Here is a 57,671-nt window from a genome sequence, read left to right as displayed (position 1 = left end):
GCCGACGTCGGCAAGGACCGTGGGGGGGAAGAAGAAACCGCGGCGCGGGAGGCGCCGCCCCCCGGTGAGCACCCGGGCCCCCCTGCGGACGGCGTCGGCCAGGGCGGCCTCCACCTTCTCGAGCTGGAACGCCCCGGCCAGCGGCCCCATGTCCACGTCGCCCTTCGGATCCCCGACCCGCACCCTTCCCGCTTCCGCCGCCGCCTCCTCGAGGAAGCGGGAATAAGCCGGGCGCTCCACGTAGACCCGCTTGATGGAGCAGCAGATCTGGCCGCTGTTGGCGCAGTGGATGCGCACGATCCTCCTGGCGACGGCGGGGATATCGGCGTCCCGCAGCACGATCGCCGCATCGAGCCCCCCGAGCTCGAGCGACACCCGCTTGAGCCCGGCGGCGCATGCCTTCATGATCTCCTTTCCCGCGGCCGTCGACCCGACCAGGGCCACCATCGACACATCGGACTCCACTACGGCGCGGCCGTGGTCCTTCCCCCCCACGACCAGCTGGACCAGCCCGGCGGGGAGCCCGGGAAGCTCCCGGATATGGCGGGCGAGCGCCAACCCGGTGCGCAGGCTGTGTTCGGAGGGCTTGTAGAGCGCCCCGTTGCCGGGGAGGAGGGCGGAGAGGAGGCTGACGGTCGACAGCCAGAGGGGGCCGTTCCAGGGGGTGATGACGCCCACCACCCCCAGCGGGGCGAACTCCGTGTAACCCGCTTCGGGTCCCGCGTCCGTGACCTCGGGCGCCAGCCACTCCGGAGCCGTCCGGCACAGGTAGCGGATCCCCCCGGCCGTGCGCAGGGCCTCCTTGCGCCCGGTGGCCAGCGGCTTGCCCATGTCTTCGGCCATCAGCCGGGCCAGCCCCTCCTCGTTCGCCTCCAGGGCGTCCGCCAGCGGCAGCAGCACCGCGGCGCGTTCGGCCGCCGGCATGAGGCCCCAGGGTTCCGCGGTTTCCCGGGCGAGCCCGAGCTGCCGGGGGATGTCGCCCACGGGGGTTTCGGGGATTTCTGAGCTTTCTTCGGTGGTGGGGTTGACGACGCGCATGAAGCCTCCTTCAGGATGATTGTGCGCCCGACTTCCGGACGATGTCCGCGGCCCGCGCCGCGTCGGCCCGATCGATCCAGTAGAGGGGAATGCCGCGGCGCTCCATCCCCCGGAACCAGGTTTCCTGGCGCTTGGCCAGTTGATGGATCGCACGGCGCAGGTTCTGCTCCATCTCCCGGCGGGAAACGGTGCCGTCGAGGTAGGCGGCGACGTGGCGGTACTCCATGCCGAAGAGGTCGAACCGGTCGCGCCGGATGCCGCTCCGCAGAATCCGCTCCACTTCATCGATCATGCCGCCGGCGAGGCGCTCCCCGAGGCGGCGGTCGATCCGGGCACGGAGTTCATGCCGGGGCCAGCGGACGGCCAGGACCAGGGGCTCGATCGGGGGCGGGTTCTCATCGCCCCACTCGATCTCGTGCCCGCGGGCGTACAGCGCGACCTCGAGCGCGCGCACCACCCGCTTTTTGCTGCTCCGGTCGGTGCTGCGGTACAGGGCGGGATCGAGTTCCCGGAGTCGCAGGAGCAGGTCGTCGGCGCCGGCGCGCATCAGCCCTTCCCGCAATTCCGGGTCTTCCGGGACGTTGGGGATGCGGTATCGCCGGAGCACCGCTTCGATATAGAGCCCGGTGCCGCCGACCACGACCGGGAGGCGGGCCCTCGCGCGGATGTCGCGGAAGGCGGCATAAAAGTCGCGCTGGTAATGGTGGAGGGTGTAGATCTCCCCCGGCGCGCGGATGTCGATCAGGTGATAGGGAACGGCTCCGCGGGGGGTGTCGTATTCGTCGAGGTCTTTTCCGGTCCCGATGTCCATCCCCCGGTAGACCTGCCGGGAGTCGGCCGAGAGGATTTCGCCCCCGAATTCCAGGGCCAGGGCGACGCCCAGGGCCGTCTTCCCGGATGCGGTGGGGCCGCAGATGACGAGGCAGTTCCTGGACGGTGAAGCCATGACGTTCAGTCCGTTTTGAATGCGTTCCTGAGGTGCCGGCCGTAATCCCCGAGTTCCTCCCCCGTATCCGCGGCGATGAAGAACCCGTGCCGCAGGGGGCGGTACCGGGTCCCTCCCGCGGTATAGGAGAGGGGCGTAAAGAGCAGGATACCGGTCCCGCGCCCCGGGTCGAAGGCGTATTTTTCCAGGCGCCGGTGCCACGAGGCGTAATCGGTCAGGGCGGGGTGGCGGCGGCGCGGCGCGAAGAGCAGCAGGCACGCCCTGCCCGGCGCCAGCCGGTCGCGCAGGCTGTAGGCCAGGAGGCTCATCGGCTGCCGGGCGTTGACATCAACCAGGGCGCAGCGTTCCGTGCCATCGATCGTGTGGACGACCCAGTCGAGCCCCGCGGGGCCGAAATACCCGGCCGCGTGAAGGCCGCGCGCGACGATGGTCGCCCCTTCCTCCATCCTGTGCCGGCACCGGGCCAGGACCGGATCTTCGGGAAGGAGCAGGTTCCCGAAATAGACCCCCGCCCGGTTGACCAGGGCGCGGTGGTGGGTGAGGGCGACGACCCGGCCCGATCGGTCCAGTTCCATCCTGGAGGAGAGGTCGGCCGAGCGGTCGACCCAGGGTTCGATGACGGCCGACGAGCCCGGGCGGGAATAGATCCGGTCGACGGCGTCGGCCTCGCCGGGCGAGCCGACGATGACTAGGCCGATCCCGGCGTTGCCGTGCTCCGGTTTGAGGACCAGGGGGAAGGTGCGGGAGGCGCGGATATGGGCCCGGGCCTGGGCGGCCGAGGCGCACAGGACCGACCCCTCGATCCCCAGCCCGTGGCCCCTGGCCGCCTCGTGGCAGAAGCGGCGGTTGTTGACGGCCCGGACGGCCTCGAGCGGCGGGTGGCGGAGATCGGCGCCGTGCCGCCTGAAACGGTCGATGGCCGACCGGCTCCACCCCCAGGGGAAAGCGGCGTAGCCCGGGAGGCCCTCTCCTTCGGAGCACGCCCCGGGCAGGCCGAGGCCGAGCCCGGACAGGTAGGACCGGTAGGGTTCGGGCGCGGCGGCGTCGAGCAGGATCCTGTCCTCCGGGCCGCCGCAGGGGAGGAAGTAGAAGCGGGCGTCGAGGCACGACTGCCGCTGCCGGGCCGACCGGACGGAGGCCAGGTCGGTGTCGACGTCCACGTTGCAGAAGAGGAGTTTCGGCTTCACGGCCGGCCGCTGCCCCTAACCGAGCTTGTCCCGCTTCTGCAGGAGGTCGGCCACTTTTTTGAGGCCGAGGTCCTCGAGCGTCGCGCGCGTCGGGCGGCCGCTTTCGACGCCGAAGCCCTCGAACTTGTAGAACTTCGTCTTCCACTGTTCGAACCGGGCTCGGTCGAGCCGGCGCCCCTCGCCGGTCGCGTAGGTCCATTTTTTGGCGCCGTCGTCGTACATCGGCAGGAGCGCGCCCTTGGAGCCCTGTTCGTAGATGTACTCGGGGAACACTTCCATGTCCCGGTGACGCCCCTGCAGCGTCCAGATCGCGCGGTCCAGGGTGAAGATCCTGCGCCCCAGTTCCATGCCGTCGGCGAAGGTGAGGTTTTTTCCGGTGACGGCGTTGAAGAAGCGCGGTTCGGCCTCCGGCGTCGGGCCCCTGCCGTCGGGGGAGTTGTTGGTGAAACACATGGGCCACATCCAGCCGCAGAAGCCGTTGGAGCCGATCCAGAATTTCTCGTAGTGCTTGACCCAGGCGACCTGCTTGACCTTGTGCTCGGAGTATATGCCGGTAGGCCCGTCGCCGTAGTCGAGCATGAAGGGGTCCCCCTGGTAGGGGACCATGGCGTCGGCCGTGATCCGGACCGCCTCCTCCGCCCCGAGGTAGGGCTCCTCCCCCGCCATCTGGAAGGCGACCGGGGTCCAGTGAAGGGGGTAGTTGGCGATGTTGTGCAGCATCAGGTCGCGCTCCCCCATGAGGGAGCCGAAGCCCCATTCGGCCTCGACCCTGGGGTCGTAGTGGTCCACCGTCCCCCAGTAGGCGAGGTTCAGGGCGCCGCTCTTCATGTCCTGGTCGTAGGTGCCCCACCGGATCGCCGCCCGCGCCAGCCCCTCGGCCAGGTCGGCGCCGATCCCCTCGCGGTCCGAGATCTGGCGCATGAACAGGTCCAGAAACCCCATGGTGCCGTACCGGTCCATCGGCAGGTCGGACTCGATTTTTTTTCCTTTGCCCAGCAGGCCCCGCTGGTAGAGATCGTGGACGTACGACTGCATCCACATGAACTGCCAGTGGCCGAGGCCCAGTTTCTGCATCAGGTCGTTCCCCTGGCGGGTGAGCTTGGGGCTGGCCCCCTCGAGCCGGACGGCCGCGGCGCCGGCGCACACCGACTCGTTGCTGTCGGCGCTCGCCAGGCGCTGGCGGCACCCCCTGGGGCAGGAGGCGCAGGCGGCGGCGCGGCTGGGGACCAGGGGGAGGACCTTGGGATCGAAGTAGGGGTTGTTGGTCACGTTGGCCCCCGCGGGGGAGCCGTTCACCCAGAAGAACATCCCCCCCGTCATCTCCTTGCGCCGCGGGTCGTCCACGTCGTACTGGAAGCGGCGGAACCAGAGCCGGGCGTCCATGAAGGCGCGGGGGTCGGCGACGGGCGCGCCGCCGGTGCCGATGACGCTGACGGCCTTGAGGCGCTTGGAGCCGAAGACCCCCCCGAAGCCGCCGAGCGCGGCCTGGGAACCGGGACCGTGCAGGAGCGCCCCGATGCGGCTCCCGTTCTCCCCCGCCGGGCCGCAACAGACCACGGCCGGGACCTGGGTGGTCTGTCCGTGGTCGAGCGCCGCCCACTCACCCCGCCTGAGACCGGGCACGACGCGCCGGGAGATCTCCTGCTGCGCGTCCCAGGTGTCCATCCCCCAGATGCCGGCGGCGCTCTCGATCACGACCCGGTCGTCGACGATGTTGATCCAGACGGGGGCGTCGGCCGCCCCTTCGATCACGATGCCGTCCCAACCGGCGAATTTGAGCTGGGAGGTGAAGCGGCCCCCGAAATTGCTGTGCGCGAACCATTCGACCGGGTGGAGCATGGGGCCGAGCCCCTGCACCTCGCACCGGCCCGAGGCGGGCACCGAGGTGCCGGCGAACGGGTGCGCCATCATGATGACGAGGTTGCGGGGGTCGAAGGCCGGGAAGGGGAGTTCCGCGCCGACGAGGTCGAAGAAGATGGCGGACCCCATCCCGTGGCCGCCGCCGTATTCCTCGTACTTCTCCGTGGGGAGGGTGCCGATGGACCTTGCGGTCAGGTTCACCCTGAGGATCTTACCCGTGTAGCCGCCTTTCATCGCTCCCCCTGTTCTTTCGGTGCCTTTCCGGATGGTGCGCCGGTGGGCCGAGTATACCACGGGGCCGGAGCCGGAAAGCGGTGGAGTTCATCGAGCCCCCGGTTGTCTAACGACCCCGCAGGCGGTGGCGGATGACGGACCAGGAATAGATCCCGAGGCGGGAACGGATGAAGCGAAAAATCTCCTGGAGCACCCTGGTCCAGGGAAAGCCGTACTTCTTCCGCAGTCCGGGCCACATTTCGCGGCAATAGGAGTCCCGGGCCAGGACCTTGCGCACCCAGCACTCGGCCAGGTGGCGGGAGTGACGCCGCCGGTACCGATCGAGGTCGAACACCTCGCCGTATCGGTCGAGCGCCCCCAGGATGTCCAGGGCGTAGAGGGTGCGCAGGCACTTGACGCACACGCCGCAATTGCGCCGGCGGGTGTTGCACACGTTCAGGTATCGGTGACTCGGAGCGTAATCGACCAGCGTCCGCACCTTTTCAAGGCGGGACCGCTCGGAGCCGGTGCTGTAGAACCCGAGCGTCCCGGTTGAAAGGGCGTCGAGGATGAAGGTCTCGAAATGGGCGAGGTCGACCGCGCTCAGGCTGAATCCTGCGAGCGCGTATCCTGACGAGCTGTAGTACCGGGTAAAGAGTCCGGGGAGCGAGAGCGCCGCCGCGGCGTTCAACACCGAATAATAGCGGGCGTAACGGGGCGCGAACTCATGGACATTCGATTCGACGCTCAGGAATTCGTAGCCGTATTCCGTGCAGAAACGCCGGGCCAGGTCCGTCCGGAACTCCTCCAGCTCTTCGGGATCGTCCGCGCCGATATGGTGGCTCCCGACATTGAAAAGGCAGAGGTGGGTGAGGTCGTGGCGGGGGAACGAAGTGTGCGAATACCGGGCGACGGTGTAGAGGCTGTCGACTCCGCAGGTGATCCCGGTCCCCACCGCGCCGGCCGCGGCGGTATTCTCCGCGGCCAGGGGAGCGGTGATTTTGATCGTGCGTGCCCCATAGACGGTCGCGAGGACCGGGCACAGGAAAGTATTCAGCTGGAAGAGGAGCCGCTCGCCCACGGGCACCCTGGAGACGATATCGATCCCGTGCATGGCCGATTCGGGGAGCAGGGCCGCCACGAAGCAGTCGGCCCGCCCGGGGCGGAAATGCCGGGCGAGACGCTCCTCGACCTCGAAGAACAGCTCGCCGGGCCTGTCGCCGGACAGGGTGGCGACCAGGCGGGTCCGGCCCGCCGCGGACCCCCGCACCTCCGCTTTTTCGATGACCACGGCCACGCGAACCCCCGTCGGAAACATGAGTGCCCGGGCATTATGGGTCATGGGGTCCCGCCTTGTCACCCCCGGAGGCGCCGGAAACCGATATCCAATAAACCGTCCTTCGGCTAAAATGCCGCCATACGGCGACGGGGGACCATGATCACGATATCCGGCCTGGCAAAAAGTTACGGGCGGCTCAAGGCCGTCGACGACGTCTCTTTCGAAATCGCGGACGGGGAGATCTTCGGGCTCCTCGGCCCCAACGGGGCCGGAAAGACGACCATCGTCAAGATGATGATCGGCATGCTCCGGCCCGACGCGGGCACCATCTCCGTCAACGGCCTCGACGCGGTCGGCCGCTCGCTCGAGGTGAAAGCCGACCTCGGGTACGTTCCCGAGTCGAGCGCCCTCTACGAGAACCTGACCGGGCGGGAGCACCTGGAGATGGTGTGCCACCTGCATCACATGGATGCGGGCAGGATCGACGGGCAGGCGAGACGGCTGCTGGGCGCGCTCGAACTCGCCGATGCCGCCGACAAGCGCATCGCCGGGTATTCCAAGGGGATGAAGCAGCGGCTGCTGCTGGCCGGCGCCATCATCCACAACCCGCGGGTGCTGATCCTGGACGAGCCGATGTCGGGGCTCGACGCCAACGTCCAGTCGGTGATCCGCCGGCTGATCCGCGAATTCGTCCGCGACCGGCGCATCGTGATCTTCTGCTCCCACATCCTGGAGGTGGTGGAGCGGTTGTGCGACCGCCTGATGATCCTCCACCGGGGCCGCAAGATGATCGAGGGGACGCCGGGCGAGATCATGGCCGGGACGGAAACGGACAGCCTCGGCGGCGCCTTCAGCCGGCTGACGGGGGCCGTGGACATCGAGTCGCAGGCGCTCGGGATCCTGGACGCCATCGGGGGCCGGGAACCATGAGCGCCCTGTCGGAGTCGAGAATCGACCGGCGGCAACTGCAGGCGCTCCTCCGCGCGGCCTGGAAGACCGACCTGCGCGGTTCCGGGAACCCGATGGACCCGTCCGGGGGCGGGTCGGGGAAAGTGCCGCCGATCCTGGCGGTCATGGCGCTCAAGCTCTTCATCGGGCTGGGCCTCGGCGCCGTGGTCTTCGTCGTCCGGGAGCCCTTCACGGCCGCCTTCCTCGTCTTTTCCACTATGGCGGTCTTTCTGACCATGACCGTGCTGCTCGAATTTTCCAACCTGATCCTGCGCCCGGACGACTATCCCATCATCGCCGCCCTCCCCGTCGGTTCGAAGACCTTCTTCGCCGCGAAGATGATCCACCTCCTCGCCTACGTCAACGCGCTCGGTCTGCTCCTCTACCTGCCGCCGGCGATCGCCTCGGCCGTCGCCAACCGGAACCCGCTCCTCCTTCCCGGGTTCCTGGCCGCGGGGGCGCTGGCCGCGACCGCCATGGGACTGTCGCTGGTGCTCCTGTACGCCCTCCTGCTGAGGATCGTCGACCGGGAGGCGATGCAGCGGGTGCTGGCATACGCGAACCTGGCGCTGACGCTCGTCGTGTACCTCGGATACTTCGTCGCGCCGAGGCTGCTCGAGGGGCGCGCCCTGTCGGCCATTCCCGGATTCGGTTCCGGCTGGGTCTACCTGGCGCCGCCGGCGTGGTTCGCGGCCATCGTCAAGCTCCTGGCGGGGGAAGCCGCCCCGAGGGACGCCGCTGCCTCCCTGTTCGCCCTCCTGCTCCTGGCGGCGGCCTTCCGGGCCGCCATGTCCAAACTGTCGCTCGAGTATGCGGGAACGCTGGCCGACACGGTCGGGCGGGACGAGCCGCTCAGAAAGAGCGGGGGAAGCGGGTGGGGTTCCCGCCTGCTCGGCCTCGTCGCGGCGAGCGAGGACCGGGCCGTCTGGACGCTGATCCGGAAGCAGTTCAAATACGACAACCGCTTCAAGATGTCGATCCTGTCGATAGTCCCCCTTACGGCCATTTACGTGTTTCTCGCCGTCTCGGAAGGGAGGATGACGCCCGACCCGTTCCTGGGGCCGCCGGGGGATGCGGCGGCCGGGGGCTCCCTGCTCTATATCGCCGCGGCGCTGTTCCCCTACATGATCACTCTCGGGACCGTGAACAGCGACGCCTACCGCAGCGCCTGGGTGTTCTACGCCTCGCCCGCCGACCGGGCGCGCATCATCCTTTCCCCGGCCCGGTACGCCCTGGTCTGGTTCTGCCTCCCCTTCACCCTTCTGCTGGCCGGCATCTTCACCTGGTATTTCGGCAGCGCCCTGCACGCCGTGCTGCACTGCCTGGTGATCTACTCCATCATGGTGATCCAGACCAGGATCCTGACCCTCATGTATCCGCGCATCCCGTTTTCCCAGCCGCCGAAAACGGGGCAGCGCACCCTTTATATCTTCGTCCTGGTCATCCTGTCGATCATCGTGATGTGCGTTCCCATGGGGATCGTCACCGCGGTCGGGTATGGAGGCTACGCGGGGTACTCCGCCTGGCTGGCCGCCGCCCTGGTCGTCAACGGCATCCTCGCCCGGATCATCCGGGGAACACTCCCGCGCCGCGCCGCCGACATGGAATTCACCGCGCCGGTGTAAGGCAAAATCCGCCGCTTTTCCCCTTTACCGGGAAGCCCCTTTCCTGGCGACGGCCCAGTAGACGAGGAACCCGATCCCCAGGAATCCGACGATACAGGCGGCCGTGGCGAACAGCGCCCCGAAGGAGGCGCTTCCTCCGGAATAGTGACTGATCACGGTGACGGCGCCGAACCCCATCCCGAGAAACAGCAGGATCAGTCCCCGGCGCAGGCAGGTCTCCGCTGTCAGAGGTTTCTTGACGGGTTCGATTTCGGGCGGCGTCATCCCGCGCTCGATCATCAGTTCGCGTTCGCGGTACTTCAATTGTTTGCCCCGGTAATCCCAGTAGATGGCCCAGAAAGCCACCCCGATTCCGAACACGATGGCCACGATCGGAATGATTTCTCCAAACGGCGGTGCCAATGTTTCGATGGGCATGATCTCTCCTTTTCGATATTCCGATTGTTCACTGTCCCCCGCAACTCCATACGACGACGCGATCCGCGCGGCGGTTTCAACAATCGGTTGAAACCGGCCGCCGCCACGGGCGTATCATGGGATATGGCCGGGACGGGATGCCGTGGACGATAACGAGCAGGCGCTGGTCGACGAGGTCCTGTCGGGCGACCAGGCGGCGGCCGCGCGGCTCGTGAATGACTATGCGCGCATGGTCGGGACGGTGATATGGCGGGCTACGGGGGACGACGGGGTCGTCGAGGACCTGGCCCAGGAGACCTTCCTGAGGGTGTTTCGGGCCCTCGCGTATTTCGACAGCCGGGGAAAGCTGTCCACCTGGATCTACACGATCGCCCACCGCGTGGCGATCGATCACCTGCGCCGATGCTCCAGGCGGCGCGAGGAAGCGCTCCCTGACCAACCGGAATTCCATGGGGGGTTCGCCGCGGATCTTCCCACCCCGGAGGACGAACTGGCGCAGGAGGAAATGGGGGCCCTGGTTCGGCGGGAAATGGCGCGGCTGCCGGAAACCTACCGGCTGGCCCTCCAGTACACGGCGATGGAGGAACTGGATGGCCGCACGGTCGCGGCCATGATGGGTATACCGCCGGGTACCTTGAAAACCCATGTTTTTCGCGGCAAGAAGATGCTGAAGGAAAAGATCCTTTATGCGATGCAGACACGTTCAGAAAGAACTGGCTCTTGACCCCCGGGCCGGGAGGCTGTCCCCCCGGGTCCGCACCCATCTGGCCCGATGTCCGGAGTGCAGGGAGGTGCAGGCGCTCTATGCCCGGATCGACCGGACGCTGGAGGAGCAACCTTCATGGCAGCCCCCCCCCGGATTCGGCGAACGTGTGGGTCGACAGGGCCTGGCGGTGCGGCGGTCCACTCCTTCGACGGTGGGAGGCAGGGTCCGGCTGGAGCCCGGTGATTTTTTCGGTCCGGTGACGCTGGGAGCGGTGACGGCGGTCCTGAGCATGGTCGTTTTGCGCGATCCCGATCCCCTGGCAGTAGCCTGGGTGTCCGCCGCTCTTGCGCTCGGCCTCTCCGGCTGGCTCACCTGGCGCACCCTGAGGGCCTAGACAGGGGCGCCCCTAATCGGTCAGCGTCATCCTGAAGGGACCGGCGGGGAGGCCGTTGTCCCCGGCCAGGTTGGCGTCTTCGGGATTGTCCTTCCAGGCGTAGCGCACCGACACCGGGCGCGGGACGGCGGGGCTGGCGACGACCACGGTGCGTCCCTCGATCCTGGCGTCGGCCGGCGCGTGCTTCCCGTCCTTCCCCGCCAGCTCGAAGCCCAGAAGGGGCGCGCCTCCGCGCGCGGCGGGTGCGGGCGCCGCGGAGCTGAACCCGATGCGGACGGCCGCCCCCTCGCTCGTGGCCTTTTCCGGGAGCGGGCCGACATAACCGACGTCCGTTTTGCCGTAGGTTTTATGGAGCGCGATCAGGGCCAGGCGCGTGCCGACCGTTTTCTTGTCTTTCGGGTGGATGTCGCGGGGGTCGCCGATATCGATGGTGACGGCCTGTCCCGTGTTCGGAAGCTCCAGGGCCGCGGTCTGGGCCTCGCGCAGCAGCGCCCATGGGCTCGAGTCCGGGGTGTCTCCTCCCGAGATCCAGTTGGCCAGCTGCACCCAGTAGAACGCCAGTCCGGGCCGGCGCCAGAGCCGGCGCAGGTCGGTGATGAAATTTTTGAACTGCTCCCGGTACCGGACCGCCTCCCCGGCGTCGTCGGCGTTCGATTCCCCCTGGTACCAGAGCACCCCTTTGACGGGGAAGGGGATGAGCGGGTGGATCATCTTGTTGTAGAGTGCGCTCGGGGTGTGGTTGGCGTTGATCTCGGCCGGGATCGTGACCCTGTCGGGCCTCGCTTTCCATTTTCCCGCCAGCGGGATTCTTGCCCCGTCCGGGGCCTCGACGTAAAGCAGGCCGGCATCGGAATAGATCCCGCCCCCCCCGCCGGTGTCCGTGACGCGGACGGCGATCACGTTGTCTCCCGGCTGCAGGAATTCCGCCGGGACCGCGTAGCTGCGGACCTGGTCGTACCGCTCCGTCGCGCCGACCCTGTGCCCGTTGACCCAGGTCGTGTCGCTGTCGTCGATCCGGGCCAGGTGGAGCCGGACGCCGCCGGACGCCTGGCGGGCATCGAGGGAAAACTTCTTCCGGTACCAGACGACGCCGTCGACGCCGTCGAATCCCTGGCTCTCCCAGAGCATCGGCGCCGAAAGCTCCATCCAGCCGCTTTCGTCCAGGATGGCGGCGCTCCAGTCGGCGGCGGCCGCTTCCACCCCGTCGGTGACCGCGCCGGGCCAGCGGCGGAACTTCTCCCGGAGGGCGGCCGCGCGCTTTTCGGCCTCGGCCTCCAGTCGGCCGATGCGCGCATGGGACTCCTCCGGGCTCTCGCCCAGCGCTTCGGGGCTCATCCACGACTCGATGTTGGCCCCGCCCCAGGAGGAGTGGAGGAGGCCGATCGGGAGCCCGGTCTCCGCCTGGACCCTGCGGGCGAAGTAATAGCCGATCGCCGTGAAATCCCCCGCGGACGCCGGGTGCGCGGCCTTCCAGCTTCCGCCCGCCAGCCGGTCGGACGGGAGAGCGGCCCAGGAGTGGGGGACGAGGAAGTGGCGGATGTTCGTGTTTTCCGATGCTGCGATATCTTCGGCCGCGCCCTCGGCGTTACGCAGCACCCACTCCATGTTGGACTGGCCGGAGCAGAGCCACACGTCGCCGACCAGGATGTCCCTGACGGACAAGGTCTCGGCGCCGGAGCTGATTTCGAGCGCATGGGGCCCACCCGCTTCCCGCGCCGCGAACTCCGCGCGCCAGGCGCCCCGCCCGTCGCCGTGCACGGTCCGGGCCTCTCCCGCGAAGCGGACCGTGACCTCCGCCCCGGGCTCGCTCCACCCCCACACGACGACGGGCTCCCCGCGCTGGATCACGGCGCCGTCGCCGAGGAGCGGCGGCAGTTCGACCCTCGCCGCCAGGGGAGAAGCGAGGAGGATGAGAAACAAGCCGAGGAAAACCGGTTTCTTGCCCATGATGATCTCCGCGCGTCGTCATGGACGCGCACCCGGGTCAGCGGAATCTTGCCAGCCAGACGGCGGCGGCGGCGAGGACGCACACCGGGACCAGCATGAACCCGGCCCCCGTCCAGCCGGCCGCGTCCGCCAGTTTCCCGAAGAGGATCGGGCCGACGAACATCCCCAGGTTCTGACCCAGGGCCAGCACCGCCATCCCCGAACCCGCCATCCGGCGCGACGCCATCACTTCCGGCACGGCGGCGAAAGTCGCCGGCACGATGGTCCCGGCCACGAGGCCGAAGGTGATCATCAGGGCCGGGACCAGCCACCCGGTCGCCAGGAAGAGAGAGAAGCAGATCGGGGCCATGAGGAGCGAGGAGACCGCTATCAGGCGCCGGCGCATCCCCAGCCGGTCGGAGAGCCAGCCGCCGAGGGGTTGCGAAAACAGGGCCGTGATCGTGCTCAGGCTGACGATGAAGGCGGCCGTCGACAACGGATACCCGCGGACCGAATTGAGGAAGGTGGGGAAATAGGTGCCGAGCGCCAGGCAGACCACGTTGTAGCAGACGAACTGCAGGGCGATCAGCCAGAGGGCGAGGTTCAGCATCGCCCTCCCGTAGCCCGACAGGACGCCGCCCTCCCCGCGGTCCTGGGGTTTCGCGCCTGCCGCCTGCTGACCGGGCATGCGGAAAAGGAACCAGAAGAGGACGAAGGCGGCCAGGGAAAAGAGCGCGCCGACCTTCCACACCAGCTGCCAGCCGCCGAGCGAAGAGAGCCAGGGCGCCAGGTTGAGGGTGAGGATGTTCCCGAAAGGCATGCACGTCGTCCATATCCCCAGGGGGGTGCCGCGCCGCGCCTCCGGGAACCAGAGGGCGATGGCGGCCGGCGCCACGATGGTGATCAGGCCGAGGCCCGCCCCCTCGATGAAGCGGCTGGCCAGCATCAGGGGCACCGTGGCGCTGAACGTCCCGAGGACCGAGCCGAAGGAGACGGCGCCCACCGCGATCAGGCCGGTGGCCTTGGGGCCCAGGCGCTGCAAAATGAAGCCTGCCGGCAGGGCCAGGAGCAGGCCGGTCACCGAGAAGGCCGACATCAGCATGCCGGCGTTGCCGAGGCTCAGGTGGAAATCCCGGATCAGGACGGGCAGGACCGGCGGCACCTTGAACTGGTTGAGCGAGGATGCCACGCTGGCGACGCACAGCACCAGGAGGATGGTCCACGCGTAGGGGGGGGGCCTTTCAGTCGATTCCGAGATGGGGACGGCGCCCGTCATGGTCTTCCTTTCCGCCGGGTCTCGCGGGCCTCAGGGCGTCCGCCCGCCCGGGAAAAATTCCGAACCGTTATAGCAGACTCCGGCCGTTTTCCCTAGCGCCATGGTGCGGCAGGCGCGGGAGGGGCCGGGAGGGCGGGCCCCCGCCGCCCTCCCGGAACCGCCCCCTTACTGCTTGCTGATTTCATCCAGCAGGCGGGAGTTGGATACGCTGATGCTCCGCTCCTCCGAATCGAGGAGGGCGTGGGTGGCGGTGATGGCCCGCAGGGTCCCCTTCTGGCCGACGATTTCGAGCGGCTTGCCCACCTCGAGGAATTTGCGGGCGTAGAAGCCCGCGAGGATGTTGCGGACGATGTCCCGCGCGCCCAGGCCGAAGGAGATCCCGAAGGCCAGGGCGCCCGCCGCGAGCACGATGGCCGTGACCAGGCGCAGCATCTCGGTGTCGACCTTGAGCTGGGACACCGCCATCACGGCGATGATGAAGAAAAGGAGGCCCGAGACGAGGCGCCCGAGCGCCGAGGCGAAGTCGAGGCCGGCGTTCTCCGCCGCCTGGCGCACGGTGGTGCCCACGAACTGGGAAACGGCGCTGCCGAGCAACAGGAGCAGGAACGCCGCGATCAGGTTCGGCAGGTAGGAGAAGAAGGCCCCGAGCGCCTCCGAAATCGCCGTCAGGCCGAGGGAGTCGGCCAGGGTCTTGGCCAGGAGGCAGAGGATGAGGTAGTACACCAGGCGGGGGATGAAGAAGTCGAGCTTCTGGCGGATCCCGATGCTCCGGAGCGTCCTGTCGAGCCCCGTCTGCTGCACCAGGGTGTCCAGCCGGACCCGCACGAGCAGCATCCGCAACAGCTTCTCGATCCCCTTGGCCACCAGGACGGCGATGAAGAGGAACAGAATGCCCAGCAGGACCTTGGGGGCCGCTCCGGCAACCGTGTCGAGCAGTCCCTGAAAAGACGCAACGAGTTTCTCTTTCACCGGGGGCCTCCTTTTCGGTCCTTCGCCGCGGGAAACAGGCTGAAGACCATTTCCAGGAATTCGATGAAAACCAGCCTGGGCAGATCCCAGGCGAACGACGCCACGTGGCCGGCCGAGACGCGCCGGTCGATCTTTTTCCGCACCCTGGCCCAGAAGCCGCCGGACGCTTCCAGGCCGAGCTCCGAGAGCGCCTCGATCGGTTCGTCCTCGTCATCGGGCCCGGGTGTGCGGGAAGTCGGATCGAAGTCCATGGTTTCCTGAAACCGGTCAATGTTGATGGCGGACGAACGCGGGATCCATCCCCCCGTTCAACTCTCGGAACCTGCGCCGGAACTCTTCGCGCCCCCGCTTGATCCGCATCTTTACCGCGGCCAGGCTGATGCCCATCGCCCCGGCCACCTCCTCGTAGGACATCTGGTCCATGTCCCGGAGGATCACGGCGATCCGGAGACTGTCGGGCATCGCGTCGAGGACCTGGACGATGCGCTCCCGCTGCCCGGCGGAGATCAGGGCCCGCTCCGCTTCCGGCTGTCGCACCAGCTCGACCGGGGTCCGGGTTTGCATGTCCTCGATATCGACGAAGGTCTTCCCGCGCTGCTTCTTCAGGTAGTTGAAACAATGGTTGATCTTGATGCGCTGCAGCCAGGTGCTGAAAGCCGAACGCCCCTCGTAACGCGCGAGCCCGAAATAGGCCTTCACGAACACTTCCTGGGCCAGGTCCTCGGCGGAGTCGGGGCTATGCGTCAGGAAGCGGCAATTGGCGATCACCTTTTTCTGGTAGCGGCGCACCAGCTGTTCGAACGCGCGGTAATCCCCCTCGCCGGCCCTGCGCGCGCTCTCCAGCAGCTCCTGCTCGGGCTTTGACGAATCGCTCACACCAGCCCCCCGTATGGTCGGGCTCAGGATACTAGGGGGGGTGCCGCCGGTCAACGCATTATGCATCCCGCTGGGCCTTTCCCTCCCGGCCGTTGCCCGCCACCCTTGCTTGGACCGCCCCGCTCCGGGCAAGTCACATCATGGATCCGAAATTTTCGTGTGACTTTCCATGGACCGGCCGGTCTAAACCAGCAGGAGGCGCGGATATCGTCGGACCTCATTCATTCAGGCTTATGCGAAACGGCGCCGCACGGCGCCCCGCTCTGGAGGATCGTGATATGGCATACAAGATTGAACAGATCGAAGGGATCGGGCCGGTTTTTGCGCTCAAGCTGACCGAGGCGGGGGTGAACACGACGTCGTCCCTGCTGGAGTCGTGCGGGAGCCCGAAGGACCGCCAAGCGCTGAGTTCCAGGACCGGCATCAGTGCCGAGCAGCTGCTGAAGTGGGCCAACCACGCCGACCTGATGCGGATTTCGGGAATAGGGCGCCAGTTTGCCGAGCTCCTGGAGGCGTCCGGCGTGGACACGGTGATGGAGCTGAAACACCGCGTGCCCGAAAACCTCGCCGCCAGGATGGCCGAGGTCAACGCCCGGAAGCGGCTTTGCCGCGTTTCGCCGGGAGCGGCCGCGGTGTCGAAATGGATCGCGCAGGCGGCCCGCCTGGAGGCGGCCATCCGTTATTAGGGCAGCATGAAGCCGATCGGGCCCCCTGCCCGGAAAAACCGGGAGGGGGCCGGACCGAGCCGATTCAGCCAGGGAGGGCTATGTAATGGCGGTGAACATTGTCGAATTATTGAAGAATGAATTCAGCGAAGAGGTCGTGGGCAAGCTCGTCGCGTTCATCGGTCTCGATGCGGACAAGATCCAATCCGGGTTGAGCGCCATATTCCCCGCGCTCCTGGGGGCACTGGTGAACAAGGGCTCCACCTCCCAGGGGGCTTCCGAGATCCTCGACATGATTCGGAAAGGGGGGTACGGCGCCGACACCCTGAAGGGGTTGTCCTCGGCGTTTTCGGGCGGCGAGGCCACCAGGGAGATGATGGCTTCGGGGGCGGGCCTGCTTGACGGGATCCTGGGCACCCGGGGTCCCAGGGTGCTCGACTGGATCGCGGGAGCCGGGGGGCTGGGCAAGGAGGCGGCCGCTTCGCTCACGCGCCTGGTCGCCCCCGCCGTTCTGGGGCTGCTGGGAAAACGGGTCCAGAGTTCCAACCTCGACGCCACGGGGCTCGGCAGCCTCCTGGCCGGACAGGCGGGATTTTTGAAGGACCTCATCCCCGCAGGACTGAGCGGCGCCCTGGGGATGACGGCTTTCGCCCCGCCGGAGCCGCCCGAGCACCCGGAGCCTTCCGTCTGGAAATGGCTCATCCCCCTCCTCATTCTGGCCGGCATCCTCTATTTCGCGTTCAAGAGCTGCGCCCCCGTTCGGGATTCGGCGGAAAAGGGCGCGGCCGGGATCGGCGAGGCCGTAGACAGACTGGGCAGATTCCTGATGGTCCGGCTCCCCTCCGGGATCGAGCTCAACGTCCCCGAGTTCGGCGTCGAGAAGAAACTGGTCGATTTCATCGAGGACACGGCGAGGCCCCTCGACGAGACGACCTGGTTCACCTTCGACCGGCTGGAATTCGAGACGGGGAGCGCGACACTCAAGCCTTCCTCGGCCGAACAGCTCAAAAACATCGTGGAGATCCTGAAAGCCTACCCGGCGACAAGGCTGAAGATCGGAGGGTACACCGACAATACCGGGGACCCGGTCTCGAACCTCGAACTTTCCCAGCGCCGGGCGGAAAACACCATGCAGGAGATGATCCGGATGGGGATCGACCCGGTGCGGCTGCAGGCTGAAGGGTATGGCGAAAGCTACCCGGTCGCAGACAACGCCACCGAAGAGGGCCGGCAGAACAACCGGAGAATCGACCTGAGAGTCACCGCAAAATAGTCGGCGCGCGGCGCGCGTCCCGGACCGGAGGCGCGCCGCACCGCCATGGACCCACAACCACAAGGAACCGGGAGGAAGACCATGGGCAATCTGTTACCTTTGATCGTTCAGCTGATTTGCGGGGCCGTGGGCGGCAACGTCGCCGGCTCGGTCATGAAGAAATATTCCCTGGGGACCCTGGGCAATTCCATCGTCGGCATCCTGGGGGGCGGGCTGGGCGGCCAGCTGCTCGGATTGCTGGGGATGGGCGCGGCCGGCGGCGGCATGGACCTGGGGGGCATCATCGGCAGCATCCTGGGAGGCGGAGTCGGCGGCGGCGTGTTCATGGCCATCATCGGCCTCATCCGCAACGCCCTGGCCAAAAAGTAGGAAAAACCGGGACGTCCCACACGTTTACCATTTTCGGGGCCGGCGCTCGAGGGCGGGGGGCTTGCGGAAATCGGGAACAGGGGGCGTCCCGGAAATCAAGATAAGGGGGAAGGGCAATGAAAAAGGCATGGGCAGTGGCGGTTTTTGCGTCGTTGATTTTTCTCTTCCCCGGCGTCGCGAGTGCCGGAACCATCGGCACCTTCCTGATGTCGGGATCGTGGGACTACCCGTTTCACAGCGTAGCCAATGGAGGCGGAGGATACGCAAACTGGTCCCTGAACTACAGCGTGTCGTTTGACGGCTCGACGCTGGATCCAGTAAATTCGTGGACCGAGTACGAAGCCGGGGAGTACATCCTTGGCGACTATGAAGCCTTCTGCACCCAGGTGTTTGAAAACATATACCCCACTCCGATGGAGTATGCCCTCTATACCATTGATTCGGGCCAGCTGGGTGATCTGGAGCTTGACGTAGCACGATACCTCGCCGCGGCATGGATCGCCGAAAACTACGGCGCGACCCAGAAAGCGGAGGCGCAGCTTGCCATGTGGGAAATCCTCGAGGACGGCGCCGACCAGTTCAATCTGAGCGAAGGTGTCTTCTACGCGCAGGAATACGATCCAGGCACTACGGGGATGATATTCCACGAAGATGCCCAGGCCATTTATGAGGCCTATACGCTCGCAAACCTTTCGGGCTATGTCCCCGGTGCCTCCTGGGTCCTCGCCATCAATAGCGATGGCCAGAACATGATCGTCCAGAACCCCATCCCCGAGCCTTCCACCCTGCTCCTTTTCGGTTTCGGGCTGCTGGGCCTTGTCGGGGCAAGAAGAATGATGAAGTAGGCGTCATAACCGGGACGTCCCGCACGTTTCCCATTCCGGGACCCCCGCTCGAGGGAAAAACCGGGACGTCCCACACGTAGACCATTTCCGGGACCCCCGCTCGAGGGCGGGTCTCCGCGCAATGTCAAGCGTGCGGGATGTCCCATCTTCACGCGAGAAGAATGCAGTGCCATGGAAGCGGCCTCTCCGAGCCGACCTGGGATTGATCCGTCCTTGCGGCCGTTAAAGCAAAACATCAAGAAATATACAGAAACAGCTTATAAATAAAGGGCAATATAGATGTTTGCCCGGCCATCGGCGCGGCAGACGACGGGGCGGGGCAACCTTGCGGTAAGGTTTCTTTACCCAAAAAGAGGGAAAGGGATTACAATATCCCTATCGATCCGATCGCGATTACCACACTGCATGCCCGTACGCGGACATGCATTTCAAGGAGGTCGCCCATGGCACGCCCGATCTATAAAGTCTACCTGTTCAAGCCGACCGAAGCCTGGTACCAGCTTCCCGACGACAAGAAGGACAATCTCAGGAAGCAACTGGCCAAAGCGCTCAAGAAGGTGGGGGGGAAGGAAATCGTCGAGTGCTTCTCGGGGTGGAATTCCGAACAGTACCTGGGCTGGGGGGTCGAGAGGTTCCCGAACATCGAAGCGGTGCAGAAGTTTCACACCCTGCTCGTCGACCTGGACTGGTTCCGGTACTCCGAAAGCAACAGCTACCTGGGGACCGAAGTTCCCAAAACCCGTTAGCCGGGTCGCGGTTTTTTAATGAAGCGGGATGACGCCACCGTCAGGGACGAAACCGCCGCCGACGTGGGCGCCATTGCCGGCGTGACCGAAGCGGCGTTCCGGACCCTGGCCCTCAGCCGTCACACGGAACACTTCATCATCGCGGTGCTGCGCGCGGTCGATGCGCTCACCCTCTCGCTCGTGGCGGAGGAGGCCGGGTGCGTGGTGGGCCATATCGCCTTCTCCCCGGTGATCGTCTCCGACGGGACCCCGGGCTGGTACGGCCTCGGCCCGGTGTCGGTCCTGCCCGAAAGGCAGGGGCGGGGAATCGGTGGCAGCCTGATCAAGGGGGGGCTCGCACGCCTCGGCGCCCTGGGCGCCCGCGGCTGCTGCCTGGTGGGGCACCCGGACTACTACCCCCGCTTCGGGTTCCGCAACGCGGAAGGGCTCGGGGTCGACGGGGTCCCTCCCGAAGCCTTCTTCGTCCTCCCCTTCGACGGCCCTGTCCCGCGCGGGACCGTCCGTTTTCACGAAGCCTTCGGCGCCGACGCCCGGCGGGTGAGAGACATCGTCCGCCACCATGACCCCGTACCCGGGGTGAATCCCTGGGTGCACGGCGGACCGCGCGAGGAGAAGATCGAAGTCGTCCCTTACGATCCCGGCTGGCCCGCCCTGTTCGAGCGCCTCGCCGGGGATATCCGGGCCGCGCTCGGCGGGGCCGCGCTCGCCCTAGAGCACGTCGGCTCCACGGCCGTTCCCGGCCTCGAGGCCAAACCCGTCATCGACATCGACCTGGCGGTCGAGGACCCGGACCGGGAGGACGCTTACGTGCCGCGCCTCGAGAAGATCGGCTACGACCTCACCATCCGGGAGCCCCACTGGCACCGGCATCGCTGTTTCCGGCTCGACGCCCCTCGGGCCAACCTCCACGTCTTTGCACCCGGCTGCCCGGAAACGGTGCGCCACCTCCTCTTTCGCAACCGGCTGCGGCGGTACCCGGATGAGCGGGAGCTGTACGCGCGCGCCAAGCGCGCCGCCGGCCCCGGCGCCCGCTCGGTGGAGGAATACAACCGGGCGAAGCAGGCCGTGATCCGGGAGATCTACGACCGCGCCTTCCGCGCGGCCGGGCTGATTTTGGGCCCAGGCGACGATCGCGTATAAAAGACGGCACGGCCGCGCCGTCAGCCCCTACCAAAGAATTAGGAATTGTAATATTTATTGATAAAAGCCTATGCAGAGCCCTGCATTTTGGTGTAGGATGGCGCCTGATCCGTAAAAATGGCAACATCGGATGTCTTAATCCCTAAATAGCTCATGTGGAATATGTTATGAGATCCAAGCAGGGATAAGCATGATCCAGCAGCCTCATTGTCCCGACTGTTCTTTTGAACTGTTCCGTTGCGCGGGGACTCCGCCGCATCCGGCATGTGCGCATCTGTGCCGCCACGGTTTGCAGGAAGCCCCCTCCGCGGACCATCTCGTACCCGGCGGAATAATCAGAATCTGCCCATCCCATCGACAACCCATTGCCGCCCCAGCCATAATTTTTTCAGCAGGGAGAACGATCCAATGAACCCAGCACCCGTAACCCGAGCGCTCGCCATCGTCCGCGCATGCATCGCCTTATGCCTGTGCAATATCCCCGTGGTTTCCGCGGGAACCATTACAATTGATGAATACAATTCACCTATTCAAGACGTTTTTCCTCCGCCGCCTCCGCCATATGTGGTCGAAATTGTGGAGGGCGCGGTTGTTGAACGGAATGTTTATGGACATCCCATCGATGACCCAACCATTGGAAATACCATAAACATTTCCGGGGGCAGTATAAGGGTTAACGTCTACGGAGGAAAGTATTCTGGCGATGTCACCGGCAGCAACATTATAAATGTTTCTGGAGGTGCGATAGGTAATGATGTCTACGGGGTATACACAACATCGGGACATATTCAGGACAGCACCGAAGTTCACATAAGTGGTGGTACCATCGGTGGCGGCGTGTATGGCGCTTATGCCGAACAATCGGGAAATGTCACCGAAAACTCCATTTTAATCGAAGATGATCTGTCCATTATTGGTGGAACCACCATAAATTCGGCCTATGGTGCCTACACGGATTTGGGAAATGCGATTGATAACAGCATAGTGGTAAAGAGCGGTACAGTCGGCAACGCCTACAGCGGCTACAGCGCCCTCGGGGATGTGTGGGAGAATGTATTCACATTCGATGGAGGTACGCTCAATAGCATCGCAGCGGGATATACGGTCCTGGGTGAATCTTGGGGGAATCTGGTCAACCTGACTGCAGACACCGGTACTATCAACGGTGATGTCTCGGGCGGATATTCTGTCTCGGCGGGTGGGGTCGCCAGAGAAAATCAGGTAGTCATCGATTTCGGCGGAACCTCAAACGGCATGATCTCTGGCGGCCGCAGCGATTTTGGCGATACCAGGGGAAATACCGTCATCCTGCAAAGTGGCAATGTCAGCGGCATAACAGGAGGTCGTTCCGACCATGGTCGAACAACGGATAACTCGGTCGCAATTGAAGGTGGTTTCGCCCAGACCGTTTATGGCGGATACACGGTGGATGGAATCGTCGAAAACAATTCCGTCTCCATAAACGGGAGCACTGCGATTGTCGGCACAGTTGCAGGTGGCTTCAATGATTTAGGGCATGTGTCCGATAACAGCGTCACGATTGAGAATGTCAAGGGCGTGACCAGTATCTACGGCGGACAATCAAACCAAGGAGACGCCTTATCTAACCTCATCACGGTTGAAAACGGAAATTTCACCGGGGGAACTCTCTCGGGTGGTGGCAGCATGGTTTCCGGCAACGCCACTGATAACCAAGTGGTTATTAACGGCGGAATCGGCGTTGTGGATAACGCTTACGGCGGAACTGCGATTGACGGCGATGTAACGGAGAACCACGTTCTCATCAGCACTGATACGCTCAATATCGCTACCGCTACTGGAGGGTATAGCTCCGAAGGCATGTCGAGTAATAACACCGTTACCGTTGAGGGAGGGCGAATCGCAAACGCCTATGGCGGAGCCTCAGGATTTGGTGATGCCGCTGATAATGGTGTGAATGTAAGTGATAGCAGATTGACGGGCGGAACGATCACAGGGGGTGCCAGCCGGGAGTCCGGCAATACCCACGGCAACAGTGTTTTGATCGAGGGCAACAGCAGCGGCAACGCCGGTAATATATATGGGGGTTGGACAAAACTGGGGGACGCTGCGGATAACGATATTGATATCAATGCTGGTAGCGCTGGGGCCGGTACGGTCGCAGGGGGATACAGCGAATCGGGCACGGCTACAGGGAACGACGTCAGGATCAGCAGCTCCGGCGAATTCTCAAGCATTTATGGGGGCATCGCGGGAGAAGGGGACACGGTAGGCAATACCGTCGAGATCTCCAGCAGTGGTGTGAGAAATGTATACGGCAGTTATACCGAATCGGGGAACGCCGCCGGCACGGTGATGATCACTGGCGGCCGGTTCAACGGCGGAACGGTTGCGGGCGCCTACACCGAGGCGGACGGTAACGCCGACAGCAACGAGGTTACCATCACTGATGCGAGTGCAGCATCGGGTGTAACGAACGTTTATGGTGGACATGCAGCCGTTGGCACGGCTAATGACAATAGCGTTTCCATAACGGGCAATGCGTTTTCGGGTGCCACCATTGCTGGAGGCTATTCCGAACTCGGCGCCACGACGGATAACAGTGTCAACATAACGGGAAGCACGGTCCGTAATGTTTATGGCAGCTATACGGAATCGGGCGTTGCGGCTGGAAGCGTGGCCATTGCGGGCGGCCAATTCGCTGGCGGTACGATCGCGGGTGCCTACAGTGCTGCGGGAGGCAGCGCGGATGGCAATTCGGTTTCCATCACGGATGCCAGGACTGCCTCAGGCACCACGCACGTCTATGGCGGCTATGCTGGAGACGGGACCGCAAACGACAACGCCGTTGTCGTGGAGGGGAATGCTTTCTCGGGCGGTACCATTGCCGGGGGATACAGTGCATTGGGTACCGCCACCGGCAACAGTGTAGACGTAATAGGCGGCACGGTTCGCAACGTGTACGGTAGCTACGCCGGACACGGGAGTGCGACGGGGACGGTGGAAATCACCGACGGCCAGTTTGCGGGGGGCACGATCGCAGGCGCCTACAGTCTCGCGGCCGGCAGTGCCGACGGAAACACCGTCGCCATCACCGGGGCCCGTGGCGCCATGGGCACCACACATGTTTATGGTGGATACGCCGCCGAAGGGAGCGCTGCTGGAAACAGCGTCTCCATAACAGGGAGCGCGTTCTCGGGCGGCACTGTGGCCGGTGGGTACAGCGAATCCGGCAGCGCTGGCAACAACAGCCTCGTGATCGACAGCAACGGGACGTTCGGCAGTGCATACGGTGGAAGGGCGGGGAATGGTGCCGCCAGCGGAAACTGGCTCGAGCTTGCGGCCGGTCGATACAGCGGCACGATTGCGGGCGGATATAGCCTCTCAGGTTCGGCCACCGGAAACACCGTTACCATCGGAGAGGGTGCCATCTTCAATGCCGGTGTCCTGCTCTACGGCGGCTGGTCTGGTAACGGGATGGACAGCCGCAGCGGGAACACGCTGAACCTGAGAAGCCCTGTCAGTGTGAGGGGTCTCGACAATTTCGAAAATTACAATTTTATCGTCCCCCCCGAGATGGTGGCGGGAGACACTTTCATAACGGTGACTGCGGGGAATGGCGAAGCCGGCCCGGTACACCTCGGCGGTACCCAGGTGATGGTGGGATTGGAGCAGCCCAACACCAATCTGAAGGCCGGCGACAGCATCGTCCTCATCGATGAAAGAGGAGGTTTCGGCTTTGACGGGACTCCGGCCAATGCTACCAGCAACGGGGCTACGGTCGGGTTGCTCGATTACGAATTCGACCTGTCGGTGGTTCAGGATCAGTTGCTGGCGAGTATCACTGAGGCCCACGGGAGCGAGGCCGCAACATCCCTGTCGGAAGGGTTTGTCAGCGGCGTCGTCCTGAACAACCTGGGAGCCGATGCCATCGCCGGCCCGGCCATGGACAGCGCCCTGTCATCGGTTCATGCCGGTGCGAAAACGGGTCTGGGCGGATTCGGTTCGCTCGTGGCCGGGAAATCCCGCCACAAGACGGGATCCTATGTAGATATGTTGGGGGTCTCCGCGGCGGCGGGTCTTGCTTACGGGATTAACTACGACGAAAGATACATCACGATGGGGCCATTTCTGGAGTATGGCAAGGGCGATTACGATACCCTCAATCAGGACGGTGAGCGGGAAATCCGGGGGAGCGGCGACTCCGAGTACATGGGCGGCGGCTTTCTTCTTCGCTGGGACGAAAAGGATGCCGGTATGGGGCGGTACTTTGCGGAAGCCTCCTTCCGGGTTGGACGGTTGACCAACGACTTCTCCAGCAGCGATATCCATCCGGAATCGGAACAACCGACATCCTATGACTCCTCGGCGGTCTATTACGGTATGCACTTCGGTTACGGCGGAGCCTGGAAGCTCAGTGAACGGACCGGGCTCGATGTTTACGGAAAGTACTTTTACTCGCGCGGGGAGAGCGACGCTGTGGCTCTGTCGAGCGGGGAGCCGATCCATTTTGACGAGGTGACGTCCCATCGGTTGCGGGGCGGCGCACGCTTATCGCTCAGGGCGGGGCAGCGCACGACCCTGTTCTTCGGCGGCGCCTACGAGCACCAGCTGGACGGCTGGGTGGACGCCACCGTCGCTTCCTACGTCATCGACGCCCCCACCCTCAAGGGGGGCACCGGCATAGGCGAATTCATCCTCTCCTACAAGCCCTCAGCAACCGGACAGACTTCCATCAACGTGGGCGTCCAGGGTTTCGGCGGCAAGCGCGAGGGCGTGGCGGGGAATATTTTCGTCAGGTTCTGATCGAGGGCCGGGCCGCGCTTGGCGCGGCCCGGCAGCAGCTGGTCAGTACATCACCTTATCGCCGTTGCGTTCCCATTCTTCGAAGAGATCCCGGGCCTCGGGCAGTTCCATGTGCTCCAGTGCGACGCTTCGGGCCGCAGGGGGCAGGGCGAGTTCGTCGTAGATGAAGCGGTCTCCGAACCCGATCCTTTCGGCGTCGTTTCGGTCCGCGCTGTAATAGACGGTCCTGATGCCGGCCCAGTAGATGGCGGCCAGGCACATCGGGCAGGGCTCGCAGCTGGCATAGAGGACGGCGTCCGGCAGGTGGAAATGGCCGGCGGTTTGGCAGGCCTCGCGGATGGCGACTATTTCGGCGTGGGCCGTGGGGTCGTTGGTGGAGGTCACCCGGTTGCAACCGGAGCCGATGATTTTCCCGTCCCGCACGATCACCGCGCCGAACGGCCCCCCCTGTCTCGTGCGCATCCCCTCAAAAGCCAGGTCGATGGCCTTGCGCAAAAATTTCCCGTTCATTTTCCTTCCAGTTCCGATGTCCCATGAACGGGGATCGTGACGCCCTTGAGCTGAAAAATCCCCATTTGATGAGATGCAGTATACAACGTTCCGCCGCCATGCGGCGTATCGCAGAGAGTGCGGGACGGATCACGATAGATCATCGGGGAGGAGCGATGTTTGCCGGCCCGTCCCCGATCGGGTAGACGTCGCCACCAATCATGATATAGGTGCCCCGGCGGCTCAGGCGGATATCCTTGGCGATGGAGGCGTGTGGAATGTCCGGGGTGGTGAAGATCTCCTCCCAGGTTTGGCTGCTCCAGACCGTGATCGTATGGTCGATCGGGGCCGCCACGAAGGAGAGGCCCTCATAATCGAAAACGGGCCGACTTTTTCCCGTATATGCCAGGAACCGTTTGCCGTCGCCGGAAGAGTGGACGAAGTAGCGAACGCCCCCACCTCTCCCGGATAGCGTTCTTACGAGTGTGCCTTTTGCGATGTCGAAAACATGAAGTGCGGGTTGGCGATTGAAGACCAGACCTCGGTCTCGATTTTCTACGGTCAGGATGCGATCGCCGGAAATGAAGGCCACGCTTGCCGCAACCAGGCTGGAAGCGATCGTTATCCTCAATTCCCGGGACCCGACATCGAGCACCAGGATGTCCGCTTTTGGGGATTCGTGCGGGACGGCCAGGGCAAGCATCGCCCCATCAGGACTCCACGCGAGTCCGTTGGTTGAATGGATGTTGCCGGCCGACGGCATTTCCCAGCTGTGAAAGTGGTTGCCTGTCGAAAGATCGTACACGTCGATTCTTCCATAGGAATACTCTCGGTTCCAGAGGACCGCGATCCGGTCGGTCGCCGGCGAAACCTCCGCTGACAGCAGGCGCGGTTTGAATTCCAGGATTCCCTTTGTGGCGCTGCGCACGCTCGAAGAGGGCGCGGTCAGGCGAAACGTCCTGACAGGCTTCAGGCCCTGCGTCCCGAGAATGTGTACCATGGTGCCCGCCAGGACGACCATTTCGCGGCCGGTGGAGGAGAACCACACCCTCCCGTGCCGGGGGGACGAGCCGTCGGCCCCCATTCCGCCACCGGCTCCCTCGAGCTCCGTTTCCTTAAGCATTGTTTTCTGCCCGAAATCCCAGAGCTGGATCGTTTCCAGGTATCGCGGTTCGGGTCCCGTGGGGAAGTCGGCGCGGACGCAGTGGGCGGCCAGCAGGCGTTCGTCCGGCGAGAGGTCGGCAGAATCACAATGTTCCGGCGCCACGAAGAGGGGGGGCCAGGTGCTCGGCGCAGAGCCTCCTTTGTCAATGCCTTTCATCTCCCGGGAAAAGACTTTTTCTCCACAGGAAAAACTAAAGAAAGATAACGGGATCAGCAGAAGAGAAAGTGCGGCCAGCCTCCAGCCGCTCTGCGGAATCTGCGGGTTCATCACACCTCCTCGGGGAAATGGGTCGTATCGAATCATGATGAAGTGCGTATTTGGCGGGCAAAACGGCTCAGGAAATATGGGGTGCCGGGGACGCATGACAATAAATCGACATGGATGAGCGACATATCTGGTCCGTCCCCGATTCGTCAGTGTCGGACGAGCGCCGCGAACTTTCTCAGCCACGGCCTCAATCTCGCGAAGACCCAATAGGCGAAAAGGAATAGGAGGATCTCCGCGAGGTAGAGGGCTTCCCATCTCCGGTCATCGACTTCCGGCGGGAATGTGCGCAGGGCCAGGATCGTTACGCCTACATGGCAGGAAAGAAGGCACGCCAGGCAGACCCGGAATGTTTTCGTTCTCCAGTGTTGCCGGAACTCGAAGACGCCCGCGGTGAAAATCATGGCCGCGAGGGAGAAGGGCCACAGATACCTGTCCGGGGTTCCCGCGAACCTGAACACCGCCGCGAAGAGAATGAAAACGACCGCGAAAACGGGGAGGAAAAGGATCCCGCGCAGGCGGTGGCTGGAAATCAGGTATCGGACCAGCCGGTCGAGGGTTCGGTTATCGTTAGTGATCATCTGTGGTTCACTGTCCCGGATCGTTATCCCGCATGATCTGACCGCCCGGAGATTATAGGATCTGTGCCCGTCACCGGACAAAAGAATTCGGGGTGAAATTCCGGCCTGCTATCATGGATTCCAGACGGCGCAGGGGAAATCGGACGTACCACGAAAAGGAGGCACCATGTATCGCAGAATCGAGGACTTCATCGGCGACTGGGAAACCGAATCGGGACTCACGCAAAAGCTGTTCGACGCCCTCACCGACTCCTCGATCGGGCAGGCGGTCGCGGACGGGCACCGCACGCTGGGCCGCATCGCGTGGCATATCGTGACCACGATTCCCGAGATGATGGCGAAAACGGGGCTCAGGCTGGAGGCGGTGGAGGCGGACGCGCCGGTGCCGGCGGCGGCCGCCGCCATCAGGGAGGCGTACGCGGCGGCGGCGGCGGAGCTGCTCGAGCGGGTGAGGTCCGGCTGGAACGACCGGACCCTGGCGGTCGAGGACGAGATGTACGGGGAGAAGTGGGCGCGCGGGAGCAGCGCGCGCGTCCTCGTCGATCACCAGGCGCACCACCGGGGCCAGATGACGGTCCTGATGCGCCAGGCGGGGCTCCGGGTCCCGGGAGTCTACGGCCCGTCGAAAGAGGAATGGGCCGATTTCGGAGCCCCGGCCCCGGAGGTGTGACCCGCCTGGTGGACGGGAGAATCAGGGGAGCCGGTCTTTGATTTTCCGCCAGGACTCGGTGATCAGGAAGCTCTCGTCCATGTCCGCGACCATCCGCTCGAACTTCCCGATCGGAACGGAGAAGGTCAGGGTGTCGGGGGCGACCCCGGGACGGGCCGAGACGTCGAACATCCCCAGCACCGCGCGCGGATGATCGGAGGCGCCTTCGATCAGCGGGTACTGGACGATGGTGCTGCAGCCGGCCCCCATGGGGCAATAGACGGCCTGGTTCGTCGGCTCGTCGTAATTGGCGAGGGTGAACAGCCCGGAAAGCACGTCGGGCTTCGCGAAGAAGACGACCACCGCGGGCCGGTCGGTCTCATCGAGCGCGTCCCATCGCTTGAAGACGATGTACCTCGCCGGGGCCGCGAAGGCGGGGGCCTGCGCGAGCCACTCCTTCACGAGTTCGGGCGATTTCTTGTACCGCTCCCCCTCGAGCTTTCCCTCGATCCCGCACGACAGGAAGAATTCAAAGTTCGGCATCAGCGCCCGGCTGAACCCGAGGTAGCGTTTCCCCCCGGGGCAGGCGATCGACCTGGTGTCGAAACCGAGCGTGTTCCCCGCCCGGACGGCGGCGAGCTCGTCGACGAAGCAATGGCGACCGTCGGTGACGCGGTGGAGCGGGGCCGCCCCCGGGTCGTCGGTGTAGAAGAAGACCACGGGAAGCGCGGCGCCCGGAAAGTACCGGTTCCAGCGCTCGGCGAATTGCTGCTTGAGTCCTGGTTTCATGGTCGTGTCCCTCCGATGAGTGCCGCTATTGTATCCGCATGGGCCTTTCGGCGGGTAGGGAAACCCGACGGGCCTTCAGTGGACGCTGAGGTCGGTCCTGGCCATCGTGTACCTCCGGCCGCAGCGCGGGCATTCGATTCCGATCTGCGGCAGGTCGCCGAACAGTTCCCCGCGGTCGCGCTCCGGCATGCCGAGGATCATGTCCAGGATCATCTCATCCGAACAGCGGCACTCGTAGAACAGGACCACCTCGCCCAGTTCCTTGAGGCGCCCGGCGGCCGCCGCGGAATCGAAATAGGGGAGGAGTCCGCCGGGCCCGATCGCCTCCACGGCGTCGAAGTGCCCGCCGGGAAGGGCGTGCACCAGGACGCCGTCCCCGTCCCCGGCGATCTCCAGCCGGACCCTCGTCTGGGCCACTTCCGCGAAATACTGCTCGACCATGCCGCGCGGGCTCGCGGTTTGCGGGCGGATGTGGCTCTGGGTCATCGGCAGTCCCGCCTTCTGGCGCTGAACCATGACGGAGGCCTTCGAGGTCTCGGCCTCGCGCACCCGCACGCACACCATCCCCTCCGGTTCGACCCCGGCGAAAAAACCGGTGTCCATCCCCTCGAAGGTCAGGGACCAGCCCCAGGACTCCCTTTCGGCAAGGGAGAGGGCGCCGAGCGCCGTGGCCGCGAGGAGTTCCCGGACCAGGGGCTCGAGCCCGGTCCGGGGCGGCTCGATAGCGTGGCGCGCGTGGTAGGCGTGCATGCCGGCGATCACGGGGGCGATCCCCCCGCGCACCACCAGCAGGTGGTTCTCCAGGTCCAGAAACCGCTGGTACCGTGCCAGGTGGTTCATGGAGCCTCCCCGATGAGGTCGGTTTTTTTGAGAAGGGTGGCCTCGCTGTATTTCATCATGAAGGTGTCTTCCTCGTACTCTCCCACCGCGCCGGCGTTTTCGCGCCCCGCGATATTGTTCAGGATCAACCTGACGAAATTGACGCCGCACTCGTGGGCGTGGGGATAGCCGCCCCCGAAGCGGGGATTGACGTCGGTGATGAAGTACTCCCCCCCCGATTGCAGGAGGTCGATGTCGACGACGCCCACGAGACCGGACGCGCCGAGGAAAGCGCCGACCAGGTCGAAAAGCGCCTCGTCCCGGACCGAGCGGGACTTGTCCGTTTCCCCCGCCCGCATCCTGAGCTTCTCCTTGGCGAAGATCGCCGCCGGCTTGCGCGACAGCAGGTCGACGTACGCGTCCACCCCGAATTCCCGCCCCTCGATGAACTCCTCGATCATCAGGTCAGCGTGGAGGCGGAAGCAGAGGTCGACATCCTCCCGGCATACGGCCCTGCCCGTGTTCAGGCTCGCGCTTCCGCGCCGCGGCTTCACCATCACCGGGTAGCGCACGACTCCCGCCTCCTCGTCGCGGTAGAACGTCTCCCGGTCCACGTAGTGCCGGACCACGCTGAAGCCGTGGCGCTTCAAAAAGCGGTACATGGCATACTTGTCCATGCACCGCTCGACCTCTTCGGCCCCCGAGACCAGGGGCACGGCGCCGGTTTCCAGGAGGTCCCGCCGGTGGGCCGCCAGGACCTGCTGCTCGGGGTCTATGAGCGACAGGACGCATTTTACCCCGCAGTCCCTGCAGATCGCCAGGAGGGCCTCCAGGTAGGCCCCGCTGCCGACGGGGGGCACCACGAAGCTGCGGTCGGCGGCGTAGAGGGCGGGCGCCAGGGGGCTGCAGTCGGTGGCGGCCACCATGCCGCGGCCTCCCAGCTCTTTTTTGAAATAATCCACGATCCGGTTGCGGGTGCCGGCGCTCAGGATCAGGACGTTGACGGGGTCGTTCATGAATGGCTCACGCGCTGTGGATCCTGATGAAGTCCTCTGCGGCGGGCCGCCCCCTGACCACGGTCCACTCTTTCCCGCGCCGCACCGCCACCGCCGGAAAATGCTTGATGAACATCGGGGAAAGGCAGAGGGTATAGCCCCCGGTCCTGTGGTAGACGATGCGGTCCCCGACCGACAGCTCCGGGTGGTCGCGGAGCACGAAGAGGCGGTCGAACTCCATGCAGGTGAAGCCCGAAATCACCTGGCGCGGGAGGGGCGGGCCCGCGGGAGGTTTGCGGCGAAGGACTTCGAAGAAATACCCGCTTTTACGCATCAGGGGGTCGATGTGCACCCGGCTGCCGTCGGTGACGGCGAAGGTGGCGGCGACGGTGCGTTTCACGTCCGTCACCTCGGTGACATAGGAGAACGGGGAGCTGACCAGGGAGGTCCCCGGCTCCACCACCAGGGTCGTCTCCCGGGGATCGAACCGGCGGCCCAGTTCGGCGGCGATTTCCCGGAAATATTCGTCGAAGGAGGGCTTGTCCGGGAGGCCCCCGAAGAAGCCCCCGCCCAGGTTGACAAAGGAGAGGTCGAGGGAGTGGGCCGCGGCGATCTCGCCGGCCGCCCCGGCCAGGGTCCGGTAGACCGCGAGGCTCCGCGTCCTGGAGCTCAGGTGAAGGTGCAGGCCCTCCAGGCGGATCCGCTTCAAACCGCGGATGAAGGCGACCGCGTTGCCCAACTCCCCGTTTTCGTGGCAGAACCCGAAGCGGCTCCCCTCGGTCCCCAGTCCGAATTCCCCGGGGCAACGGGCTTCGAGGTCGATGTTGGCCCGGATGCCGACCCGGAACGGCCCGCTGCCGGGGTGGTCCAGCTCCTTCAGCCAGAGGAGTTCCTGCCCGGAATCCAGGTTCACGAACGCGCCGCCCGTGACGGCGTCGAAAAAGGTCTCCCTGGTCTTGCAGGGGCCGTTGTAGATGATTCTCTCGTGGGGGTATCCCATGGCCAGGGCCAGCCGGTACTCGTCGTCGGAAGCCGCCTCGGCGTGCAGACCGCGGTCCCTGAAATAGGCCAGCAGCCAGGGGAGGGCGTTGGCCTTGAGCGAATAGGCCGTAACGGAACGGGGCCAGCGGGCCCCGAGCGCGGCCAGGAACCGGTCCAGGTTCGCGGAGAGTTCCTCTTCGTCGATGAGGAAGCAGGGGGTGTCGATCCCGGCCGGAAGCGGCCTGTCCGGGCTAAGGTCCATGGCCGTTTTCCACCTTCGGGGCGGGAGGGGGCGCGGCCGCGCCGTAGCGGCCGCGCCCGGGCTCGAGGCCAAGCCGGGACCTCAATTCCCCGGGAGACATGACTTCCCTTTCCCCGGCGGCGATGATCCTGTGGACCCGGCCGAGCAGGGAGTCGTTGGTCGCCAGGGTGGTCCGGGCCTCGTCATACCAGTAGTTGTCCTCCAGGCCGACCCGCACCCCCCAGCCCATGGCGATGGCCAGGGAGTTCACGGCCAGCTGGGGGCCGCCCACCCCTCCGAGGGAGAAGAGGGTGCCTTCCGGGAAATCCCGGATCATGCAGCCGATATGGAGCAGGTCGGCCTGGGCGCAGGCGATGTTGCCCAGGATCAGGTTGGCGTAATAGGGGGGTCGGATCAGCTCCTTTTTAACCAGGTACCTGAAGTAGTTGACCATCCCGACGTCGAAGAGTTCGAGTTCGGGCCGGATGCCGCGTTCCTTCATCATTCCGGCAAGCGCCAGGATCATGGAGGGCTCGTTGACGCTGGCCGTCCGGTTGAAATTCAAGGAACTCAGGGTGAGGCTCGCCATGTCGGGCTTCAGGGGCCCGTCGAGCGCCAGCACCTCCGAACGTGCGGCCAGGGTGTTGTGCACCCGTCCCGAGGTGGATACGCAGATCACCAGCTCCGGGGCGAAAGCGCGGATGCCGGCGATCATTTCCCCGTAGATTTCCTTTTGATAGCCGGGGGTCTCGTCGCTGTTCCGGGCGTGCAGGTGCACCATGGATATGCCCAGGCGGCAGGCGGAGTGCACGTCGCGGACGATTTCCGCGGGGGAGATCGGGACGTGCGGGGTCTCCCGTTTCCGGGGGAGCATTCCGGTGGGAGTGAAATTCACGATGATTTTGCCCGTCACAGTTTCACTCCCAGCCCCTCTTCCCGGTGGTAGCCGATAACGCGGGCGGGATGACCGACGTTCCTGGAGTAGGGCTCCGTATCCCTGAGGACGAGGCTTCCGGCGCCCACCAGGCTCTCCTCCGCGATCCTCACGCCGTTGCGGATGGTCGCGCCGATGCCGATGTAACAGTTGTTTTCCATGCGGCACTGGCCGCCGATCTTGCATCCGGGGGTGATCACGTTATGGTCTCCCAGGTGGAAATCATGGCCGATGTAGACCTGCTGCCGGATGGTGTTGCAGGAGCCGAGAGTCCCCCCGGCGCCCAGAAAAACCTGCTCGCAGATGAAATTGTTCTCCCCCATTTCCACCCCGGGGGACACGATGGCCGAGGGGCTGATATAGCTGCGCAGGCGGTAGCCCAGGGCCTTGGCCTTCAGGTAGAGACCGTCACGGCGGCGCATGTCGTGGTACGAGGCGGTCAGAACGATCATGTCGTGGCAGCGGGGCGGGTAGAGTCGGGTGACCTCCGACAGGGGGACTTGAGGCAGGCCCAGGCAGCGGCCCGAAGGATCGAGGTAGCCCTCGTCCTGGGCGAAGGCGGCGATGTTGAAGTCAGGGTGCCGGCAGGCGTCGTAATAGAGCATGGCCGCCAGCATTCTGCTTCCGTATACAACGAGGGGAGGGTTCATCCTGATTGCCGGGTGCGGACCCTGTGGTTATTTTTCGGCCTGGAACAGCTTCTCGTCCAGGACAGGATTGAAGGCCCACACCCGGGCGTTCATGGTCCAGTGGGCGATGAAGGATCCGGCGCCCCCCTCCTGGGAGTATTCCAGAACATAGCGGTGGGGAAGGATCATGCCCCCAACCTTGCGGTAGTCGTCGAATTTTTCGACCAGCCTGTAATAGGAATCCTCGCGCGCCCTGCCGATGTCCCCGATGTGGGTCATGGCGGATTCGAGGTAGTTGTATCCCACCGTCGCGTCGTCCCTGTCCTGGACCCGGTATTCCGTGCGCACGTGCCGGAACGTGTCGGGCTCGAAAAACATCTCGACCTTCATGTTGCCGACGTTGTTTCTGGGACGGTATTCGAGCGCGTACAGTTCGCGTCCTTCGAGTTCAACCCTGCGGCTCTTCATTTGTGCGTCCGCGGTCCGGGCCTCGAACAACAGCTGCCAGGAGGCGGAAAGCGCCCCGCCGAGCAGTCCCTGTTTCATGATGGTGTCGAAACGATAGAGGAAGTCGGCAACGGGGGACTTCCGGCCCGGGCTGATATGCTTCACCGTGACGCTCTCGCCGTCGTAGGCGAAATACTCCCCGGGGTAATTGACGTCCCCGTAGCTGAGCACGATTCCCAGGCTGGGCCCCTGGGACAGGAACATGGAATTGCCCTTGAGGGTCCAGTTGCCGCCCTGGATCAGCTTCACCTCGGAAGTGCCGATGAAGGTCCGGGACTGCTTCTTCGCCACGGTCTCGGGATCCCCGAGCGATCGGACGTGTGCAGCGACCAGGTTTTTGGGGTTGAGGGCTTCCTCGTTTCCCGCCCTGGAGCCGGTCGGCTTCATCAAAAACAACACGCACCCAAGGGTGATCAATGTAAGCGTCGTTCCTTTTCCTGGCATGAATCCCTCCGAACCGCTGCCGTGGATGAGTGATCGCCCCGGTGTTTTCCGAAGACGTCCCTCTATGGTAGGGCATTTCGGCCCCGGAATGCAAATTCGTTATTGGCGGATGCGGACGGTTTTTGCGGATTCCCCGCCCGCCGGGAAGAATGGCCATTCCGGGGCGCAGGGTTTCGGGTCATAATGTCATCGGGCTTACGTGACGACGGGGTCTTTCCGGGCGCGGACGCCCGGGCGGAGGGAGGTCGGTCATGGAGAAGCTTCTGGGCTTGTTTGCGATGACTTTTTTGCTGGGGGCTTCCGCTCGCGGCGAGGAGGTGACCTTCAGTTTCAGGGGTACCGTGCATGAGATGGATGGGGAATTCCTCTACCTCAGCGGTCACCCGTTCGAGCTGACCTTCACCTTCGAGCGGACGACGGACGACGGCCGCCCGGGCGACCCCGAATCCGGGAGTTACGTCGGCGCGCTCCGGTCGGGCGCTCTCGTCGTTTATAACGGGCAAGAGTATTACCGGTGGGAGATCGGGCCCGGGGGGCAGGATAACTTCATTGAAGTGAGAAACCTGCCGGGGGCGGATTCCTTCGTCGCCAGCGCCGCGCTCTCCGGTTCCATTTACGAAAATGAGATCCCGGCCCATTTCTACGTGGAATGGATCGACAGGGACGGGGTGGAGTTCGACGGCGATGGCCTGCCTGCGACCCTGGAGGCCGCTTCCTTCGAGCAGCGCCACGTCCACCTGACCTTTATCGGAATCCGGAAGCACGTCTATTCCACCCTGGGGGTGGTCACCTCCTCCAGCACTCCATGAACGGGACAAGCGCAAGCGGGCGCCGACTCCCCGGGGTCCCGGTCTCGATCGGCGGCGCCACGCGCCATCAACCGGCGAGAACATATGCGAAGACCAGGGGGGCCACGATCGTCGCGTCGCTTTCTATGATGTACCTCCGCGAATCGACGCCCAGCTTCCCCCAGGTGATCTTCTCGTTGGGGACGGCGCCGCTGTAGGAGCCGTACGAGGTGGTGCTGTCGGAAACCTGGCAGAAGTAGGACCACAGCCGACAGTCCATCCTGAGATCCTGCCGGATCAGGGGTACGACGCAGATGGCAAAATCCCCGGCGATGCCCCCGCCGATCTGGAAAAAGCCCATCTCCCCGGAGGCCGACTCCGCCAGGTACCAGTCGACCAGCGCCTCCATCGTTTCCAGCCCCGATTTCACGGTCGCATAATCCTTCAGTCGTCCGCCGCGGACGCAGGAGACGAAGAAGTTGCCGAGCGTGGAATCCTCCCACCCGGGGACGAAGATGGGAATCCCCTTTTCACAGGCGGCCACCAGCCAGGAATCAGCCTCATCGATCTGGTAATGAGGCGCGAGGGCCCGGCTCCGGATGACGTCCAGGATGAATTCAGGGGGGAAGCACCGGCGGCCCTCATCCTCCGCTTTTTTCCAGAAATCGAAAACTACCCCCTCGACCTTCCTCATGGCCTCATCTTCGGGAATGCAGGTGTCCGTGACCCGGCTCATTTTGTCGCGGAAGAGCGCTAGTTCCTCCTCCGGCTTCAGATCCCTGTAATGGGGCAACCGCCGGTATTGATCATGGGCGACCAGGTTGAAGAGATCCTCCTCCAGGTTTGCTCCGGTGCAGGACACCGCATGCACCTTGCCGCCGCGGATCATGGCGGCCAGGGTGATGCCGAGTTCGGCCGTGCTCATGGCGCCCGCCAGCGCCAGCATCATCTTTCCGCCGCCGCGGATATGGTCGGCGTAGGCCTCGGCGGCGTCCACCAGGACGGCGGAATTGAAGTGGCGGTAGTTATGCCTGAGGAAGGTCTTTACCGGGGGAAAGCCGGAATGGTTGCCGTCATGCATCGAAATCTCCTCGTGAGGGTTCACCGGGGTGAGTTTGGTTTCCTGAAAAGCCGCCGGGCCGGATGCTCTGAAAAGGTCATGGGACCGGTGGGTCAGCGGGGGAGCCGAACTGCGGTGAATGGCCCAAACCGTTGCCGTCATCCTGGAGAAAGGACGCCCGAACGGCCCGCTACGGGGACTGTAACCCAACCCGACCGTTTGTTCAACCGGTCTTGGCCCCGCCCTTGTCGGGTGGGGGGGCGATCCGCTATAATTCCCCCCTTTTGCCCGACGGGGTCTGGCGCCGCTCGGGCGGCTGAACCGACAGGGCTTCTGACCCGAGGAGGATGGGAATGCGCGTTGCCGTTCTGGAAGACATCACCGTCGTCGAGTGCGCCACCTACGTCACCGGACCCTACGCGACGTCGTTGCTGGCCGACCTGGGAGCGCGGGTGATCAAGATCGAATCGCCGCCTTCGGGGGACCCCTACCGGCATTTCGCCCCCGGTCCGCACTTCAGCGCCAATTTCGCGCACCTGAACCGGAACAAGGAGAGCATCGCCCTCGACCTGAAATCGGAGGAGGGGAAGAAGGCGTGTCTCGACCTGGTGAGCCGGGCCGACGTGTTCGTCGAGAACTTCCGCCCCGGGGTGGCCGACCGCCTCGGCCTGGGATACGAGGCGCTCTCGGCCCTGAACCCCCGCCTCGTTTACTGCTCGATATCGGCTTTCGGCCGGTCGGGGCCCGACGCGAAAAAACCCGGCTTCGATACCCTCGGCCAGGCGATGAGCGGCCTGATGGGCCTGCTGGCCGATCCCCTCGACCCGAAGATCCCCGGCATCGCCCTGAGCGACTACGTCACCGGCTTTTCGGCGGGGTACGGGCTCCTGGGCGCCCTGATGGCGCGGCAGAAGACGGGGAAGGGGTGCAGGGTGGAAACCTCCCTGCTCCAGGCGACCCTCTCCTTCATCGGGGAGGCCGCGGCCACCTACTACAAGACCGGTACGGTGCCCAACCGGATCGACCGGGTCAAAAACGGGCACGCCTTCGCGGTCGTGGCCAAGGACAACCTGCCGCTGGCCATCCACTGCTCGGTCCCGGAAAAATTCTGGCTGGCGCTGCTCGAGGCGATCGAACGGACCGATCTTGCCGAGGATCCCAGGTTCAGGACGCGGGACGACCGCCGCAGGAACTTCGAGGTCCTGGAAAAGGAGATCGCCGCCGTTTTCGCCACCCGGACGCGGGCCGAATGGCTGCGTCTGCTCGGGGCGAAGGACGTCCCTTCGAGCCCCCTGTACACCATCGGGGAAGTTCTGGAGGACCCGCAGGTCGTTCACCTGGGCGTTACCGAGGAGGTGGAACACCCCGTCGCGGGGAAGGCGCGGTACGTCGGTTCCGCGGTCCGCTACCATGGCCTGGACGCCGAAAAATCGGGCCCGCCCCCCCTCGTCGGGGAGCACACCGGGCGCATCCTCCTCGAACTCGGGTACGGCCCTGCCGCCATCGGGGAGCTGGAGCGGAAGGGCGCCGTGAGTTCTACGCCGGGGGACTGACCGGCCGCATCCGGCACAGCAGGGCCCTGCCGGGCCAGCTGCCGGTGAGGGGATCGCAAGCATCGGGCTCGTCCGTCGTCAGCACGTTCACGTTCGACTGCCAGAGGCCGTGAAGAGAAGGTTCCGCCCCCGGCTGCTCCGGGAACCACCAGCAGTGCTCCGCGTGCACCACGCGGGGATCGATCCCGGTCGAGAAACGCGCCTTCATGACGATCGATCCGCGCGGGGTCTCGATCGTCGCCCATTCCCCCTCCCGGATTCCCAGCCGGCCGGCGGTGTCCGGGTGGATCTCCACGAGCGGGTCGGGGTGCTGCTCGCGCATCCCCATCCCCGGCTGCCGGTGCTCGGACTGGAACTGGGGCAGAAACCGCCCCCCGTTGATCAGGATGAGGGGGTACTGCGCGGCGATCTCCGGGGTGCGGACGGGGCTTTCGGGGGGCTCCTCGTAGCAGGGGAGGGGGTCGTAGCCCAGTTCCTCCAGCAGGTTCGAGCAGAGCTCGAACTTCCCGCTCCGCGTCGCGAACCCGGTTGGTTTCCCCGTGCGCGGATTGATCGTTTCGTGGGTCCAGGGTTTCGAACTCGTGATGACATACCTTTTCGTGGCCGCTTCCTTGAAGGTGATGCCGAGCGGCGCGAGGCGCCAGTCGTACAGTTCTTCCTCCGTCCGCCACGGGAAGTGTTCGCCGAAACCGAGGCGGAGGGCGAGTTCGCGGAAGAAATGGTAGTCGGTCCTGCGCTCGCCGAGCGGGGCCACGGCGCGCTCGGCGGCGACCAGCACGCTCGTGAAATCCTCCATCGTCGACAGCGTTCCGCGCTCCAGCTTGCTCGCCGCCGGAAGCACGTAGTCGGCCAGCATCGCCGTCGGCGTCATGAAGTGCTCGAGCACCACGTGCAGATCCAGGTTGGGGCTTTTCAGCGCCCGGTAAACCATTTTGGTGTTGGCGGCGTTGAGCAGGGGGTTACTCCCCCAGGTGATGAGGGCCCTGGTCGGGTAGGGTGCGCCGGCGACGATGCTGCGCCAGATGGCGGGCTCCGGGGCCGTGAAGCTGTGGCCGCTCATCGGCAGGGGGACGCCGTAGGTCTCCTCGTAGAGCGCGTTCATCCGCTCCCAGGCGGGCCAGGTCATCAGTTTGAACCGGTCGCTTCCCAGTTGCCGGGCGCGCTGCCGGGGGGAGCAGCGTTCGGCCATCTGCAGCATGGAGTCGCGCACGGCCATGACCCCGTCGATCAGCGGCCCGGGGCCCTCGGGGGCCAGCCCGGGCGCCGTTCCCCGCATATTCCCCGTTATCGCGTGCAGGCAGAGCTTGGCCTGCTCGACCCGCGTGGCGTTGCGCCCCAGCTGATCGGGGGCCAGGCCGCTCATGATGCAGGCGGGCCCGTGTTCGGCATAGGCGACGGCCGAGGCGACGATCTGTTCGGGCGGGATCCAGGTGATCGCGGCCGCCCGTTCGGGCGGGTACTCCGCGGCGCGCTCCTTCAGCCGGTCGAAGCCGTGGGTCCATCGCTCCACGAATTCATGGTCGCAGAGGCCGCGCTCGATGATCACGTGCATCCAGGCCAGGAGCAGGGCCGTGTCGGTGCCGGGGCGGATCTGGAGCCACATGTCGGCCATCTTCGCCATCTCCGTCCGGCGCGGGTCGACGACGATGAGCTTCGCGCCGGGGTTCTGTTCGCGCCATTTCCTCATGGGGCGGCGCCGCACGGGGTTTGAGTCCCAGTAGTCCCTCCCGAGCAGCACCAGGCAGTTGAGGCGCTTGATCGGGGGGGCCAGGACGCAGGGGATGGTCGTCCCCGCCAGGGCGAAGGAGAGGGCGACCTTGTTGCAGGCGCAGGCGGTCCCCGCGGCCCCCACGTTGCCGGGGTTGCCGAACAGGTTCAGGAACCGGGCGCGGATCGGGTAGAAGTCGGAACGGTAGGTCCCCTCGATGGTGGAGAGGCATTCGGCGCCGTACCGGGCCTTGAGATCCTCGAGGCGGGCCGCGATCTCGTCGAGCGCCTGGTCCCAGGAGACCCGCTCCCAGCGGTTCTCCCCCCGCTCCCCCCGCCGTTTGAGCGGGTGCATCAGCTGGTCCGGGTGCTCCAGCCATTGGACGAAGTGGGGCACCCGCTCGGCGCACACCGCCCCGCGGTTGTAAGGGAAATCGGGGTTTCCCCTGATGTCGAGGATCCGGTTGCCCCGGACCTTGACGAGCAGGCCGCAGTTGCAGTGGCAGCCCGGGGAGGGCCAGCACAGCGTCTTTTTGACTTCCACCCCCGGTTCTTCGGCCCTGTTTCCGTCGTTCATGGCGTTTCCCCCTGGAGCGCCCAGCTTATCCACCTTCGGACCGGGCGTCAACCGCGCTCGGCCGACTCCCTCCCCGCGGATGTGTCTCTGGCGCATAACCTGTGCTATGATTGGATCCATATTCCCCCCCACGGAACCAGCCCTCCGGGACCGACGTTTCGAGGCACGCGTTCCCTGTCGGTTTGTTGACACGATCTCCTGCAGGCGGGCGCCGGAAGACCGGAAGGCGCTTCTGCGCGCGCGGGACCCGCTTTGGTGCCCCGCGGAGCGCGATCGGGAAAGGAGACGGGATCATGTCGTTCCTCAAGCGCAGGACAACCATCACGGGTGTGTGCATGGCGCTTCTGGCGTCCATGCTGGTCCCCCTCGAAGCGAGGGGCGAGTGCAGGACTGGAACCTACGACGCGGGCGGGGCAAACCCAGCCAGCTATCTTGTCTGCGTGCCCGACGACTGGAACGGCGACCTGGTGGTGTTCGCCCACGGCTACGTCGGCCCGCAGGAACCACTGGCGGTCGTGGACTATACCCTGCCGCCCGACGGGGCCCCGGTGTCGGGCATCATCACCGGCATGGGCTATGCCTACGCCAGCACCAGCTACAGCGACAACGGCCTGGTCATCGCGCAGGCGGTCGAGGATATCCGCGTGCTGGTGGAGCTCTTTCCGTCGATCAGCGAAACCGGGGTTTCCCCGGCCCGCGTCTACATGGTCGGGGCGTCGGAGGGAGGTCTGGTGGCCGCCCTTGCCATGGAGCGCAACCCGGTGTTCACCGGCGGCCTTGCAGCGTGCGGCCCGGTCGGGGACTTCAGGAAACAGATCGATTATTTCGGGGACTTCCTGGTGTTGTTCAACTATTTCTTCCCCGGAGTGCTTGCGTCGTTCACCGATTCGGGGGAGGCTCCGACGCCGGAGCACATTCCCGCCGAACTGATGGAGCGCTGGGATGCGGTGCAGGCGGCCGCGCTCGCGGCGTTGGAGCGTAATCCCCCGGCCCGGTCACAGCTTTTGAGGGTTTCCGGGATCGCGGCCGATCCCGAGGATCCCCTGTCGGCACAGTCGGTCCTGGCCGTGCTCTGGTATGGCATCTTCGCCACCAACGACGCGATCGACAAGCTGGGTGGGCGTCCCTACGACAACAGCCGCCGCTGGTACACGGGCTCGAAAAACGATTTCCGGCTGAACCTGAGGATCCCGCGCTTCCATGCCGACGCCGAGGCCGTGGTCGCCATGGGGAAGGGATACCGGACTTCGGGAAGCCTGCTCGGGCCGCTGGTGACGCTGCATACCACGGCCGATCCCACCGTTCCCTACTGGCACGAACCGATCTACAACCTCAAGACGCTGATCGCCGGGTCCCTGCTGCGGCACCTGAACATCCCGGTTGTGCGGTACGGGCACTGCCGGTTCGATCAGAGCGAGCTGTTGACGGCGTTCGCGATCCTGCGGCTGATGGCGGCCGGGCGCTAGTCGGTCGTTGAATATCAGGAGACCCCGGGGAAGTGGCTCAGGGCGATCCAGATGGAGACGACGATGAGGACGGACGCCAGGAGGCGGAGCAGGTACACGTGCCGGCTCTGCAATTCCAGCGCGGCGCTGCCGCGGTGGGTCAGGACCGCGGTGATCAGGACGATGAAGATCCCCCGGGTCGCCTGGAGGATGTTGGGGATCACCACGCCGCTCGACATCCTGAGCATGACCGTGAAGAGCAGGGTGGCCGTCACCAGCGCCGCCGCGGAATAGAGGCCGAGGCGCAGGTCGGTCCCCCTGAGCCGCAGGGGGATCCGTTTCTTCCGGATATAGGGGATGAGGCCGAGGGCCAGGACTCCGACGATGAAGTTGTAGTAGATCATGAAATTGTAGGAGTCGAGGTGCACGAGGGTGCGCTTGATGTAGATGTCGGTGAACCCGAAAACCACGGCGCACCCCGTCATGAGCGCCACCGGCCTGAGGGGAAAGCGGCGGCGGCTTCCCGGCGACGGGGAGTAGCTGAGGATGGCTATGGAAATCGCCACCAGCAGCGCGGCGACGTAGACCTGCCAGTTGTGTTTTTCCCCCAGCATGGGGATCGCCAGCAGTCCGGCGAAGATCACCTTGCTCCCCATGATGGGCATCACGCTCGAGACGTCGCCGCAGTGGAGGGCGGAGTAGAGAAACAGGTAGGCGGCGACGCAGGTCGCGCACGATATCAGCAGCGGCGGCCAGGCTTCCGGCGAGGGGAAGCACGCGGGGACGAAGAGCCAGAGGAGCGGGGTGATGACGGCCTGGATGACGCTGACGTAGAGAAAGAGGAGGAACGGCTCCCGGACCCGGTTCAGCAGCGCCTTGGAGAACGCCGAATAGACGCTGTGCGCAAAACCGGAGGAAAGGCCGATCAGCAGGAGAAGAACATTCATAGGGAACGGTGATACTGGAAATGGGGGTTGGGATTCCGCGGGCCCCGGGAGGAGTCCCGGGACCCGCGGAAGGCTGTACGAGCCGCGGTTGCGGCTATTTGCCGAATTCGGGCTTTCTCTTCTGCAGGAAGGCGGTGACCCCTTCCTTGCAGTCCTTGGCGCAGGAGATGTCGCCCGCGCCCAGGTAGGCGATTTCCAGGGCCTCGCCCAGCGTCTTCGCCGCGGCGGCCTTGTTGATGACGCCGCCGATGATGCCCAGGATCTCCTTGCTGAGCGGGAGTTCCCCCGCCTTGGGGTCGTCGGGTACCGTGAACTCGGGAATCGCCACCGGCCCGTCGGCGATCCGGGGCACGTCGCCCTGGAGCCTGTCGACCTCGGCGATCGCCGCGTCGATCAACTCAGGGAAGCTCTTGGCCGTCTTCTTCACGATCCCGATCTCCACGGCTTCCTGGGCCGTCAGCCTTTCGGCCTTGCCGATCATGGCGTGGAACTTCGCCGCTGCCTGGGGCCACTTGCGGTAAGGGATCACCACGCCGCCCATCCCGGGAATCATCCCCAGGGTGATTTCCGGCAGCTGCATGAACGCCTTTTCCATCGCCACCATGCTATGGCAGCGCGAGGCCAGCTCGAAGCCGCCGCCCATGGCCAGCCCGTTGAGAGCCGCGACGACGGGCTTCTTCATCTGGTCGATGAACTCCAGGACCTTGGAATTGCCGCGCGACAGGGCCTGTCCCTTTTCGTTGTTGCCGAAGGTGGCGACGAAGCCGCCGATGTCGGCGCCGGCGCAGAAGGCCTTGGGGCCGTACCCGGTGATCACGAATCCCTTGACGCCGGAATCCGCCTCGCCCTTCTTGAGCTCGGCCAGGATCTCGTTGCAGGTGTGGTCACTCAGGGCGTTGGCCGCCTGCGGCCTCCGGATGGTGAGGACGGTCACGCCGTCCATCCGGTCGACCAGGATGTCCCGCGGGAAATCGAAGTACTGCTCGACGGGCTTGGTGGCCTTCGGGAAGCCGGGACGCTCGGCATCGAACCTCTTCATGATGTCGGCGATCTTTTCGGCGCCCAGGTCGACCATCAGGTCGAATACCCCCTTTTTATAGGCCAGCGCGATCACGCTGCCGAAATTGAGGTCGGTGGGGGTGCCGAGGTTCCTGTCTTCGATGTCGAAGGCCTGGGAGAAGACGGTGCCCAGGAAGCGCATCCGGATCCATTCCGCCGTTTCCGGGGCCACCTCCACCTTGGTGCGGGGCTTGTTGAACGCCCACTTGTCGACCGACAGCAGCAGCTTGCGCGGGGCGTAGGCCGGCCGCTCGGCCATTCTGCGGGTCATGGACGCGTGGGTCAGCGGGTTGCCGCCGCCCACGCCCGTAACGAAGAACGGCCCGGCGCCGAGGAACTCCTCGCTGATCGCGTCGACTTCCTTGCTGGTGGCCTTGTCCAGGCACCACGCCGCCTCGCTCGCCCAGGTCTCGAACAGCCGGTTGAGGAGGAAGGAGAAGACGTTGGACGCCGCGATCGGCGCCTTGCCGGTCGTGGCCATGAACCAGAGCAGGAAGTCGATGGTGTCGGCTTCCGCCTTGTCCCAGTTGACGACCTCGACCCCCATGCTGTGCCACGCGGGCGCGAAGAAATGGGTGATGGCCGTCCGTCCCGGGTGCTTGAGGTGGCTGAAGATCTGCTCGGCCGGGATGCCGCTGGTGTTGGAGGTCAGGATGGCGTCCTCGGCGACGATCGACTCGAGCTGGGTGAAGATCTTCTTCTTCAGTTCCACGGTCTCCGTCGCCGCCTCGATCACCAGGCTGCAGTTCTTGAGCTGGCTGTAATCGGAGGTGTAGACGACGTTGCCCAGGATGGCTTCGACCTGTTCGGGCTTCAGCTTCTTCTTTTCAACCCCCTTCTGGGCGTAGCTTTCGAACCGCTGCTTCGCCGCCTTCAGGGCGTCTTCGACCACGTCCACGACGTAGAGTTTCGACTGCGGGATGCCGGTCCGGAAAAAGTAGGCGATGTCGGTCCCGATGTTCCCGGCGCCGATCACCGCCATCTCCTTGGGCATCGGCCGCGAGGGGCGGATGAGGAACGGGTTGTTGAAGCTGGGGTACAACTTGTTGTTTGTAGTCATGGAATGTCTCCTGCAAAAATCATCTGCTGTTAGTTGACCTTGAACACCAGGGCGGCGCCGGAATCGCCCGCCGCGCAGCCGGCCACCAGCCCGTAACCGCCGCCTTTCAGCACCAGTTCCTCGACCAGTTCGATCGCCAGCCGCATGACCGTCGGGCCCTGCGGATGTCCGTAGATCAGCGAGCTTCCGTAGTTGTTGAAGATCTTGTCGTCGACGCCCATGGCCTTCCTCATGTAGAGGTCGTTCACCGAGAACGGGTTGTGCGTCTTGACCGCCTTGATGTCGGAGAGCTTGATCCCCGCCCGCTCCATCGCCTGCTGCGACGCCGGTACCGGCGCCATCGGCATGTGCGCCTTGTCCACCCGGGCGAACCCGAAGGAGCAGACCTGGATCGTGACGCCCTTGTCGGCTGAGAGTTCGGCGGCCTTGTCCTTGGTGGTGACGATCATGCCCGCGTTCCCGTCGGCCGCGTGGGTCTGGGCGCCGAAGGTCAGGATGGAATCGGGGGAGACCGTTCTCAACTTCGCCAGCCCCTCCGGGGTGGAGGCGATGATCCCCTCGTCCCCTTCCACGAGGATGGTCTTCTTGCGCGAAAGCTGCACTTCCACCGGGAGCATGTAGCGCTTCTGGAATTTCCGGTCATCGGCCAGCGAATCGGCGTACTTCTGGTACCGGGAGAGGACGATGGCGTCCGATTCTTCCCGCGTGAAACCGTTCTCCTTGGCGACGTTGTTGGCCGTACCCGTGGGGCTCGTTCCCGCCGTCGGGTCCATGCTGAAGCCGTCGACCATCCAGCTCTCGAAGTCCGGCTTTCCGCCAAGGCCCATGGGGTTCGGCCAGAGGAGGTTCGGGGAGTTCGAGGCCCGGTCGCAGGTGGCTACCAGCACGTTGGAGTTGACTCCCGCCTCGACGAAGGCCGCCGCCACCTTGATGGAGATGGTGGACGTGGCGCACGCCTGGGCCACCCGGGGGCCGCTGAGGCCGGGGTTGCCGATCTGCGAGGAGAAATTGGGGGCGTCGAAGAACCAGTTCTTCTGGGGAATGGTCGCGCCGAAAACGATGCTGTCGAAGATGTCGGGGGTGATCCCGCGCAGTTCAAAGAACTTTTTCGCGGTGGCCGCCGCCAGGTCTACGGCGTTCTGGTTTTGGAACGATCCCTGCCAGGCACAAAAGGGGGAGCTCCAGTATCCTTTGTAGGGGACATACACGTTTTTGAACATTTCCAGCTCCTTTCGATTACGTTATTAAGATCTAATGCTTGAGGACTGCTAAGTAATGCAGCTAGGAATGCAAGGCTCTATCGGGGCTTTGAAGCGGGCTATGCGTTTTCGCAAAAAAAGCATGATATCCTGAATCGTCGCCCCCGATGCTTGAAACCATCACGGCATGGACGATTTCCAAGCCTCAACACACTCGCGGCGGCCACGGGGCCGCCGATTCCGAATTAGTAGCGCCGGTAAACCCGGGGATTCGTCACCATGGGAACTACGTGGAAGGATTCGCCACTCGATGGCCCACCCCGTACCCGCTATCGTCTCGCTGCTCCGAAATCCCGGACGTGCGCCCGTAAACGCAGATACGCACGCAAAAAGCGGATTTCATAACTTAGAATAGGAGAGTCGGAGAATCATAGTCAAGCCCCAAATGCCGGGCTCCGGCAAGGGATAAGCCCCGGGCGGAAAGTGCTTGACAGCGCGGAAATGGGTGTAGATAATATGGAACTTGGTTCCATTGCGCGGAACAGTATGGATTTTACCTTCCTGTAAAAATAAACCTCGCCGACATCGCGTGCCCGAGTTTTTTTACATCGAGGACAGGCCCAATGACCGGCAAATGCGCTATAAATAACTGAAAAATAAAGAATAAAAGATACAGGAGAGACGCATGGAAAAGATTTCCGCATTAGACGCATTCTTCAGACCGAAAAGCGTGGCCATTGTCGGCGCATCCTCCGATCCCAAAAAGCCGGGTTTTACCGCGCTCAAGAACCTGGTGTCCATGGGCTATAAGGGGAAAATTTTCCCGATCAACCTGCGGGAGGAATCGATCCTGGGATATCCCTGCTTCAAGAGCGTGCTCGACATACCGGAGCCGGTCGAAGCGTGCGTTCTGCTCGTGAGCGCGGACCTCACCATGAAGGTGGCCGGGGAACTGGTGGAGAGGAAGAACAAGTTCAACGACGTGACGGCCGCCGTCTGCATGTCGGCCGGTTTCGGCGAACTCGGCACGGCCGAGGGGAAGCAGCGCGAGCAGGATCTCGTCCGGCAGCTCCGATCGGCTTCCATCCGCCTCATCGGCCCGAACTGCGTGGGGATGATCGACGCCTACAGCGGCTTCAACACAAGTTTCGACATCCCGTCCTACCCGAAAGGGGGGTTGAGTTTCCTGACGCAGAGCGGCGCCCTGGCGACCTCGTTTCTGTTCTGGGCGGGAGGGCTTGAGCTGGTCGGGTTGAGCAAATTCGCCTCGATCGGCAACATGGCCGACGTCGACATGGCCGAACTGCTCCTCTACCTGAAGGACGACGATTCGACGAAGGTCATCGGGATCTACATGGAGGGGCTGCCCCAGCCGCGGGAGTTTTTCCGGACCGCCCGCGAGGTCGCCGCCGTCAAGCCGATCGTGGTGCTCAAAGCGGGGAAGAGCGAAATGGGGACGGCCGCGGCCCTCTCCCATACCGGCGCCATCGCCGGCTCCGACGCCATCTACGACGGGGCCTTCCGGCAGGCGGGCCTGGTGCGCGCCCGGAGCGTGGCCGAGTTTTACGACCTGATGCGGGCGTTCGAGCGGCAGCCGGTGCCGGAGGGGAACCGCGTCTGCGTGCTCACCCACATGGGCGGCCCGGGGACGCTGTGCATCGACGAAATTTCGGCTGCGGCGACGCTGGAAATGGCGACATTCTCCCCGGAGACCCGGGACGCCATCAGGGCCGTCTGTGCTCCGATGGCCAATGTCGGGCATCCCGACGGTTATGTCGACCTGACCGCCGCCCACACCGAAAAGCTCCACAACCAGGTGCTGGGGCACCTGTTCGCCGAGCCCAACGTCGACATGGTGCTGCAGATCCTGGCGCCGAGCGCGTTCCTGGAGCAGAAGCTGCTCGCGGAGGAGATCTCCGCCGCCTATCGCTCCCAGGCCGGGAAGAAGACGTTCCTCAACGCCGTCACCTTCGGCAGTTTCGCCCTGGAGGCCCGCAAGGGGCTCGAAGGGGCGGGGCTCCCCACGGTGGAATTCCCCGATGCCCTGGCCCGGGTGGCGGGAAGCATGGCTGGGTACGGCGCCTTCCGCCGTTCGGCGGCGGCACACCCCTGGACTCCCCGGGCCAGCGGCAGCGAAGCGGTCGATGCGACGGCCCGGATCCTCGCCGCTGCGGCCGGGAAGGGGCAGGCGGGCCTGCTCGAGCCCGAGGCCTACGAGGTCTGCGCGAAATACGGCATCCCCACCTCCCCCTATAGCGTGGTCGATACGCTCGAGGAGGGGATCGAGGCGGTCGGGCGGGTGGGCTACCCGGTCGTGCTGAAGGTGGTCTCCTCCGAGATCATCCACAAGTCGGATGTCGGCGGGGTGGTCCTGGGGATCACCTCGGAGGACGCCTTCAGGCAGGGGTATCAGAAGTTGGTCGGCAACATCCGGGCGGCCTTCCCCCACATCACGCAGCCGAGGGTGCTCATCCAGAAGATGATGCCTTCCACCACCGAACTGGTGATGGGGGCCATCCGGGACCGGCTGTTCGGTTCCGTCGTGATGTTCGGCCTGGGAGGGATCTATGTCGAGGCACTGAAGATGGTCAACTTCCGGCTCCTGCCCCTCGGGCCCGGGGAAGCCAAGGACCTCGTCCGCCAGACGCTCCCGCCCGCCCTGCTCAAGGGGGTCCGGGGCAGGGGGCCGATGAACCTCGACTCCATCGCTTCGATCATGGTGGCCCTCGGCCGCCTGCTCGAGGAGCAGCCGCAGGTCGCGGAGGTCGATCTCAACCCGATCCTCCCCTTCGAAGACGGGTGCGTGGCCGTCGATGCGCGCATCATCGTTTCCAAATCCCGCTGAGGTGAAGAAAAGGGGGGGCGCGGCACGGTACCGGCCGCGTTCCCCCGGTTTCGCTCTCCCGCCCCGGAACCGGATCGGCATCCCCCCAGGGAGTGCACAATATCCGGGCAAAGCGGTGAAACCTTCCTGATCGAAACAGTTAGCCTGTGATTATTGGCGAAATCCACAGATTTTTCCACAGACCTTGTGGATTCCGTTCCTGCCCGCCCCGGCGGAAGAACAATAATAAATCGGACGAACGGGGCGAAGTGTACTATCATTAACAGGTCAGACCGCGATCCTCACCCGTAAGGTCAGGCTCAATATTCTGGATTTCCTCATCCGATCCCAGAATTCAACGAAAGGCAGCAGGGCGGCATGAAAGATGAATCGAGCGTCACCCCGTCTCCGGACACGGACGGAACTGACAGCGACGTGGTCTCCCTCCTCCGGGACTTGCAGCGGCAGGTGCTGTCTCTGGAAAGAAAGATCGACCTGTTGAGCGGCCAGCTGCAGGAGCGGCCCCGCCGGGAAAGTCCCCCCGACCGGCCGTTCCGCAAAAGGGCGTTTTACGGGTCGGCCGGCGCTTCCGAACGTCCACATCGGCACGGCGGAGGGGATCGGCACGGCCCGAAAAAAGGGGCGGCGGCGCGTGAACCCTTCTACGAGAAACGTCCCCACGGCAGGAAGCCGGGCCCGGGGAAGAAACGCTTTCCCACCAAGCGCAGGGACCAGTAATAGACCATGGGCCCGGGGGAGTGCCCGCGCGGCCGGCAACGAGTGCAGTAAAACACCAACATCAATGGAGAATCAAAATGGCTTTCAGAGACAGACAGTTCGACAGGGGTCCGAGGGAAATGCATAAGGCCATATGCGCCGACTGCAAAAAGGAATGCGAAGTTCCGTTCAAGCCCAGGGAAGACCGCCCGGTTTACTGCCGGGACTGCTTCGCCAAGCATAAGGACCGCTGATCGTTCCTCTCCTCGTTTTATCGGTGCCGGCCCGTTCGAGGGCCGGCATTCCCCCCGGCTTCCGAACCCTTTCCGCCTCCGCCCGCCGGGGGGGGCGAAATACTATCCATTAAGTAATAAAATATATGATCCCGGTGAAATGCCTCCCTGTACCGGTTCGTATAGCTGTTTATGGGTATGAATGGGAAATCGCCTCATGAATAGAGCAGGCAGATGCGGTTTGTGGGCCGTCCTGGCCCTTCTGATTCAATTTCACGCGGCCACGGGAGAAGAGGGGGGTGGGGAGGACGGGGATGTCCAGACCTGGACCATCCTCGGCCGTGTGCTGACATCGGGCGAGGACCCGCTCGAGGGCGCCGTCGTATCCCTGGACACCCCGCTTTCGCCCTTCGGCTCCATCGTGATGGAGACCGGTCCGGGAGGGGAATTCGAGACCGAAATCAGCATCGTAGGCGGCAAGGCCATCCGCCTGAGGGGCCTCCTGTCCGCCAACAAGGCCGGGTACGTGGCTGGGCGGGAGATGCTGGATCTCGAAGCGAACAGGGGAGATGTGCCCATCGATATCGTGCTGCGCACGACCGACGAGGAGCCGGAAGGGATCACGCCGGAAGTGCTGATCGCCAGGTTCGCCCCTCGGCTGAAGGACGATGCCGCGGCGAAATACCCCGGGGAGGGGAGCAGCGAGGAATTTGAGCGCGGGTGCGAGGCTCTGATCGTCAAGCGCCAGGCGGTGGATGCGGTCCCCCTTCTGCAGACAGTGGCCGGGCGCACTCCCGATTGCCTGGAATGCCGCCTTCTGCTCAGTCTGGCGTTGCTCGACGCCGGCAGCTGGACCTCGGCCAACAACCGACTGGTCGAGGTTTCCGAGAAAAACAACGCGGAAGCCGCCCCCCGTCCCGAACCCGATATCCTCATGGGGGTGCTGCGGTCCTGGCGGGGGGAGATCAAGGACGCCGTCGCGTCCTACCTCCACGCGCTCGAATTCGAGCCCGGGAATGCCTTCGCCCTGCATGAACTGGGGCGCATGCTGGTGGCCCAGGGGAACTGGGAAGCCGCGGACCACTACCTGGAAAAAGCGATCCTGGCCGGGGCCGACGACGGCGCCCGGATCCTGCGGGCGGAGGCGCTGCTGGAACTCGGCGACGCGGCCGAAGCGAACCGGGAAATGGAGAGCTACCTCGAAAAGCGCAAGCTCAAGGTCCTCCCGCGTGATATCCGCGCCCTGCACTCCCGGTTGCACGACCGCCTGACCCTGCTTGCGCAGGAACAGGTCCGCTCGGTGATCGCCTATTCCCCCGGGGAACTCCTCGAGAGGTTTCCCGCGCTGCAGGGGCTGGAAGCGGCATCGGACCAGGGCCCGCTCGAAGATATCCTGGCACGGACGGGCGGCTGCGTGGAGGAGTTCTTCGCCAATATGACCAATACCGCTTCCCGGGAGCAGGTGCACCAGGAAAGGCTCCGCAAGGACGGCAAGGTCACCGACGCGCTCGATCAGGAGTTCATGTACATCATGCTGGCCGATTCCGGGGGCGAGGGTTTGGGGATCAAGGAATACCGGTCCACCGAATCGGGACGGGACACCACCATGGGGGGGCTCAAACACGGCTTCATGCTCACCTCGGGATTCGCCTCCGTCCCCTCGCTCTTCCACCCCGCCAACCGGAAGGGGGCCGACTTCCGCTATCTGGGCCGACAGGGGATCGACGGCCGGGAGACCGACGTGGTGGCTTTCGCCCAGAAATCGGAGAGCGCCAGGGCCATGACGCGCTTCATCACCGACAAGGGAAGCTCCCTGATTCTCGTGCACGGGCTGGCGTGGATCGATGTCGAAACCTCCCGCATCCTGAGGCTGTCCACCTACCTCCTCAATCCGCTTCCCGAAGTCCGCCTTCAGAAGCTGTCGACGGAAATCCGGTTCCATGGCATCGAATTCGCCGGGATCGACGAGCCGCTGTGGCTTCCCGAGCAGGTCGGGATTTCGGTAGACTGGCGCGGCCGCCTTCTGCGCAACCATCACCGTTACTCCGATTTCAAGATCTTCAACGTGGAAAGCCGGGACGAAAAGAAGAAGCTCACCGAGAAGGACGAGCAGCGCCTGAAGGAAATGTCGGCCGGACTGCCGGCCGACTCCGGGTCGGAAGCCCCGGCCGAGCCCCCGGCGGAGCCCCCGTCCGAACTCCGGTAAGAATCCCCGTTGCCGGACAGGTGCGCGAAAAGGGGTGTCCCCTCCCTTTTTTCAGTGTAAGATTCCCCCTTTGGTTCGACGGTTTTCCCCGGGCCCGACGGGGATGTGTGGCTCTGCAGGTTCAAGGGAAAGGATCGTGTGCATGCGTTTTTCGCAACGTGTTTTTTGCGGGGATCTGACCGCGGGGGATGTCGGGCGCCCGGTGCTTCTTGCCGGCTGGGTGGACGCCTTCCGGGATCACGGGGGTCTGCTCTTCGTCCACCTGAGGGACCGCAGCGGCATCGTCCAGGTGGTCTTCAGCCCCGAAATCGCCTCCGCCGAGGTCTGTCGGGAAGCGGCCGAACTGCGGGCGGAGTACTGCGTTTCCGTCACGGGCGAAGTCAGGAAACGGCTGGAGGGGACGGAGAACCCGAATATCGAAACCGGGGGCATCGAGGTGATGGCGACCGGGCTTACCGTGCTGTCGGAATCGGAGGCGCTTCCTTTCACGGTTTCGGACAAGGCCATGACCGCCGGTGGAACGTCGCTGCGGCGCGACGCCGTGGGGGAAGAGGTGAGGCTGGAGTACCGGTATCTCGACCTGCGCCGCGCCCCGATGCGGGACAACCTCGTCGCGCGGCACCGTATCTTCCAATGCGTCCGGCGGTTCCTCGATTCCCGGGGCTTCATCGAAATCGAAACGCCCATGCTGACGATGAGCACGCCCGAGGGGGCGCGCGATTACCTGGTCCCCAGCAGGGTGCATCCGGGGAATTTCTATGCCCTCCCCCAGTCCCCCCAGCTCTTCAAGCAGCTGCTCATGATCGGCGGGATGGAGCGTTATTTCCAGTTGGCCCGCTGCTTCCGCGACGAGGACCTGCGCCCCAACCGACAGCCGGAATTCACGCAGCTCGACCTGGAAGCGTCCTTCATCGACGAGGAGATTCTCTACAGCCTCATCGAGGAGCTCACGGTGGAAATGTTCGCCGTCGGGGGGATCGAGCTCCCGCGCCCCTTTCCACGCATGACGTATGAGGAGGCGATGGAAACCACCGGGAGCGACCGCCCGGACCTGCGCTTCGGCCTCCGTTTCGTCGACGTGACCGATGTCTTCCCCGGGACCGGCTACGCCATCTTCCGGCGGATCCTCGAGCAGGGGGGGTGCATCAAGGGGATCAACGTCAAGGGGGGATCGGGCCGGCTCAGCAAGAACGTGCTCCAGAATGAATACGCGAAGGAGATCGTGCCGTCGTTCGGGGGGCGCGGGATGACGTGGATGCGGGCGGAAGGGGGAAAACTGGAGTCCAACATCGTCCAGTTTTTCAGCGCGGACGAACTGGACGCCCTGCGGCGCAGGTTCGACGTCACCGACGGCGATGTCCTCATCCTGGTCGCCGATGCCTCGCCGAAGAGCGTCACCTCGGTCCTCGGCCAGCTGCGGCTCCACCTGGCGGAGCGCCTCGGATTGATTCCCGCGGGGAGCTTCAGCCCGGTCTGGATCACGGAGTTCCCCCTGTTCGAAGCCACCGGGGAGGGGGGGGTGACCTCCAGCCACCACCCCTTCACCGCCCCCGACCGTACCGATTTCGACCCGAAGAACATTGGAGAACTCCTGTCGCTTCGCTCCCGGGCTTACGACCTGGTCATGAACGGGGAGGAACTGGGGGGGGGGAGCATCCGCATCAGCGACCGCGACCTGCAGAGGAAGATCTTCACCGCCCTGGGCCTCGGCGAGGAGGAGACGCGGGAGAAGTTCGGGTTCTTCCTGCGCGCGTTCGATTTCGGCGCGCCGCCGCACGGCGGGCTCGCGCTGGGGATGGACCGCACGGTGTCGATGATCCTCGGGACCCCCTCGATCCGCGAAGTGATCGCCTTCCCCAAAAACCGCAGCGCCGCCTGCCCCATGACGGGAGCCCCGGCGAAGGTGAAACGGGAACAGCTCGCCGAACTGGGGCTGCTGAACCTGGGCGGGGCGGAGCTGTTGCGCGGTGCCGGCGGGGAGAAGACCCTGGTCGATCACCTCTCCTGGGTTTCGCGCATCGGCGTCGGCGCCGACGAGCGTCCGGCGGTGGAAGAGGTGCTCGGGCAGGCGGAGGAAATGGCCTCGGCGGCCGGGCGGAACGCGGGAACGGAAGAACCGGTCCGGACCGTTGTACCGGTAGCCAACCGCATGCGGCCGGGAGACGAGGCCAGGAGGAACGAGCTGGCCGAATCGGGGAAACTGCTCGAGAGCGCTCCCGAAGTCAAGGGAGGGTATTTCAAGGTAGTCGGCATCCTGGAATAGGAAAGGAAGGTTCATGGAATCCGTTTTCGTCTATCGCAACCCCGAGCCCGCCCCCCCCGGGGACGGCACCCTTGCGGGGCTGCGGGTGGCGGTCCAGCCGAATATCTCGGTAACGGGCTGGCCGACGGAGGCCGGCTCCCGGGCGCTGGAGCGTTACCGGGCGGTGGAGGACGCCACCCTCATCCGGCGGCTGCGCGCGGCGGGCGCTCACCTGTGCGGATCGACCCGGATGAGCGAATTCGGGTTCGGGCTCGAGGGGAGCCGGGCGGGCGAGAGCGTTGCCCGCGCCGAAGCCGACGCCGAACTGGTCCTGGACCTGATGGGCGAATGCCGGGCGGCCGGCCTGCGGGAGGGGGTGTGCGCCTTCAAACCCAGCTACGGGCTGATCTCGCGGCTGGGCATGATCGGCTTGATCCCGTCGATGGAATGTTGCGGGATCCTGTCCGGGAGGGTCGACGTCATCCGTAGGCTCCTGACCGTCATGGCCGGACCGGACGGTCTCGATTTTTCCCTGCCGGAGGAACCGCCCCCCGATTTTTCCCCCGGCGCCTGCCGTCCGGCGGCCGTCATCGGGGTCCTCGCCGAGGCCCGGGACCCGCTCCCCGAAACGGAGAGGCGGGCGTTCGATGCCGCCCTGGGGAAACTGGAGAGCGCGGGGTTTCTCCTCCGGGAGCTTTCGCTCCCGGATTTCGCCCTCTTTCCGCTCGTTCACGGCATCGTGGGCTCCGTCGAGGCCTCCTCCTCGGCCGGCCGGTACGATTCGGTGCGCTACGGGATCCGCGCCCCCGGAGCGGGGAACTGGAACGACATGTACCTCGAGTCGCGGCGGGAGGCCTTCGGCCTGGTGGTGAAGAGCTACCTGCTGCAGGGGGCGTTCTTCCAGTTCAAACGCTACGGCGCCTACGAAGACGCCTGCCGCATCCGCGCGCGCCTGCTCCCCGGCATGGACCGACTGCTCGGAGAGGCGGACCTCCTCGTTCTTCCCGCTCCCGGCGCGGCGCCGCGCGCCGGCCGTCTCGGGGAAGTCCTGGCGTCGTTCAACCTGTCGATGTTCGCCAACGTGACCGGTCAACCGGTCCTCTGCCTTCCCGCCGGTGAGCGGGGGGGGGCGGGAATTCAGCTGGCGGGCGCCCGGCGCGGGGACGCGCGGGTGCTGGAAGCGGGGGAGCGGCTTCTGAATCTGCGCGGGAGGGAGTGATGGAATTCGAAGCCGTCATCGGCCTGGAAATTCACGTGGAGCTCAATTGCGCCACGAAGATGTTCTGCGACTGTCCCAACCGTCCCGGCGACGAACCGAACCGGAACATCTGCCCCACCTGCCTCTGGCTTCCGGGCGCGGCGCCGAGGCTCGGCCGCGCGGCGCTCGAGAAGGCGGCCCTCGTTTCCCTGGGGCTGGGGGGAGAACTGCAGCCCAGGAGCGCGTTCGACCAGAAGGTGTACTACTACCCCGACCTGCCCAAGGGGTACCAGCTGTCACAGGCCCACCTCCCCCTTTCCCGCGGGGGCGGGGTCGAAATCGAGGACGGGCGGGGGGGGCGGAAAACGCTCCGCATCCACCATATCCACATGGAGGAGGATGTCGCCCGTCTGGTGCATGACACGGAGGGGCGCACCCCCGTCGGCCTTGTCGACTTCAACCGCGCCGGGGCGCCGCTGGTGGAAATCGTCACCGAGCCGGACTTCCGTTCCCCCTCCGAGGCGATGGAGTTCCTGAAGACGCTGCGCACCCGGGTGCGCTGCGCCGGGGCCTCCGACTGCAGCATGGACAACGGCACCATGCGCGTCGACGCCAATATCTCGATCCGCCCGCGGGGCTCCGCCGTGTTGAACACCAAGGTGGAGGTCAAGAATATGAACTCCGTCCGGCACGTGGGGGACGCCATCGCCTTCGAGATCGCCCGCCAGCGCGCCGCGGTGGAAGCCGGGGAGGAGGTGGTGCTGCACACGCGCCTCTGGGACCCGGACCGGAAGGCCACCCTCCCGATGCGGGGCAAGTTCGAGGGGCCCTGCGTGCCCGATCCCTCGGTCCCCGTCATCGAGCTCTCCCCCGAATGGATCGCGCGGATGCGGGCGAGGCTTCCGGAAATGCCCGATGCGCGGGCCGCGCGCATGGCGGCCGCCTGCGGATTTTCGGTCGAGGAGGCGCGCTTCCTGTGCGCCGAGACGGAGGTAGCGGAGTATTTCGAGGCCCTGGTGAGGGAAGGGGTCGCCCCGCGCATGGCCCTGCACTGGATGGCCACCCAGCTCCTGCCCGCGCTCAGGGAGAGGAAGCTCGACCCGGGCCGGTCGCCGGTCGATCCCGGGCGGCTGGCGGCGCTGCTCGGGATGCTTTCGCGGGGGGAGATTCATTCGGGAGCCGCACGGGAGGTGCTGCTCGGGATGTTCGAGTCGGAGGAAGCGCCCGAATCGCTCGTTAACACCGGTGCCCTGCGGCAGGAGTCCGATGCCGGGCGCCTGGCGGCCCTCGTGGACCAGGTCCTGTCCCATCATCCGGCCGCCGTCCGGGATATCCGCCGCGGCCAGGGGAGGGCCATCGGTTTTCTGATCGGCCAGGTCCTGCAGGCTTCGGGCGGGAGGGCCAACCCGCGGGTGGTCCGGGAGCTGCTGCACCAAAGACTCTCCAGCGGGGACGGACCAGGATAACCGTTGTCGTATGAATGGCTGCGGGAAACCTGGACGCCGCCGGCCATTTCCGGCTGAAACAAATCCCCGCCAAAGATGTCTGAGGGAGTGTCGGCCTTTTTTTTTACGACCACACATTCGCGGGAGGACACGTCATGAGACCGAAACCGTGGCTATGGCTTCTGACCTTTGCACTTTTGGCGGGATATCCGGCCGCCGCCCAGCGCGGCCAGGACCGGGACGACCGGAACCGGGGCAACCGCACTTCCCAGGAGGAGAGGGAAGCCGCGCGGGAGCGGGAGCGGGAGTGGCGCGAATACCTGAAGGAGCGGAGGAAGGCGTACAAGGAGGAGGCGCAGGCGACGCGGGAGGAACGGCGTGAGTTCGAGCAGTACCTGCGCGGCCGTTCGAAGGACGAGCGTGAAGCCCTCAGGGAGCGGG

At 65.0% G+C, this 57,671-nt stretch carries 49 protein-coding genes and 1 pseudogene (1 of these 50 running past the window's edge); 24 read left to right on the top strand and 26 right to left on the bottom strand.

From position 1 onward, the window contains the following. The 5 genes from GXY47_11630 to GXY47_11610 form a co-directional block, all read right to left on the bottom strand. Positions 1-1,038 carry the 5' portion of an aldehyde dehydrogenase family protein gene (locus GXY47_11630; protein ID NLV31789.1) on the bottom strand. It extends 321 nt beyond the left edge of the window, so 1,038 of the gene's 1,359 nt are visible here — the first part of the coding sequence; it begins with the start codon at positions 1,036-1,038; its stop codon lies beyond the left edge, outside the window. A 10-nt stretch (positions 1,039-1,048) separates the two neighbouring features. After that, positions 1,049-1,984: a tRNA (adenosine(37)-N6)-dimethylallyltransferase MiaA gene (gene miaA, locus GXY47_11625; GenBank protein ID NLV31788.1), complete on the bottom strand. Its 936-nt coding sequence runs from the start codon at positions 1,982-1,984 to the stop codon at positions 1,049-1,051. A gap of 5 nt (positions 1,985-1,989) precedes the next feature. After that, on the bottom strand, positions 1,990-3,171 hold the full coding sequence (locus tag GXY47_11620; GenBank protein ID NLV31787.1) for a hypothetical protein: 1,182 nt from the start codon (positions 3,169-3,171) through the stop codon (positions 1,990-1,992). 15 nt (positions 3,172-3,186) lie between these two features. After that, positions 3,187-5,265, bottom strand: coding sequence for an aldehyde:ferredoxin oxidoreductase (locus tag GXY47_11615; protein ID NLV31786.1), 2,079 nt, complete (start codon positions 5,263-5,265; stop codon positions 3,187-3,189). Positions 5,266-5,371: 106 nt separating this feature from the next. Next, positions 5,372-6,586: a hypothetical protein gene (locus GXY47_11610; protein NLV31785.1), complete on the bottom strand. Its 1,215-nt coding sequence runs from the start codon at positions 6,584-6,586 to the stop codon at positions 5,372-5,374. Positions 6,587-6,679: 93 nt separating this feature from the next. Between GXY47_11610 and GXY47_11605 the strand changes: the two genes are divergently transcribed. Both GXY47_11605 and GXY47_11600 read left to right on the top strand, forming a co-directional pair. Beyond that, positions 6,680-7,453: an ABC transporter ATP-binding protein gene (locus tag GXY47_11605; protein NLV31784.1), complete on the top strand. Its 774-nt coding sequence runs from the start codon at positions 6,680-6,682 to the stop codon at positions 7,451-7,453. Then, complete coding sequence (locus GXY47_11600) at positions 7,450-9,096, top strand: hypothetical protein (protein ID NLV31783.1); 1,647 nt, start codon at positions 7,450-7,452, stop codon at positions 9,094-9,096. The genes GXY47_11605 and GXY47_11600 overlap by 4 nt, the downstream gene beginning before the upstream one ends. A gap of 24 nt (positions 9,097-9,120) precedes the next feature. On the opposite strand, the gene GXY47_11595 is transcribed toward GXY47_11600, so the two are convergent. Next, a complete protein-coding gene (locus tag GXY47_11595) occupies positions 9,121-9,513 on the bottom strand; it encodes a hypothetical protein (protein NLV31782.1) in 393 nt (130 codons plus the stop codon). A gap of 142 nt (positions 9,514-9,655) precedes the next feature. Here GXY47_11595 and GXY47_11590 point away from each other — a divergent pair, with 142 nt between their 5' ends. Next, positions 9,656-10,237 carry a sigma-70 family RNA polymerase sigma factor gene (locus GXY47_11590; GenBank protein ID NLV31781.1) on the top strand — a complete coding sequence of 194 codons (582 nt, stop codon included), beginning with the start codon at positions 9,656-9,658 and terminating at the stop codon, positions 10,235-10,237. Between the two features lie 67 nt (positions 10,238-10,304). Next, positions 10,305-10,613, top strand: coding sequence for a hypothetical protein (locus tag GXY47_11585; GenBank protein NLV31780.1), 309 nt, complete (start codon positions 10,305-10,307; stop codon positions 10,611-10,613). 12 nt (positions 10,614-10,625) lie between these two features. Here GXY47_11585 and GXY47_11580 read toward each other — a convergent pair whose 3' ends face one another. From GXY47_11580 to GXY47_11560, 5 genes are all read right to left on the bottom strand, one after another. Next, positions 10,626-12,560 (bottom strand): 9-O-acetylesterase, encoded by a 1,935-nt coding sequence (locus GXY47_11580; GenBank protein ID NLV31779.1) that lies wholly within the window; start codon positions 12,558-12,560, stop codon positions 10,626-10,628. 37 nt (positions 12,561-12,597) lie between these two features. After that, positions 12,598-13,815, bottom strand: coding sequence for an MFS transporter (locus GXY47_11575; protein NLV31778.1), 1,218 nt, complete (start codon positions 13,813-13,815; stop codon positions 12,598-12,600). A 165-nt stretch (positions 13,816-13,980) separates the two neighbouring features. Continuing rightward, positions 13,981-14,784, bottom strand: a complete 804-nt coding sequence (locus tag GXY47_11570; protein NLV31777.1) for a mechanosensitive ion channel — start codon at positions 14,782-14,784, stop codon at positions 13,981-13,983. Continuing rightward, positions 14,781-15,035: a hypothetical protein gene (locus GXY47_11565; protein NLV31776.1), complete on the bottom strand. Its 255-nt coding sequence runs from the start codon at positions 15,033-15,035 to the stop codon at positions 14,781-14,783. The genes GXY47_11570 and GXY47_11565 overlap by 4 nt, the downstream gene beginning before the upstream one ends. 16 nt (positions 15,036-15,051) lie before the next feature. Then, positions 15,052-15,660, bottom strand: coding sequence for a sigma-70 family RNA polymerase sigma factor (locus GXY47_11560; protein NLV31775.1), 609 nt, complete (start codon positions 15,658-15,660; stop codon positions 15,052-15,054). A 278-nt stretch (positions 15,661-15,938) separates the two neighbouring features. On the opposite strand from GXY47_11560, the gene GXY47_11555 reads away from it, so the two are divergent. The 8 genes and pseudogenes from GXY47_11555 (at position 15,939) to GXY47_11520 (ending at position 25,483) form a co-directional block, all read left to right on the top strand. Then, entirely contained in the window at positions 15,939-16,346 is a 408-nt protein-coding gene (locus GXY47_11555; protein ID NLV31774.1) for a DUF4332 domain-containing protein, read from the top strand. Between the two features lie 85 nt (positions 16,347-16,431). After that, entirely contained in the window at positions 16,432-17,598 is a 1,167-nt protein-coding gene (locus GXY47_11550) for a DUF937 domain-containing protein (protein NLV31773.1), read from the top strand. Between the two features lie 81 nt (positions 17,599-17,679). After that, positions 17,680-17,967, top strand: coding sequence for a hypothetical protein (locus tag GXY47_11545; protein ID NLV31772.1), 288 nt, complete (start codon positions 17,680-17,682; stop codon positions 17,965-17,967). A gap of 116 nt (positions 17,968-18,083) precedes the next feature. After that, complete coding sequence (locus tag GXY47_11540; protein ID NLV31771.1) at positions 18,084-18,812, top strand: PEP-CTERM sorting domain-containing protein; 729 nt, start codon at positions 18,084-18,086, stop codon at positions 18,810-18,812. A 443-nt stretch (positions 18,813-19,255) separates the two neighbouring features. Next, a complete protein-coding gene (locus GXY47_11535) occupies positions 19,256-19,558 on the top strand; it encodes a hypothetical protein (protein ID NLV31770.1) in 303 nt (100 codons plus the stop codon). A gap of 18 nt (positions 19,559-19,576) precedes the next feature. Next, positions 19,577-20,086 (top strand): annotated as a pseudogene (locus GXY47_11530) (N-acetyltransferase). A 9-nt stretch (positions 20,087-20,095) separates the two neighbouring features. After that, a complete protein-coding gene (locus GXY47_11525; GenBank protein ID NLV31769.1) occupies positions 20,096-20,698 on the top strand; it encodes a GrpB family protein in 603 nt (200 codons plus the stop codon). Between the two features lie 408 nt (positions 20,699-21,106). Next, entirely contained in the window at positions 21,107-25,483 is a 4,377-nt protein-coding gene (locus GXY47_11520) for a hypothetical protein (protein ID NLV31768.1), read from the top strand. 42 nt (positions 25,484-25,525) lie between these two features. On the opposite strand, the gene GXY47_11515 is transcribed toward GXY47_11520, so the two are convergent. The 3 genes from GXY47_11515 to GXY47_11505 form a co-directional block, all read right to left on the bottom strand. Beyond that, a complete protein-coding gene (locus tag GXY47_11515; protein NLV31767.1) occupies positions 25,526-25,993 on the bottom strand; it encodes a nucleoside deaminase in 468 nt (155 codons plus the stop codon). A 139-nt stretch (positions 25,994-26,132) separates the two neighbouring features. Further along, positions 26,133-27,404 carry a WD40 repeat domain-containing protein gene (locus GXY47_11510; protein ID NLV31766.1) on the bottom strand — a complete coding sequence of 424 codons (1,272 nt, stop codon included), beginning with the start codon at positions 27,402-27,404 and terminating at the stop codon, positions 26,133-26,135. Between the two features lie 146 nt (positions 27,405-27,550). Continuing rightward, positions 27,551-27,982: a hypothetical protein gene (locus tag GXY47_11505; protein NLV31765.1), complete on the bottom strand. Its 432-nt coding sequence runs from the start codon at positions 27,980-27,982 to the stop codon at positions 27,551-27,553. A 166-nt stretch (positions 27,983-28,148) separates the two neighbouring features. Between GXY47_11505 and GXY47_11500 the strand changes: the two genes are divergently transcribed. Then, complete coding sequence (locus GXY47_11500; GenBank protein NLV31764.1) at positions 28,149-28,652, top strand: hypothetical protein; 504 nt, start codon at positions 28,149-28,151, stop codon at positions 28,650-28,652. Positions 28,653-28,673: 21 nt separating this feature from the next. Here the strand turns inward: GXY47_11500 and GXY47_11495 are convergent, their stop codons facing one another. The 7 genes from GXY47_11495 to GXY47_11465 form a co-directional block, all read right to left on the bottom strand. After that, positions 28,674-29,420: a DUF169 domain-containing protein gene (locus GXY47_11495; GenBank protein NLV31763.1), complete on the bottom strand. Its 747-nt coding sequence runs from the start codon at positions 29,418-29,420 to the stop codon at positions 28,674-28,676. Between the two features lie 75 nt (positions 29,421-29,495). Beyond that, positions 29,496-30,260 carry a hypothetical protein gene (locus GXY47_11490; protein ID NLV31762.1) on the bottom strand — a complete coding sequence of 255 codons (765 nt, stop codon included), beginning with the start codon at positions 30,258-30,260 and terminating at the stop codon, positions 29,496-29,498. Further along, positions 30,257-31,255, bottom strand: coding sequence for an ATP-grasp domain-containing protein (locus tag GXY47_11485; protein ID NLV31761.1), 999 nt, complete (start codon positions 31,253-31,255; stop codon positions 30,257-30,259). Before GXY47_11485 ends, GXY47_11490 begins: the two co-directional genes overlap by 4 nt. 7 nt (positions 31,256-31,262) lie before the next feature. Continuing rightward, entirely contained in the window at positions 31,263-32,477 is a 1,215-nt protein-coding gene (locus GXY47_11480) for a pyridoxal-dependent decarboxylase (protein NLV31760.1), read from the bottom strand. Then, the gene (locus GXY47_11475) at positions 32,467-33,369 is read right to left on the bottom strand and encodes a 3-keto-5-aminohexanoate cleavage protein (protein NLV31759.1); all 903 of its coding nucleotides are present in this window, start codon (positions 33,367-33,369) and stop codon (positions 32,467-32,469) included. The genes GXY47_11480 and GXY47_11475 overlap by 11 nt, the downstream gene beginning before the upstream one ends. After that, positions 33,366-34,007, bottom strand: coding sequence for an acetyltransferase (locus GXY47_11470; GenBank protein ID NLV31758.1), 642 nt, complete (start codon positions 34,005-34,007; stop codon positions 33,366-33,368). The genes GXY47_11475 and GXY47_11470 overlap by 4 nt, the downstream gene beginning before the upstream one ends. A gap of 60 nt (positions 34,008-34,067) precedes the next feature. Continuing rightward, entirely contained in the window at positions 34,068-34,970 is a 903-nt protein-coding gene (locus GXY47_11465; protein NLV31757.1) for a hypothetical protein, read from the bottom strand. A gap of 251 nt (positions 34,971-35,221) precedes the next feature. Between GXY47_11465 and GXY47_11460 the strand changes: the two genes are divergently transcribed. Further along, a complete protein-coding gene (locus tag GXY47_11460) occupies positions 35,222-35,779 on the top strand; it encodes a hypothetical protein (GenBank protein ID NLV31756.1) in 558 nt (185 codons plus the stop codon). Between the two features lie 67 nt (positions 35,780-35,846). Here GXY47_11460 and GXY47_11455 read toward each other — a convergent pair whose 3' ends face one another. After that, a complete protein-coding gene (locus tag GXY47_11455) occupies positions 35,847-36,839 on the bottom strand; it encodes a deoxyhypusine synthase family protein (protein NLV31755.1) in 993 nt (330 codons plus the stop codon). Between the two features lie 332 nt (positions 36,840-37,171). On the opposite strand from GXY47_11455, the gene GXY47_11450 reads away from it, so the two are divergent. After that, positions 37,172-38,371, top strand: coding sequence for a CoA transferase (locus GXY47_11450; protein ID NLV31754.1), 1,200 nt, complete (start codon positions 37,172-37,174; stop codon positions 38,369-38,371). On the opposite strand, the gene GXY47_11445 is transcribed toward GXY47_11450, so the two are convergent. Further along, entirely contained in the window at positions 38,355-40,655 is a 2,301-nt protein-coding gene (locus GXY47_11445) for a molybdopterin-dependent oxidoreductase (GenBank protein NLV31753.1), read from the bottom strand. The two genes, GXY47_11450 and GXY47_11445, sit on opposite strands and share 17 nt — an antisense overlap. Positions 40,656-40,948: 293 nt before the next feature. Between GXY47_11445 and GXY47_11440 the strand changes: the two genes are divergently transcribed. Continuing rightward, positions 40,949-42,121, top strand: coding sequence for a hypothetical protein (locus GXY47_11440; GenBank protein ID NLV31752.1), 1,173 nt, complete (start codon positions 40,949-40,951; stop codon positions 42,119-42,121). Positions 42,122-42,135: 14 nt separating this feature from the next. Here GXY47_11440 and GXY47_11435 read toward each other — a convergent pair whose 3' ends face one another. The 3 genes from GXY47_11435 to GXY47_11425 all read right to left on the bottom strand — a co-directional run bounded on the left by GXY47_11435 (position 42,136) and on the right by GXY47_11425 (position 46,386). Then, complete coding sequence (locus tag GXY47_11435) at positions 42,136-43,047, bottom strand: EamA family transporter (GenBank protein ID NLV31751.1); 912 nt, start codon at positions 43,045-43,047, stop codon at positions 42,136-42,138. A 94-nt stretch (positions 43,048-43,141) separates the two neighbouring features. After that, positions 43,142-45,166, bottom strand: coding sequence for a 3-hydroxyacyl-CoA dehydrogenase/enoyl-CoA hydratase family protein (locus GXY47_11430; protein ID NLV31750.1), 2,025 nt, complete (start codon positions 45,164-45,166; stop codon positions 43,142-43,144). Positions 45,167-45,195: 29 nt separating this feature from the next. Then, entirely contained in the window at positions 45,196-46,386 is a 1,191-nt protein-coding gene (locus tag GXY47_11425) for a thiolase family protein (protein ID NLV31749.1), read from the bottom strand. A gap of 664 nt (positions 46,387-47,050) precedes the next feature. On the opposite strand from GXY47_11425, the gene GXY47_11420 reads away from it, so the two are divergent. The 8 genes from GXY47_11420 to GXY47_11385 form a co-directional block, all read left to right on the top strand. Further along, on the top strand, positions 47,051-49,210 hold the full coding sequence (locus tag GXY47_11420; protein NLV31748.1) for an acetate--CoA ligase family protein: 2,160 nt from the start codon (positions 47,051-47,053) through the stop codon (positions 49,208-49,210). Positions 49,211-49,567: 357 nt separating this feature from the next. Beyond that, on the top strand, positions 49,568-49,927 hold the full coding sequence (locus GXY47_11415) for a hypothetical protein (GenBank protein ID NLV31747.1): 360 nt from the start codon (positions 49,568-49,570) through the stop codon (positions 49,925-49,927). Between the two features lie 77 nt (positions 49,928-50,004). After that, entirely contained in the window at positions 50,005-50,160 is a 156-nt protein-coding gene (locus GXY47_11410) for a DNA-directed RNA polymerase (protein ID NLV31746.1), read from the top strand. Between the two features lie 196 nt (positions 50,161-50,356). Further along, positions 50,357-52,345, top strand: coding sequence for a hypothetical protein (locus GXY47_11405; protein ID NLV31745.1), 1,989 nt, complete (start codon positions 50,357-50,359; stop codon positions 52,343-52,345). 142 nt (positions 52,346-52,487) lie between these two features. After that, positions 52,488-54,608, top strand: coding sequence for an aspartate--tRNA ligase (gene aspS, locus GXY47_11400; protein ID NLV31744.1), 2,121 nt, complete (start codon positions 52,488-52,490; stop codon positions 54,606-54,608). 13 nt (positions 54,609-54,621) lie between these two features. Next, positions 54,622-55,806, top strand: a complete 1,185-nt coding sequence (locus tag GXY47_11395; GenBank protein NLV31743.1) for a hypothetical protein — start codon at positions 54,622-54,624, stop codon at positions 55,804-55,806. Continuing rightward, positions 55,806-57,251, top strand: a complete 1,446-nt coding sequence (gene gatB, locus GXY47_11390; protein NLV31742.1) for an Asp-tRNA(Asn)/Glu-tRNA(Gln) amidotransferase subunit GatB — start codon at positions 55,806-55,808, stop codon at positions 57,249-57,251. Before GXY47_11395 ends, gatB begins: the two co-directional genes overlap by 1 nt. A gap of 134 nt (positions 57,252-57,385) precedes the next feature. Further along, on the top strand, positions 57,386-57,671 hold a 286-nt coding region (locus GXY47_11385; GenBank protein NLV31741.1), incomplete at its 3' end, for a hypothetical protein.

The sequence above is a fragment of the Acidobacteriota bacterium genome (genome assembly GCA_012729555.1).
GTDB lineage: Bacteria > Acidobacteriota > UBA6911 > UBA6911 > UBA6911 > UBA6911.
This window is presented reverse-complemented; position numbering and strand designations above follow the sequence as displayed.

Coding starts and splice junctions, on each gene's coding strand:
- miaA (NLV31788.1), bottom strand. CDS start 1,984: ATGGCTTCACCGTCCAGGAACTGCCTCGTCATCTGCGGCCCCACCGCA.
- GXY47_11615 (NLV31786.1), bottom strand. CDS start 5,265: ATGAAAGGCGGCTACACGGGTAAGATCCTCAGGGTGAACCTGACCGCA.
- GXY47_11610 (NLV31785.1), bottom strand. CDS start 6,586: ATGACCCATAATGCCCGGGCACTCATGTTTCCGACGGGGGTTCGCGTG.
- GXY47_11605 (NLV31784.1), top strand. CDS start 6,680: ATGATCACGATATCCGGCCTGGCAAAAAGTTACGGGCGGCTCAAGGCC.
- GXY47_11600 (NLV31783.1), top strand. CDS start 7,450: ATGAGCGCCCTGTCGGAGTCGAGAATCGACCGGCGGCAACTGCAGGCG.
- GXY47_11595 (NLV31782.1), bottom strand. CDS start 9,513: ATGCCCATCGAAACATTGGCACCGCCGTTTGGAGAAATCATTCCGATC.
- GXY47_11580 (NLV31779.1), bottom strand. CDS start 12,560: ATGGGCAAGAAACCGGTTTTCCTCGGCTTGTTTCTCATCCTCCTCGCT.
- GXY47_11575 (NLV31778.1), bottom strand. CDS start 13,815: ATGACGGGCGCCGTCCCCATCTCGGAATCGACTGAAAGGCCCCCCCCC.
- GXY47_11565 (NLV31776.1), bottom strand. CDS start 15,035: ATGGACTTCGATCCGACTTCCCGCACACCCGGGCCCGATGACGAGGAC.
- GXY47_11555 (NLV31774.1), top strand. CDS start 15,939: ATGGCATACAAGATTGAACAGATCGAAGGGATCGGGCCGGTTTTTGCG.
- GXY47_11550 (NLV31773.1), top strand. CDS start 16,432: ATGGCGGTGAACATTGTCGAATTATTGAAGAATGAATTCAGCGAAGAG.
- GXY47_11545 (NLV31772.1), top strand. CDS start 17,680: ATGGGCAATCTGTTACCTTTGATCGTTCAGCTGATTTGCGGGGCCGTG.
- GXY47_11540 (NLV31771.1), top strand. CDS start 18,084: ATGAAAAAGGCATGGGCAGTGGCGGTTTTTGCGTCGTTGATTTTTCTC.
- GXY47_11535 (NLV31770.1), top strand. CDS start 19,256: ATGGCACGCCCGATCTATAAAGTCTACCTGTTCAAGCCGACCGAAGCC.
- GXY47_11520 (NLV31768.1), top strand. CDS start 21,107: ATGAACCCAGCACCCGTAACCCGAGCGCTCGCCATCGTCCGCGCATGC.
- GXY47_11515 (NLV31767.1), bottom strand. CDS start 25,993: ATGAACGGGAAATTTTTGCGCAAGGCCATCGACCTGGCTTTTGAGGGG.
- GXY47_11510 (NLV31766.1), bottom strand. CDS start 27,404: ATGAACCCGCAGATTCCGCAGAGCGGCTGGAGGCTGGCCGCACTTTCT.
- GXY47_11505 (NLV31765.1), bottom strand. CDS start 27,982: ATGATCACTAACGATAACCGAACCCTCGACCGGCTGGTCCGATACCTG.
- GXY47_11500 (NLV31764.1), top strand. CDS start 28,149: ATGTATCGCAGAATCGAGGACTTCATCGGCGACTGGGAAACCGAATCG.
- GXY47_11495 (NLV31763.1), bottom strand. CDS start 29,420: ATGAAACCAGGACTCAAGCAGCAATTCGCCGAGCGCTGGAACCGGTAC.
- GXY47_11490 (NLV31762.1), bottom strand. CDS start 30,260: ATGAACCACCTGGCACGGTACCAGCGGTTTCTGGACCTGGAGAACCAC.
- GXY47_11485 (NLV31761.1), bottom strand. CDS start 31,255: ATGAACGACCCCGTCAACGTCCTGATCCTGAGCGCCGGCACCCGCAAC.
- GXY47_11480 (NLV31760.1), bottom strand. CDS start 32,477: ATGGACCTTAGCCCGGACAGGCCGCTTCCGGCCGGGATCGACACCCCC.
- GXY47_11470 (NLV31758.1), bottom strand. CDS start 34,007: ATGCTGGCGGCCATGCTCTATTACGACGCCTGCCGGCACCCTGACTTC.
- GXY47_11465 (NLV31757.1), bottom strand. CDS start 34,970: ATGCCAGGAAAAGGAACGACGCTTACATTGATCACCCTTGGGTGCGTG.
- GXY47_11460 (NLV31756.1), top strand. CDS start 35,222: ATGGAGAAGCTTCTGGGCTTGTTTGCGATGACTTTTTTGCTGGGGGCT.
- GXY47_11455 (NLV31755.1), bottom strand. CDS start 36,839: ATGCATGACGGCAACCATTCCGGCTTTCCCCCGGTAAAGACCTTCCTC.
- GXY47_11450 (NLV31754.1), top strand. CDS start 37,172: ATGCGCGTTGCCGTTCTGGAAGACATCACCGTCGTCGAGTGCGCCACC.
- GXY47_11445 (NLV31753.1), bottom strand. CDS start 40,655: ATGAACGACGGAAACAGGGCCGAAGAACCGGGGGTGGAAGTCAAAAAG.
- GXY47_11440 (NLV31752.1), top strand. CDS start 40,949: ATGTCGTTCCTCAAGCGCAGGACAACCATCACGGGTGTGTGCATGGCG.
- GXY47_11435 (NLV31751.1), bottom strand. CDS start 43,047: ATGAATGTTCTTCTCCTGCTGATCGGCCTTTCCTCCGGTTTTGCGCAC.
- GXY47_11430 (NLV31750.1), bottom strand. CDS start 45,166: ATGACTACAAACAACAAGTTGTACCCCAGCTTCAACAACCCGTTCCTC.
- GXY47_11425 (NLV31749.1), bottom strand. CDS start 46,386: ATGTTCAAAAACGTGTATGTCCCCTACAAAGGATACTGGAGCTCCCCC.
- GXY47_11420 (NLV31748.1), top strand. CDS start 47,051: ATGGAAAAGATTTCCGCATTAGACGCATTCTTCAGACCGAAAAGCGTG.
- GXY47_11415 (NLV31747.1), top strand. CDS start 49,568: ATGAAAGATGAATCGAGCGTCACCCCGTCTCCGGACACGGACGGAACT.
- GXY47_11410 (NLV31746.1), top strand. CDS start 50,005: ATGGCTTTCAGAGACAGACAGTTCGACAGGGGTCCGAGGGAAATGCAT.
- GXY47_11405 (NLV31745.1), top strand. CDS start 50,357: ATGAATAGAGCAGGCAGATGCGGTTTGTGGGCCGTCCTGGCCCTTCTG.
- aspS (NLV31744.1), top strand. CDS start 52,488: ATGCGTTTTTCGCAACGTGTTTTTTGCGGGGATCTGACCGCGGGGGAT.
- GXY47_11395 (NLV31743.1), top strand. CDS start 54,622: ATGGAATCCGTTTTCGTCTATCGCAACCCCGAGCCCGCCCCCCCCGGG.
- gatB (NLV31742.1), top strand. CDS start 55,806: ATGGAATTCGAAGCCGTCATCGGCCTGGAAATTCACGTGGAGCTCAAT.